The 57,671-nt window shown below is 63.1% G+C and carries 44 protein-coding genes (2 of these 44 cut by a window edge); 28 read left to right on the forward strand and 16 right to left on the reverse strand.

Annotated elements, in window-relative coordinates; translation table 11 throughout:
* A protein-coding gene (locus CR152_RS22835; RefSeq protein WP_099878801.1) for a class I SAM-dependent methyltransferase crosses the window boundary here: on the forward strand, positions 1-138 show its end. 546 nt of this gene lie to the left of the window's left edge; only the last 138 of its 684 coding nucleotides appear in the window; its start codon lies beyond the left edge, outside the window; it ends in the stop codon at positions 136-138.
* Between the two features lie 107 nt (positions 139-245).
* Positions 246-548, forward strand: a complete 303-nt coding sequence (locus CR152_RS22840; RefSeq protein ID WP_099878803.1) for a putative quinol monooxygenase — start codon at positions 246-248, stop codon at positions 546-548.
* Between the two features lie 44 nt (positions 549-592).
* On the opposite strand, the gene CR152_RS22845 is transcribed toward CR152_RS22840, so the two are convergent.
* Positions 593-1,762 (reverse strand): AAA family ATPase, encoded by a 1,170-nt coding sequence (locus tag CR152_RS22845; protein ID WP_099878804.1) that lies wholly within the window; start codon positions 1,760-1,762, stop codon positions 593-595.
* Positions 1,763-1,944: 182 nt separating this feature from the next.
* Between CR152_RS22845 and moaA the strand changes: the two genes are divergently transcribed.
* The 3 genes from moaA (at position 1,945) to narL (ending at position 5,612) form a co-directional block, all read left to right on the forward strand.
* Positions 1,945-2,919, forward strand: a complete 975-nt coding sequence (gene moaA / locus CR152_RS22850) for a GTP 3',8-cyclase MoaA (protein WP_099878806.1) — start codon at positions 1,945-1,947, stop codon at positions 2,917-2,919.
* Between the two features lie 64 nt (positions 2,920-2,983).
* Positions 2,984-4,930, forward strand: coding sequence for a type IV pili methyl-accepting chemotaxis transducer N-terminal domain-containing protein (locus CR152_RS22855; protein ID WP_099878808.1), 1,947 nt, complete (start codon positions 2,984-2,986; stop codon positions 4,928-4,930).
* 22 nt (positions 4,931-4,952) lie between these two features.
* Positions 4,953-5,612, forward strand: coding sequence for a two-component system response regulator NarL (narL, locus tag CR152_RS22860; RefSeq protein ID WP_099878810.1), 660 nt, complete (start codon positions 4,953-4,955; stop codon positions 5,610-5,612).
* Between the two features lie 103 nt (positions 5,613-5,715).
* Here narL and CR152_RS22865 read toward each other — a convergent pair whose 3' ends face one another.
* On the reverse strand, positions 5,716-5,961 hold the full coding sequence (locus CR152_RS22865; RefSeq protein WP_099878812.1) for a heavy-metal-associated domain-containing protein: 246 nt from the start codon (positions 5,959-5,961) through the stop codon (positions 5,716-5,718).
* Between the two features lie 221 nt (positions 5,962-6,182).
* Between CR152_RS22865 and CR152_RS22870 the strand changes: the two genes are divergently transcribed.
* Both CR152_RS22870 and CR152_RS22875 read left to right on the forward strand, forming a co-directional pair.
* A complete protein-coding gene (locus CR152_RS22870) occupies positions 6,183-7,382 on the forward strand; it encodes an NnrS family protein (RefSeq protein WP_099878814.1) in 1,200 nt (399 codons plus the stop codon).
* 53 nt (positions 7,383-7,435) lie between these two features.
* On the forward strand, positions 7,436-7,681 hold the full coding sequence (locus CR152_RS22875; RefSeq protein ID WP_099878816.1) for a hypothetical protein: 246 nt from the start codon (positions 7,436-7,438) through the stop codon (positions 7,679-7,681).
* Here the strand turns inward: CR152_RS22875 and CR152_RS22880 are convergent.
* From CR152_RS22880 to CR152_RS22890, 3 genes are all read right to left on the reverse strand, one after another.
* The gene (locus CR152_RS22880) at positions 7,662-9,383 is read right to left on the reverse strand and encodes a L,D-transpeptidase family protein (protein ID WP_099878818.1); all 1,722 of its coding nucleotides are present in this window, start codon (positions 9,381-9,383) and stop codon (positions 7,662-7,664) included. The two genes, CR152_RS22875 and CR152_RS22880, sit on opposite strands and share 20 nt — an antisense overlap.
* 263 nt (positions 9,384-9,646) lie before the next feature.
* A complete protein-coding gene (locus CR152_RS22885; RefSeq protein WP_157778674.1) occupies positions 9,647-10,213 on the reverse strand; it encodes a hypothetical protein in 567 nt (188 codons plus the stop codon).
* Positions 10,214-10,279: 66 nt separating this feature from the next.
* Complete coding sequence (locus CR152_RS22890) at positions 10,280-11,455, reverse strand: glycerophosphodiester phosphodiesterase (RefSeq protein ID WP_099878822.1); 1,176 nt, start codon at positions 11,453-11,455, stop codon at positions 10,280-10,282.
* Positions 11,456-11,672: 217 nt separating this feature from the next.
* Between CR152_RS22890 and CR152_RS22895 the strand changes: the two genes are divergently transcribed.
* Positions 11,673-15,743: an RHS repeat-associated core domain-containing protein gene (locus CR152_RS22895; RefSeq protein WP_099878824.1), complete on the forward strand. Its 4,071-nt coding sequence runs from the start codon at positions 11,673-11,675 to the stop codon at positions 15,741-15,743.
* Between the two features lie 129 nt (positions 15,744-15,872).
* On the opposite strand, the gene CR152_RS22900 is transcribed toward CR152_RS22895, so the two are convergent.
* Complete coding sequence (locus CR152_RS22900; protein ID WP_099875167.1) at positions 15,873-16,898, reverse strand: IS5 family transposase; 1,026 nt, start codon at positions 16,896-16,898, stop codon at positions 15,873-15,875.
* Positions 16,899-17,879: 981 nt separating this feature from the next.
* On the opposite strand from CR152_RS22900, the gene CR152_RS33875 reads away from it, so the two are divergent.
* Complete coding sequence (locus CR152_RS33875) at positions 17,880-18,302, forward strand: hypothetical protein (RefSeq protein ID WP_208640180.1); 423 nt, start codon at positions 17,880-17,882, stop codon at positions 18,300-18,302.
* A 362-nt stretch (positions 18,303-18,664) separates the two neighbouring features.
* On the opposite strand, the gene CR152_RS34325 is transcribed toward CR152_RS33875, so the two are convergent.
* Positions 18,665-19,027: a hypothetical protein gene (locus CR152_RS34325; protein WP_229413526.1), complete on the reverse strand. Its 363-nt coding sequence runs from the start codon at positions 19,025-19,027 to the stop codon at positions 18,665-18,667.
* A 295-nt stretch (positions 19,028-19,322) separates the two neighbouring features.
* Between CR152_RS34325 and CR152_RS22910 the strand changes: the two genes are divergently transcribed.
* A complete protein-coding gene (locus CR152_RS22910) occupies positions 19,323-20,471 on the forward strand; it encodes a putative peptide maturation dehydrogenase (protein WP_099878826.1) in 1,149 nt (382 codons plus the stop codon).
* Positions 20,472-20,493: 22 nt separating this feature from the next.
* On the opposite strand, the gene CR152_RS22915 is transcribed toward CR152_RS22910, so the two are convergent.
* Together CR152_RS22915 and CR152_RS22920 are read right to left on the reverse strand one after the other, a co-directional pair.
* Positions 20,494-20,748 (reverse strand): NHLP-related RiPP peptide, encoded by a 255-nt coding sequence (locus CR152_RS22915; protein ID WP_099878828.1) that lies wholly within the window; start codon positions 20,746-20,748, stop codon positions 20,494-20,496.
* A gap of 100 nt (positions 20,749-20,848) precedes the next feature.
* Positions 20,849-25,855 carry a hybrid sensor histidine kinase/response regulator gene (locus CR152_RS22920; RefSeq protein WP_099878830.1) on the reverse strand — a complete coding sequence of 1,669 codons (5,007 nt, stop codon included), beginning with the start codon at positions 25,853-25,855 and terminating at the stop codon, positions 20,849-20,851.
* A 399-nt stretch (positions 25,856-26,254) separates the two neighbouring features.
* On the opposite strand from CR152_RS22920, the gene CR152_RS22925 reads away from it, so the two are divergent.
* From CR152_RS22925 to CR152_RS22940, 4 genes are all read left to right on the forward strand, one after another.
* A complete protein-coding gene (locus CR152_RS22925) occupies positions 26,255-27,619 on the forward strand; it encodes a DUF1565 domain-containing protein (protein ID WP_099878832.1) in 1,365 nt (454 codons plus the stop codon).
* 303 nt (positions 27,620-27,922) lie between these two features.
* Positions 27,923-28,807 carry an RNA ligase family protein gene (locus CR152_RS22930; protein ID WP_099878834.1) on the forward strand — a complete coding sequence of 295 codons (885 nt, stop codon included), beginning with the start codon at positions 27,923-27,925 and terminating at the stop codon, positions 28,805-28,807.
* Positions 28,808-28,815: 8 nt separating this feature from the next.
* Positions 28,816-29,952: an AAA family ATPase gene (locus CR152_RS22935; RefSeq protein ID WP_208640291.1), complete on the forward strand. Its 1,137-nt coding sequence runs from the start codon at positions 28,816-28,818 to the stop codon at positions 29,950-29,952.
* A 456-nt stretch (positions 29,953-30,408) separates the two neighbouring features.
* Positions 30,409-32,271 carry a hypothetical protein gene (locus tag CR152_RS22940; RefSeq protein WP_099878839.1) on the forward strand — a complete coding sequence of 621 codons (1,863 nt, stop codon included), beginning with the start codon at positions 30,409-30,411 and terminating at the stop codon, positions 32,269-32,271.
* 326 nt (positions 32,272-32,597) lie between these two features.
* On the opposite strand, the gene fusA is transcribed toward CR152_RS22940, so the two are convergent.
* Positions 32,598-34,640, reverse strand: a complete 2,043-nt coding sequence (gene fusA / locus CR152_RS22945) for an elongation factor G (RefSeq protein WP_099882669.1) — start codon at positions 34,638-34,640, stop codon at positions 32,598-32,600.
* A gap of 567 nt (positions 34,641-35,207) precedes the next feature.
* Between fusA and CR152_RS22950 the strand changes: the two genes are divergently transcribed.
* The 4 genes from CR152_RS22950 to CR152_RS22965 all read left to right on the forward strand — a co-directional run bounded on the left by CR152_RS22950 (position 35,208) and on the right by CR152_RS22965 (position 38,999).
* Positions 35,208-36,395 (forward strand): SEL1-like repeat protein, encoded by a 1,188-nt coding sequence (locus CR152_RS22950; RefSeq protein WP_099878841.1) that lies wholly within the window; start codon positions 35,208-35,210, stop codon positions 36,393-36,395.
* A 136-nt stretch (positions 36,396-36,531) separates the two neighbouring features.
* On the forward strand, positions 36,532-36,939 hold the full coding sequence (locus CR152_RS22955) for a MerC domain-containing protein (protein ID WP_157778675.1): 408 nt from the start codon (positions 36,532-36,534) through the stop codon (positions 36,937-36,939).
* Positions 36,940-37,852: 913 nt separating this feature from the next.
* The gene (locus CR152_RS22960; RefSeq protein WP_157778676.1) at positions 37,853-38,626 is read left to right on the forward strand and encodes an alpha/beta hydrolase; all 774 of its coding nucleotides are present in this window, start codon (positions 37,853-37,855) and stop codon (positions 38,624-38,626) included.
* On the forward strand, positions 38,616-38,999 hold the full coding sequence (locus CR152_RS22965; RefSeq protein ID WP_099878850.1) for a ribosomal maturation YjgA family protein: 384 nt from the start codon (positions 38,616-38,618) through the stop codon (positions 38,997-38,999). Before CR152_RS22960 ends, CR152_RS22965 begins: the two co-directional genes overlap by 11 nt.
* A 147-nt stretch (positions 39,000-39,146) precedes the next feature.
* On the opposite strand, the gene CR152_RS22970 is transcribed toward CR152_RS22965, so the two are convergent.
* Positions 39,147-40,259, reverse strand: coding sequence for a DNA topoisomerase IB (locus tag CR152_RS22970; protein ID WP_099878852.1), 1,113 nt, complete (start codon positions 40,257-40,259; stop codon positions 39,147-39,149).
* A gap of 248 nt (positions 40,260-40,507) precedes the next feature.
* On the opposite strand from CR152_RS22970, the gene CR152_RS22975 reads away from it, so the two are divergent.
* From CR152_RS22975 to CR152_RS22995, 5 genes are all read left to right on the forward strand, one after another.
* Positions 40,508-41,044: a PEP-CTERM sorting domain-containing protein gene (locus tag CR152_RS22975; protein ID WP_099878854.1), complete on the forward strand. Its 537-nt coding sequence runs from the start codon at positions 40,508-40,510 to the stop codon at positions 41,042-41,044.
* Between the two features lie 56 nt (positions 41,045-41,100).
* The gene (locus tag CR152_RS22980; protein ID WP_099878856.1) at positions 41,101-41,946 is read left to right on the forward strand and encodes an alpha/beta fold hydrolase; all 846 of its coding nucleotides are present in this window, start codon (positions 41,101-41,103) and stop codon (positions 41,944-41,946) included.
* A gap of 238 nt (positions 41,947-42,184) precedes the next feature.
* On the forward strand, positions 42,185-44,905 hold the full coding sequence (locus CR152_RS22985) for a sensor domain-containing diguanylate cyclase (protein WP_167399942.1): 2,721 nt from the start codon (positions 42,185-42,187) through the stop codon (positions 44,903-44,905).
* A 132-nt stretch (positions 44,906-45,037) separates the two neighbouring features.
* Positions 45,038-45,628 (forward strand): acyl carrier protein phosphodiesterase, encoded by a 591-nt coding sequence (locus CR152_RS22990; RefSeq protein ID WP_099878860.1) that lies wholly within the window; start codon positions 45,038-45,040, stop codon positions 45,626-45,628.
* Complete coding sequence (locus CR152_RS22995; protein ID WP_099878862.1) at positions 45,615-46,178, forward strand: hypothetical protein; 564 nt, start codon at positions 45,615-45,617, stop codon at positions 46,176-46,178. Before CR152_RS22990 ends, CR152_RS22995 begins: the two co-directional genes overlap by 14 nt.
* Here CR152_RS22995 and CR152_RS23000 read toward each other — a convergent pair.
* Complete coding sequence (locus CR152_RS23000; protein ID WP_099878864.1) at positions 46,144-46,680, reverse strand: Cif family virulence factor; 537 nt, start codon at positions 46,678-46,680, stop codon at positions 46,144-46,146. The two genes, CR152_RS22995 and CR152_RS23000, sit on opposite strands and share 35 nt — an antisense overlap.
* A 224-nt stretch (positions 46,681-46,904) precedes the next feature.
* Here CR152_RS23000 and CR152_RS23005 point away from each other — a divergent pair, with 224 nt between their 5' ends.
* Complete coding sequence (locus CR152_RS23005; RefSeq protein WP_099882672.1) at positions 46,905-47,306, forward strand: GFA family protein; 402 nt, start codon at positions 46,905-46,907, stop codon at positions 47,304-47,306.
* Positions 47,307-47,318: 12 nt separating this feature from the next.
* On the opposite strand, the gene CR152_RS23010 is transcribed toward CR152_RS23005, so the two are convergent.
* Positions 47,319-48,056 carry a DUF481 domain-containing protein gene (locus tag CR152_RS23010; RefSeq protein ID WP_099882674.1) on the reverse strand — a complete coding sequence of 246 codons (738 nt, stop codon included), beginning with the start codon at positions 48,054-48,056 and terminating at the stop codon, positions 47,319-47,321.
* 585 nt (positions 48,057-48,641) lie between these two features.
* Between CR152_RS23010 and CR152_RS33195 the strand changes: the two genes are divergently transcribed.
* Entirely contained in the window at positions 48,642-49,193 is a 552-nt protein-coding gene (locus tag CR152_RS33195) for a hypothetical protein (RefSeq protein WP_157778677.1), read from the forward strand.
* 1 nt (position 49,194) lies between these two features.
* Entirely contained in the window at positions 49,195-49,356 is a 162-nt protein-coding gene (locus CR152_RS23020; RefSeq protein ID WP_157778678.1) for a cysteine peptidase family C39 domain-containing protein, read from the forward strand.
* A gap of 103 nt (positions 49,357-49,459) precedes the next feature.
* Here the strand turns inward: CR152_RS23020 and CR152_RS23025 are convergent, their stop codons facing one another.
* Positions 49,460-49,933 (reverse strand): DUF4124 domain-containing protein, encoded by a 474-nt coding sequence (locus CR152_RS23025; RefSeq protein ID WP_099878868.1) that lies wholly within the window; start codon positions 49,931-49,933, stop codon positions 49,460-49,462.
* Positions 49,934-50,160: 227 nt separating this feature from the next.
* On the opposite strand from CR152_RS23025, the gene CR152_RS23030 reads away from it, so the two are divergent.
* Positions 50,161-52,413, forward strand: a complete 2,253-nt coding sequence (locus tag CR152_RS23030; protein ID WP_099878870.1) for a hybrid sensor histidine kinase/response regulator — start codon at positions 50,161-50,163, stop codon at positions 52,411-52,413.
* Positions 52,414-52,470: 57 nt separating this feature from the next.
* Positions 52,471-53,679 carry a DUF2863 family protein gene (locus CR152_RS23035; protein WP_099878872.1) on the forward strand — a complete coding sequence of 403 codons (1,209 nt, stop codon included), beginning with the start codon at positions 52,471-52,473 and terminating at the stop codon, positions 53,677-53,679.
* A gap of 94 nt (positions 53,680-53,773) precedes the next feature.
* On the opposite strand, the gene CR152_RS23040 is transcribed toward CR152_RS23035, so the two are convergent.
* Positions 53,774-56,347, reverse strand: a complete 2,574-nt coding sequence (locus CR152_RS23040) for an eCIS core domain-containing protein (protein ID WP_229413528.1) — start codon at positions 56,345-56,347, stop codon at positions 53,774-53,776.
* A gap of 228 nt (positions 56,348-56,575) precedes the next feature.
* Positions 56,576-57,671, reverse strand: the end of a protein-coding gene (locus CR152_RS23045) for a bifunctional diguanylate cyclase/phosphodiesterase (protein ID WP_099878874.1). The gene runs 1,802 nt beyond the window's last position; the window shows 1,096 of its 2,898 coding nt (coding positions 1,803-2,898); its start codon lies beyond the right edge, outside the window — the gene reads right to left on this strand; the stop codon is at positions 56,576-56,578.

A 57,671-nucleotide genomic window follows, 5' to 3' on the forward strand; every position in this document is an offset into this window, starting at 1 on the left:
ACGCTCGCAAGCTGGCTCGGCCTGTTCAGGGATGGCGGCCTGCGCCTGGTCGACCTGCGCGAACCGGCACATCCGGAAACAGGCACGCCCTTGTCGCTGATCATGATCGGCGAAATGGAGCGCCTGCCAGCGGCATAGCAGCAGGGCGGTTATAATTCTGAAAAGATTGTTGAAGTTTCAATTTTGCATGCGCATCGGGAAAACCGCCGCAATCTTTCCTTTCTCAACGTACGCCTGGAGCACACATGCTGGTTTTTTCCGTAACACTCACCGCCAAACCGGACGCCGCCCCGGCCCTGATCGAACTCGCCGCCATGCTGGCGCCGCTCTCGCGCGCTGAGCCCGGCTGCATTCGCTACGACTTCCTTCAATCGCCGCATACCCCGAACAAGTTCGTCTTTTTCGAGCTGTGGAAGAGCCGGGCCGATCTGGATGCACACTTCCAGACGTCGCATTTCAAGACCCTCGCCGAGCAGTTGCCTGCGCTGATCGACGGCGAACCCGAAGCCGCGAGCTATGAAACCGAGGGGCCAAAACCTGGCTTCTGATCGCAGGCAGGAACCGGCGCGTCCGCCATCGGCGCGCCTCGGCATCAACCCGTAGTCCAGTGCCATGCCGGTTTTTCCAGCTCGCGCATGCCCACCACCCGGGTCGCGCCACACTCCTTTTCCAGACAGATCGACTGATAGCCACGCTGGTTTTCCAGTGAGTCGATCAGCCGGCGGGCATGCGACACCGCAATGATCTGCGAATGGCGTGCCGCCTTGCCCATCAGACGTCCGAGCGGCGCCAGCAGATCGGGGTGCAAGCTCGTTTCCGGTTCGTTCAGCACCAGCAGTTCGGGCGGGCGTGGCGTGAGCAGGGCGGCGATCCACAGCAGGTAGCGCAAGGTGCCGTCCGACAGCTCGCTGGTACGCATCGGGCGCAGCAGGCCGTGCTGCTGCATGTGCAGCTCGAAGCGTCCGTCGTTGACGCTCACCTCCAGCGACGCGCCGGGGAAGGCGTCGTCCACCGCTTCGTCCAGCGCATCCGGATCGCCGATCTCGATGATGGTCTGGATCGCCGCGGCCAGGTCGTGGCCATCGTTGCTCAGCACCGGCGTGTGCGTGCCGATCTGCGAACGCCGGGCCGGCGCGTCGGCATCGGTGCGGAAGTGGTCGTAAAAGCGCCACGAGCGCACCTGCTCGCGCAACTGCAGCATTTCCACGCCGTCGCGCATGTCGCCGAGCTGGGTCAGCATGCTGTCGAAGGTGGCCAGGCCCGCGGTCAGCACGCGCCACTCGCCGGCGCTATCCTTGAACTTGACCATCGCCCCGCTGCGATCGGAAAACTGGGCGCCGCGCCGCAAAAAAGGGCCGGTCCAGATGCACTCGCGCTTGATATGCGGATCGAGCATGAAAGCGCTGGGCATGTCCGACTTGAGCGGCAGGCCGAGGTCGATCAGGTAGCCGCAGCTGTCGCTGGCGAAACCGAGCCGCAGATTGATCGATTGCGTGCGTCGCGTTCCCTGCACGTCGTGCCGTCCCGCCAGCATTGCCCGGGAAATATCCTCCGGCCCTGCCCACAAGGTCGATTGCAGGCCGCCCTCGCGCGCCAGCGCGGGAATCAGCCCGCCTTGCGCCGTCTCGGCCAGCAGGCGCAGCGCGCGGTACACGCTCGACTTGCCGCTGCCGTTCGCCCCGGTAATCACGTTCAGTTGCTGGAGGGGAATTATCAGGTCGCGCAGCGAGCGGTAATTGGCAATGGCAAGTGTGGTCAGCATGGATAAACAGACAGGTTGGAATGACGATGTCAAATTGTTACACAGGATGCGCAGCGCGCTGTGTCAGATACGGCGCGGCATCTAGTTCTTTATGACTAGTCCAGCTAGCCCGTCATGGGCACATTCAAATCCACCCCATCCCGCTACAATCAGTCTGTCATCAATCTTCAGGGAGTAGGGCCATGCTGCGTGACCGGTACGGGCGATCGATCGAATACCTGCGCCTGTCGGTGACGGACCGCTGCGACCTGCGCTGCAGCTATTGCATCCCCAAAGGCTTCAAGGGCTTCGAGGAACCGCAGCACTGGCTCACCTTCGACGAAATCGAGCGCCTGGTGGCGGCCTTTTCCCGTCTCGGCACGCGCCGGCTGCGCCTGACCGGCGGCGAGCCGCTGCTGCGCCGCAACCTGGCCGAACTGGCAGGGCGACTGTCCAGCCTGCCAGGCATCGACGACCTGTCGCTCTCGACCAACGCCACCCGCCTCGTGCACCACGCCGCCGAACTGCGCGCGGCGGGCGTTTCGCGCATCAACGTCAGCCTCGATTCGCTCGACCGCGCCTGCATGCAGCAGATCACCGGGCGCGACAGCCTCGGCATGATCCTCGATGGCATCATGGCCGGCAAGGCGGCCGGTTTCGATCCGATCAAGATCAATATGGTGGCCCTGCGCGGCGTCAACGAGCACCAGATCGACGCCATGGTCGCCTTTTGCATCGAGCACCAGTTCGTGCTGCGCCTGATCGAAGCGATGCCCATGGGCGCTACCGGGCGCGACGCCACCTGGCTCGATCTTGGCCCGATCGAACGCCACCTGCGCCGCCATTTCGGCCTGATCCACCAGCCGGCCACGCTCGGCGGCGGTCCGGCGCGTTACCTGGCCACGCCGGACGGACGTACCAGCGTCGGCTTCATCACCCCGATGTCCCAGCATTTCTGCGCCGATTGCAACCGCGTGCGCCTGTCGGTCGACGGCACCCTTTACCTGTGCCTCGGCCAGGAAGACAAGGTCGAGATGCGGCCCTTGCTGCGCGGCGGCGCCAGCGATGCCGAGCTGGAGCAGGCGATCCGCGCCGCCATCGAACTCAAGCCCGAAAAACACGAATTTCGCGAGCAACCCGGCAAAATCATCCGCTTCATGTCGCAGACCGGCGGATGAGCGCCATTCCGGCGGGAACGTTTTGCACTGCAGCAGCGTATCATGGCGTCAGCAAGGAGTACCCATGACCCTCGACACCCTTATTCCCTCCCGCCACAAGCTCTCGACCAAGATCGTCGGCGCGCTGGTGGGTTTCCTCGCACTGGCCCTGTGCGCCATCGGCGTGACGCTGTACCTGTCCTGGCAGCTCGAAGGCAGCGCCGCCGCCATCAACGATACCGGCAGCCTGCGCATGAGCAGCTACCGGCTAGCAATCCTGTTGTCGCAAACGGGTGAGGGCGACGCCGCGAACGATGCGCCGCGCCAGGCCAGCGCGGGCCAGCAGATGGCGCAGATCGACGCCACCCTGGCCCAGTTGCGCCTGGGCGACCCGCAGCGACCCCTGTTCCTGCCGCCCACCGGCGCCATCCTCGGCGAATTCGAGCGCATCAACACCGACTGGCAGCGCGAACTGCGTCCCGCGGCCCGGGCGCTGGCGGCCGGACAGGGCGTCGGCGACGGCGCCCTGCAACGCTACCTGGCGCGTACCGACCGCTTCGCCGGCCGGGTCAACGCGCTGGTCCAGCTGATCGAGCGCGACAGCGAAACCCGCACTTTCTGGCTGCGCGCTTCCCAGCTGGCCTTGCTGGCCCTGGCCCTGGTCGGAACCGTCAGCCTGATCTATCTCATGTTCAGCCTGATCATCGAACCTGTCACGCGCCTGCACGAAGGCCTGCACCGCATGAAAGACAAGGATTTCGAAGTGCGCCTCGCGGTCGACAGCGTCGACGAATTCGGCCAGCTGGCGCAGGGATTCAACCAGATGGCCGACCGCCTGCAGGCGCTGTACGGCAATCTGGCCGACCTGGTGCAGACCAAGACGGCCGCGCTGGAACACCAGAACCGCGAATTGGCCCTGCTGTACGACAGTGCCGCCTTCCTGCAGCGTCCGCAGCCGGTGGAGCCGCTTTGCCAGGGGTTCTTGCAGCGCATCAGCGACTATTTCCATGCCGATGGCGGCTCGGTGCGCGTGCTCGATACCGGCCGCGACAACCTGCACATGGTGGTGCACCACGGGCTGTCGCCGCGCCTGGTCGAGCGCGAACACTGCATGAAGGTCGGCGACTGCCTGTGCGGCGAAGCGGTCCAGAAAAAAGTGACGGTGATCCACGACTTGCGCAAGCTCGACAAGGGCTACGAACTCGAATGCCACCGCGAAGGCTTCGCCACCGTCTCGGTGTTCCATATTTATGCGCACCAGCAGCACCTGGGCTTTTTCAACCTGCATTTCCGTTCGGCCCGCGTGCTCGATGCGCGCGAACAGGGCTTGCTCGAAACGCTGGGCCAGCTGCTCGGCACGGCCATCGAAAACCTGCGCCTGGGCGCGCGCGAACGCGAAATGGCGGTGTCCGAAGAGCGCAACCTCGTGGCCCAGGGGCTGCACGACAGCATTGCCCAGGGCCTCAACTTCCTCAACCTGCAAGTGCAGATGCTGGAGCAGTCCGTCGGCGATGGCAAGCTCGGCGACGTCGAAGAAATCGTGCCGGCCCTGCGCGCCGGCGTGCAGGAAAGTTACGAGGATGTGCGCGAGCTGCTGCACAACTTCCGCAGCCGTCTGGTCGAGGGCAACCTGGTCGGCGCGCTGGAAACAGCGGTCGACAAATTCCGCCGCCAGACCGGCATCGCCGCCGAGCTGGTGGCCGACGTGGACGGCGCTCCGTTCCCGCGCGAGCAGCAGCTGCAACTGCTGTTCATCGTGCAGGAAGCGCTGTCGAACGTGCGCAAGCACGCGGGAGCCAGCCGGGTGCTGGTGCGCCTCGAAGACAAGCACGATTTTTTACTCAGCATCGAAGACAATGGCGTCGGCTTCGATCCGGCGCTGGTCGAAGGCCGCGGCGACAGCCACGTCGGCATTCACATCATGCGCGAGCGCGCCCAGCGCATCGAGGCCACGCTGGCCGTTACGTCCAGCCCCGGCGCGGGCTCCACGATCGCCTTGACCTTGCCGCAGGAACGCCGCCGCGCCGCCTGATACTAATATAGATAGAGGAATCATGGACACCACGAATGAACCGATCCGCGTGCTGCTGGTCGACGACCACAGCCTGTTTCGCAGCGGCATACGCTCGCTCCTGCAGCGCCACGCCGAGTTTGCCGTCGTCGGCGAGGCGGCCGACGGCGTCGAAGGCATCAAGCGCGCCCGCCAGCTGCAGCCCGACGTGGTGCTGCTGGACCTGAACATGCCCGGCATGTCCGGCGTCGAAACGCTGCAGCTGATGCGGCAGGATTGCCCGGATACGGCCATCGTCATGCTGACCGTGTCGGAAGAGTCGCACGACCTGGCCACGGCGCTGCGCGCGGGCGCCAGCGGTTACCTGATCAAGAACATCGACACCGATTACCTGCTGCGCGCAATCCGCCGCGCGGCCGCCGGAGAAACCGTGGTGGCAGAAGCCATGACCGGCAAGCTGGTGGCGCAGTTGCAGGCTGGCGGCCCGGGCGACGCTCCCGCGTCCGAGCTCGACAAGCTGACCCCGCGCGAGAAGGAAATACTCGAGAGTCTGGCGCGTGGCGAAAGCAACAAATGCATCGCCCGCAACCTGGACCTGGCCGAAAGCACGGTCAAGATCCACGTCCAGAACGTGCTCAAGAAGCTGAAACTGGCCAGCCGCGTACAGGCTGCCGTGTTCGCCGTCGAGCACCGCCTCAAATAGCGTCGGGAACGCCGATCTGATCGGCAATATGGGCGGCACGGCTGGTGCCGCTCGCGCCGCAGAGCGCGCCGGCCGGATGCCGAATGCGCGCCCCGTCTGCGGCTCAGCCGCCGCAGCCGCCACAGCAACCGCCGCTTGCCGGCGGCGCCACCGTGAAGCCGGCGGCGGCCACGGCGAAGCGCAACTGCTCGGCCGAGGCGCGCGCCCCGTCGAAGCCGACCCGCGCGCTGCCGGTGGCCAGGGTCAGGTGCACGGTCTCGACGCCGGCGACGGCTTCGAGCGCCTGGGCGACGGCCAGCGCGGCGCTCTGGTTCTGCATGGCGGGAATGGTGAGTAGGGCGGTTTGCATACGTTCTCCGATGATTGACGTGGTTGATGCAAACAGCGTAAAGCGCCGCACCGCCACACGTCCAGAAGCCCGTGCGATTTGTTCGAAAAGCATAATCTGCATCAAGAATGGCGCATGTCTCCGGCATAGAACGCGATCTCCCGTCAAAACGCGCGCGATAGTCGTTGCCCGGGCCGGCGCCTTAAAGTAGTATATGGAATGTATCTTTAACGGGTGATGACATGAGTCTGCTGACAATCGACGAACCGGCCGCGCCGGTCCACCATGCGCCATGGAGCGCGCAACACCCGGTGTGGGCGCTCGGCTTTCGGCCTTTCTACATCCTGACGGCGGCGTTCGCGGCGCTGGCGGTGCCCTTGTGGCTGGCGCAATATCTCGGCTGGCTCACGTGGCCGCACGGCGGCCTGGGCTGGCATGCGCACGAAATGGTGTACGGCATGGCGATTGCCGTCATCATCGGTTTCCTGTTCACGGCCGGGCGCAACTGGACCAGTCTGCCGACCCCGCACGGCGCCCACCTCGCGGCCCTCGCAGGCGTGTGGCTGGCCGGCCGTGGCGCCATGCTGTGCGCGCCGCCGCTGGCCGCCGCCGTGGTCGACCTGCTGTTCCTGCCGCTGGCCGCCTGGCCCCTGTACCGCGTGCTGAAACAGTCGGGCAACAAGCGCAACCTGTTCCTGGTCGCTTTGCTCGGTTTGCTAACCGTGGCCAATGCGCTGTTTCATGCCGCCACGCTGGCCTGGATCGCACTGTCGCCGCTCACGCCGGTGCATGCGGCAATCCTGGTGATCGTCATCATCGAAGCGGTGATTGGCGGGCGCGTCATTCCCATGTTCACCACCAATGGGGCGCCCGGCAGCAAGCCCGTGGTGCGCCCGCGTTACGACCGCATCGCACTGGGCCTGACGGCCGGCGCCAGCATCGCCTGGGTGTTGGCGCTGCCCGGTGCGCTCACGGCCGCGCTGATGATGTCGGCCGCCTGCGCCATGCTGCTGCGCCTGGCGGGCTGGCAGCCGCAGCGTACGCTGCATGTGCCGCTGCTGTGGATTTTGCACCTGGGTTACGCCTGGATCGCGTTGGGATTCGGCTTGCTGTCGCTGGCCGCGCTGGGCATCGGTACGGCCAGCGCAGGTTTTCACGCGCTGGCGGTCGGGTCGATGGCCGGGCTGATTATCGGCATGATGACCCGCACCACGCTTGGCCACACGGGCAGGGTGCTCAAGGCGGGGCGCTACGAGCCGGTCATGTATTTCCTGATCCAGGCCGGCGCCGTGCTGCGCTTGCTGGCGCAGTTCGTTCCCGCTGCGTGGCGCAATGGCGCGCTGCTGGCGTCGGGTGTGTGCTGGAGCCTGTCGTTCGTGCTGTTTTTGCTGGTCTACACGCCGTATCTGTGGCGTGCCCGCATCGATGGTCGCGAGGGCTGAGGCGAAATGGTAGGATGTGCGTCCGTTCCACCAATTGAAGTGATCAAGAAAAAATGACGACCGTATTTGCCATGCCCGTGTTCGATGCCACGGTAATTTTTGAAGGAAATGAACTGTTCAAGGGAAAAGGTTCGGCCAGCATGTGGGCCGAAAAACTCGCCGCCGAGATTGGCGGCGAGGTAGGCGTGCAGAAAATCGGCACCGGCTGGGTGTTAACCGGCCGCGTCGATGGCGACGACTGCCTGTGGGGCATCCACGGGCAGCGCCTCAAGCGTGTTGTCAGTGCGCCTGCGCAATAGCATCGCTACGCACTTTTAACGCTTTTTCCAGCGCCGGATCGCGTTTGTAGACGTCTTCCGGAAACAGGGCCAGCCCTTCGCGGTCGGTCACGGCCGTGGAGTAGAACAGCACGACCGGAATCGGCTTTTTCAGGCTGACGGTTTTCATCGGCGCCGGTTTCATCAGCGTTTCGATGGTCTCCGGGGTCATTTGCGGCTGGTCGCCGAACACGAACTTGGCCAGGCCGATCGGGTTTTCGACCCGGATGCAACCGTGGCTCAGGTCGCGCCGGCCGCGCTTGAACAAACTCTGCGCCGAGGTCGAGTGCAGATAGATATTGTCCGTGTTCGGCATCGCAAACTTCACCGCCCCCAGCGCATTGCGCGGACCGGGGCGCTGGCGCACCCGGTACTGGCCGGCGCGCAGGCCGTCCAGCGTCTCCGCATCGACCACCGACACCGGGGCGCCACCGCCGAGCGGCACCAGTTCCATCTCATTCTTGCTCAGGTAGCCATGATCGCGCGCCAGCTTGGGAATGATCTCGCCTTTTTCTATACTGCGCGGCACGTTCCAGTACGGATTGAATTCCACGTACCGCATCGAGCCGACGAACAGCGGCGTCGGCGTCTTGAGGGCCGCGCCGACGATCACGCGCATTTCGATCAGCGGGTTCTTGGCGCCGGGGCCCAGTTCCAGCGCCCACAGGCGGAACGAGGGCAGGTTGACGGCGATCAGGCGGCCGTCAGGAAAATCGGGCAGCCAGCGCAGGCGCTCCAGGCCCAGTTCGAGCTGGCGCACGCGGCGCGCCAGCGGCACGTTCAGCGCCGACAGCGTGCCGGCCCCGATCACGCCATCGTCATTGAGCGCATGGCGCGACTGGAAATGCTTGACGCCTTCGGCCAGGGCGGCTGTGTAGATGCCGGCGCTGGCGGGCGGCTCGGCCGGGGCGGTGGCGCTCAGGTCGCCCAGCTGGATCAGGCGCGCTCGCAGGATGGCCGCGCCCGGGTATGGCGCGCCCGGATCGAGCTTTTTGACGCCTTCCGGCAGCGGCGGCAGCGCCGTGAATGGCTGCTCGGCCAGTTTGCGATAGGTCGCCAGGGTTGCCATCACGCGCCGGTAGAGAGGGATGCGCGGCTCGGAGGCGGCCACGGCCTGATCCAGGCGCTGGCTCAGCAATGCCAAGCGCAGCTGGTCGACCGGGTCGGTCTTGGTCAGGCGCGGGTCGGGCAGGGTGGTGTGGTACTCGGAACGCACGCGCCCGACGCGCAGGTCGGCCAGATAGTGCAGCATGGCTTGCGTCATGGCGGCGTCGAAACGGGCGCTGGTGCGCGAGGCCGGATCGGCCAGCTGGCGCGCCAGCCCGTCGGCGTTGTATTCGGCAGGCGAGAGACCATGCAGCGATGCATTTTGCAGCAGGGCGATGGCGGCGCCGGCCTGTTTATAGCCGCGGTCCTGCCACGCTGGCGCATAGGCGCGCGCCACGTAAAAGCGGGCCAGCCAGTCGCGTTCGTCATAGGGGCGCGGGGTGCGCGTGGTCACCGCCGCCGCAGTGATCGCCAGCGTGCGCAGTTCGGCCGCCATGCCCGTCAACGCCGGCTGGGCGACGGCTGCAACAGGGGCCACGGGCGCCGGGGCAGCCGCGCTGGCGCCGCCGGAGGGAAGCCAGACCACCAATGCCATGGCGATTGCGCTAAGGCGGAAGCTTCGTTTGCCGACGATCATTTAAGTTTCCAGACAGTAAAAATCTGACCATCTTAATCGAAGCTGCATCCGGTGAGATAACTGTTGCCGGAAAAGTTATAAAAAAGGTAGCGTCAGCGCAACAATCGGGTTGGGATCGCGGGATGGGACGGGCTGGTATCGACGACAGGATGCGACGCTTTTTCGCGTTGCGCAAAGGCGCGGGAGCGGTCCGGCACCGCTGCTTCGTTCAAGCATCATTAACGGCGCCGGAGTGTTATCAAGAAGCTACTATTTTTATGGGCTCAGGGAGCGCATAAAAATGGTCTTGGCTGTGCGACAGTCTGGGTCTCGGCAAGCGTTATCTCGTCCTTGAGGTCCGGCAGGGCCTGTTTGCGAGCCTGTTCGAACGTCTTGAGGTCGCGCCGCAGTTCCATGCGCTTCTCGCGGTTGTAAATGAAGTCGCCGAGATAGACGGTGTGTCCCGCCGGAGCGATGAAGGCCGTCGCCTTCCCGGGCGGGGCGTCATTGATCCGGCCGTAGGCGTAGCTGCCGGCCGGAACGTCGAACGCCACATACTGCACCTGCCCCGGCGCCGATAGAATACTTGCCTCGGTCCGGTTATAAAACAGGCAGCCGCCGGTGATGGCCTGGTCCGCCAGGCTGTATTGCTCGAGATGAACGGACAGCCCCTGGGCCTCCCGGTTACCCTCCACGCCGATGCCGTAGACCACGACGGCGCGCCAGAAGTTGGGCGCCCCCCCGGTCGGCAGGGCGCGAGTGCTATTCATCAGGCAGCCGCTGAGCAGCACGCACGCCGCGAGCGGCGACAACAGGTATCGAAAAGAGGGCATCGGGTCCTTGAAGGGCACGGGACGATGCGGCGGACGTGCCGCTCGCTCCCGGTGCGCATTAGACCATAGCGGCGGCGTCAGGGTCTAGTAGCCGATCTCCCGGAAATAATCGGCGCGCGCGGCCAGGGCAGTATCGGCGAAGTCCGAGAACACGCCATCGACGCCAAGCGCGTAGAACTGCTTGTATTCGAGCTTGGGATCGCCCTTGTAGTCGAGCGGCAGGCGGCGTTTTTCGTTACGGAAGGTGTAGGGATGGACCAGCAGGCCGGCTTTGTGGGCGTCGGCCACCAGGGTGGTCGGGGCGGTGGTGGTGGTATCGGCTTCGTTGAGCTTGCCGTCGTTATTGGCGTCGACCAGCTTGCCGTCGGCGCCGGTGGTGCCTTTGGTACTGACGATATAGCGCTTCCATGGGCCGATGGCGTCGGCGTAGGTCTTGATCTCGGCCAGGCCGGCCGGCGTGACCATGGCGCTGAACAGGCGCTTGTCGCCCGCCGCCGCCCAGTCGTAGGGACGGTCGTAGGGGGCGGCGTAGGTGAGGGCGCCGGTTTTCAGGTCGACGTCGTCGGCGTCGATCAATTGCACCATGCGCACGGTCGAGCCCTTGCCGCGCATGTACTTCAGGCTGCCTGGCTCGAACGATTGCACGAATACCGGCGCGGTGCTGGTGTTCCAGCCGGCGGCGCTGAGCAGGGCCAGCAGCTTGTCTTCCAGCGGCAAGCCGGTCTGGCGGTGGAAGGTCGGGTTCTTGGTTTCCGGATACATGATGATGTTGCGGCCGCTTTTCTTGATCATGTCGACGATTTCCTGGATCGTCGCGATCTTGTAGCGGCCATTGAATTGCTGCGGGCGCTCGGCGTCGGTGGAGATGCCGCCCAGGGTCTTGATCTCGGCCAGGGTGAAGTCGCCGGCGAACCAGCCTTCCTCGACCAGGCCATCGACGTTCATCTTGCGCTTGCGGCTGGCAAACTCCGGGTGCGAGGCGACGTCGGTGCTGTAGACCAGGTTGGGATCGTGGCGGGCGATCAGGACGCCGTCCTTGGTCGACACCACGTCAGGTTCGATGGCATCGGCGCCTTGCTCGATGGCCATGGCGTAGCCTTCCACGGTTTCCTCCGGCAGGTAGCCGCTGGCGCCGCGGTGCGCTACCACCAGCGGTGCCTTGCCGTCGAGGGTGTTGAGGACGACCGGATCGTCGCCACCGCACGCGGCCAGTGCCATGGTGGTCGCGCACATGACTGCCAGATTTCGTTTCATTGCCATTGCTGAGTCTCCCTGTATCAAACGCGGAATTCTAGGTGGTGGAAATGACAAGCTGATGACGGACCATGATTGCCAGTATGTGACTAACCCGCCTAGGTCAAGAACCCGTCCGTGAAGAATATTGTTGCGTCGCAATGTTTGATGTTCGAAGGCTGCTAGCCTTGAATTTCCAAGCGGAAATTTTCGCCAGTATTCTCCGGTAGAGAACAGGAAAACCATGCCCAACGCAAACCCGTTTCCGTCACCTAGTCATCTCATACGTTTTGCACTGATACTGTTCATCTTGGCGCACGGCAGTGCTCGCGCAGAGAATGCCCTGCCAGAGGGGACGCTTGGCTGGTGGTATTACAGCGGAGTGCTTAGTCCAGAGCATTATGCGCCCGACCCGGTTACTGCCTGTCAGAAAGGGGCGTGGCACCACGCGCGCGAGCCGCTTGTCGCGATGCGGCCTTGGCCAGCGCGCCGGGATGCGTTTGAATGCGCCTATAGATGGCTACCCAAAACCGGGCCCGTTTCCTGGCTCGGGGATGCCGTCCTGCACTGCAAGCCGGGATATCGTGCGTATGCGCAGGGCGTTTGTCGCAAAGAAAGGCCGGAACCTCCTGCGCCCTTGAAATGCGGAGAGGCGGCAGGAAACCCGGTTCAGTTTGTCAGCGGCGCCAAAATCCAGCATGAAATCGATCTGGGCGGCGGCGGCAACGACTTGCTGCGCGTCCGCCGTACCTATCGCAGCGTGCGCGAAAACGGACTCGGGCAATCAGCGGGCATGGGCTGGTCGTTTTCCTTCGAACGCGCTTTTGTAGCCCCGCGTTCAGTGCTTGGCGATATCAGGCCGAGAATCATTGGCGCACTCAGCGACGGCACCTTTTTCGAATTCTGGCGGCAGGGCAATGGCCCGTACAAGTCAACCCACGACAGAGGCACGACCCTGGAAGTGCAAGGCCCCGATGAAACTGTCTTCCTTTTGACAACGCCGGACGGCACGGTCGAACGTTTTCTCCGTGATGGTAACAATTTCAGGCTCAGTAGCGTTCATGCGCGCACCGGCATGACGACGCATTACACCTACGACGCCAACAACCAGCTCAGCACGGTTGTCGACGACAGCGGTCGAACGCTGATGATGACATGGGAAGGCGGCCTCATCGCGTCTATCACCAATGCCACCGGCAGCGTGCGCTACGAATATGAGCCGGCCGCCAATCCCGGTTACGGATCCATCAAAGGCATGGACCGCCTGGTTGGAGTGCGCTTCCTCGACCGCGCCGGTGCCGAGATTTCATCGCGCGCGTACCACTACGAAGACCCCAACGATCGCTTCCTGCTCACCGGAATCACCGATGAACATGGCAAGCGCTTTGCCACGTATGCGTACAACGGCGACGGCCAGGCCGTGCTGTCGGAGCACGCCGGCAGTGCGCAGCGCTACACATTTTCTTATCCCAGCCGGACCAGCCGGATCGTGACCGATCCGCTCGGCAGCAGCCGTAGCATCGGCATTCGGTACGACCTCGGCAAGAGCCGAATTACCGCCGAAAGCCAGCCCGCCGGCGCTGGCTGCGCTGCGAGTGCCAAGGCCACCACCTACAGCGCCACAGGCGACGTGACGAGCCGTACCGACTTCAATGGCAACAAGACCTGCTTTATCAGCGACCCCGTCCGTGGAACCGAGCTGGCACGCGTGACCGGGCTGGGCAAGGATGATGCCTGCCCCGCGAGCATCGACAGCGCGATTCCAGCTACTGTGCGCAAGACGAGTACGCGCTGGCATCCGGACTGGCCCCTGGCCACCACTACCGCCTCGCCTGAGCGCACGGAAACGACCATCTACAACGGCCAGCGCGATGCCGCTGGCAAGGTCGTGGAATGCGCTGGCGGCGCCGTGCTGCCCAATGGGAAGCCGATCGCCGTCGTATGCCGCAGGAGCGTCGAGGCGACCAGCGACAGCAATGGCGGGCTCGGTTTCACGGCGGCCCGAACCGGCCCTGTCCAGGAATGGCGCTACACCTACAACCGCACCGGGCAGATGCTGACGAGCAGCGGCCCGGTCGATGCCAATGGCAAGGCCGAATCGTCGAGCATGGTCTACTACCACGACACCAGCGCAAGCCACCACCCGGGCGACCTGGCGAGCGTGCGCAACAGCGTTGGTGAGGTGATCAATTACCTCGAATACAGCGAAGATGGCTTGCCGACCAAAATCCAGCGTCCCAACGGCCAGATGGTCGGATTTGAATACGGGCCACGCCAGCGCTTGATGTCCAGCACCGTCCGCGCAGCGAGTGGGCAAGCCGAAACCACGCAATACGAATATGACGTCGCGGGCCAGCTGATCCGTATGACTGCGCCCGACGGCTCGACGCTGAGCTACACCTACGACGATGCGCACCGCCTGATCGGCTTGCGCGACCGCGCCGGCAACAGCATTGAATTCACGCTCGATGCCATGGGCAACGTCGTGCGCCAGGAGGTGAAAGACCCGAGCGGCAAATTGGTGGCGCAGACCACACGCGCCATCGATGCGCTAAATCGCCTGCAGCGGGAACAGCAAAGCGCGAATGATCCAGGCACGCGTTTCGAATACGACGCGGCCGGCAACCTGACGTCGAGCATCGATCAACTGGCACGCGTCAGCAAGGGAACTTACGACACCTTCAACCGTCTGATACGACAGACATTGCCTGCGGCCGATGCCAGGGGCAAACCGGCGATGATCGACTACAGGTACACGCCGCAGGATCAGCTTGCATCCGTGCTCGACCCGCGCCGCTTGTGGACGCGCTACGTTGTTAACGGACTGGGACAGCAAACGGCGCTTACCAGCCCGGATACCGGCACTACGGCCATGCAGTTCGATGGCGCGGGTAAGCTGATATCGCGTGTCGACGCGGCTGGACGCAAGACCGCCTATCGTTACGACGCGGCGGGCCGCGTGACCGGCATCGGTACTAGCACGTTCGAATATGGGGTGGCCGGAAGTTCCGCAGCGGGCCGGGTGACGGCGATGACGGATGAGGCTGGGAAAACGGTGTATGCCTACGATGGCATGGGGAGGCTCGTGAGGAAGGAGCAGACGAGCGGCCGGGCGTCCAGGCGCTTCGTGACTGCTTACACCTATGGCAGTGAAGGGCGTGCCGTTGGACACGTCACCTCGATGACCTACCCCAGCGGCAATCGCATCGACATCACTTACGACAGCAATGGCAGACCGTCCGCGCTGAGTTTGATGCGCCCCGGCGCCGCGCCCACGACGATTCTGAGCGACGTGGCGTACCAGGCGTTCGGCTCAGCGCGCTCGTGGTTATGGGGCAATCACAGCGTGGGCAGTCCTAACAAATACGAGCGCCAGTTCGATCTTGAAAATCGTCTTGTCAGCTATCCGCTTGGCCACCTCAAAGTCGGCGGATCGATGCGCACGCTCAGCTACGATCTCGCCGGGCGGATCGTGGCCAGCACGCATGTCGGTAGCGCCGCGTCAGGGAGATTGGATCAACGTTACAGCTATGATGGACGTGATCGCCTGATCAGCTTCACCAGCGCCATCGCCAGCCAACGCTTCGAGTACGACGCGAACGGTAACCGGACCAAAGTTATTCTGGGAGCCAATAGCTACCTCAACACGATAGATCCCGGCAGCAATCGATTGACTGCCACTTCCGGGCCGTTGCCGGCAAAACGCAATACGTACGACGCCACGGGCAACCTCATCAGCGACGATACGATACGCTACACCTACGGCAACAACGGGCGTCTCAGCAGCGCGTCAGGCGGCGGTGCTGCAGCTCAATATCGCTACAACGGACTTGGACAACGGACTACAAAGGCGGATTCAACAGGGGCAACGAGTTACTTGGTGTACGACGAGTCTGGCCGCATTCTTGGGGAGTACGACAGCGCTGGCACGCCGATGCAGGAAACGATATATCTTGAAAATATACCGATCGTTGTAATCAAACCGCGCCCGGCGGTCACTGGCGAGAATGCATACTATATCTATGCAGACCATCTAGGAACACCGCGAGTAATCACGCGCGCCAGCACCAACCAGATGGTGTGGCGCTGGGATAGCTCAAATCCGTTCGGGGACGATGCGCCTGATGAAAACCCAAATTCTCAAAGTAAATTTACTTACAATCTGCGTTTTCCGGGGCAGTATTATGATCGCGAGACTGGCCTCTATTACAACTACTATCGACACTACGATCCCCAAACGGGGAGGTACATTGAAAGCGATCCGATCGGGTTGATCGGCGGAATCAATACGTATGCATATGGGCACCTCGAATAACCCGTGATTTCGCGGTTGCCTGCGAACGGGGCGTTTGAATGTGGCCCGCATTGCGCGAGCGACGTTGTTTCCCGACCTGTTTTTCAGGCTACGTTGCTCAAATTCGGCGGCCCGAACGGACCTCGGGCGTTAGAACGCCTCGATACCTGCCTCCTTCAAGTAGACGAGGCGCTGCAAGTTGTAGGCAGCGACCTTCCAGTTCAGGTGCAGCGTGGCGCGCGCCAGGCCAATGGAGCGCAACGCCTTGCCGCCCATCTGGGCCATGCCCGCGAACACGTGTTCGACGCGTGCGCGTGTCTTGGCGATGCGATGGTTGCGGCGCTGCTGGGCATCGGAAATCGGCTTGTCCTTGCTACCTTTGCGCTGGATGTGCATGCGCCAGCCCTGCTTGTTCAACCGCGCTTCGCGCTCGCCGTCGACGTACCCCTTGTCGGCCAGGATGTTGCGATTCGTGTTGGAGGGATCGAGCACCTCCTCGAAATGCGTGGTGTCATGTTCGCTGGCCGTGCTGACCTTGATCTTGCGCACCAGCTTGTAGCGTTTGTCGGCGTTGACCGAGACCTTATAGCCGAAGTAGGACTTGCCGTGTTTCTTCGTCCAGCGCGCTTGCGTATCCTTCTGACGCCGCTTGGCCGGCTTCCAGCCGGCCGGTATCGCGCCTTGCATGACCAGGGTTTTCTCTTCCTTGTTCAGCGACTGTTTCGGCGCCTGCACAATGCTCGCGTCGATCATCTGCCCGCCGCGCGCAATGTAGCCGTGCTGGGACAGTTGGCGATTGACCGCATCGAATACGCTCTCGCTGGCGCCGGCCTGGATCAAGCGCTCCTTGAAAGTCCAGATCGTCGTCCGATCCGGGACCTGACTACTCGCGCGCAAGCCGGCAAAGCGCTGGAAGCTCAAGCGATCGAGCAGCTGGAATTCCATCTGCTCATCGCTCAAGTTGAACAGCTGTTGGATCAACAGTACGCGCACCATCAATTCGGTGGGGAAAGGCGGACGGCCGCCGCGCTCGCGGCTAGGGCGTGGTGCCGCAAGGTCGACCTCGGCAGCCAGGGCGGCGAAGTCGACATGCCGCTCCATCACCACCAGTGCATCGCCGAGCTTGTTCAGCTTGGCTTCGCGCTCTTGGTCAGCAAACAGACTGGTCTTGATCATGAAAAATTACGTCAGAGTCGAGGCACCGATATCATGCCAGATTCACGAGGGTTTTTCGAGGTGCCCATATGTAGATAGTGATCCGCTTGGTTCAATAGATCCCTTAGGGCTTGCAAAGGTGCATGGGAATTGGTGTGGTCCTGACTGGACTGGTGGGAGAAAAGAACAGTACTCCCCTGCGAATAATGCTCTGTACAAATCCACCACCACTCCATTAGACACAGCGTGTAAAACACATGATATCTGCTACTATCAATGTCGAAAGGACAACCCTTGCGATGCTTCGAAAAGGTCTGCGTGCTTTCAATCTTGCGATGGAAATTTAGCGGTTTCGGCATCAATGACAAGTGAAATGATGTCGGCTGTTGTTGTGCGCGCAATGCAAAGAGACGGCATTCGTCCTCCTGGTGATAACGCCGCCTCCTGCCCAATGGCGTGCGAATATAAAAAATAGAAATGAGCCTGTGATGATGCAGTTTATATGGAGGAAATAATGTATATATCGATAATCTTGACAATATTTTTCTCATCGGCAACTGCATTTCTATGTCGCTATCTGAAAGGTCCAGCAACTAAAATGTTGATCGTCGTGGCGGTGTCATTCTGCGTCTCATATGCTATCTACTGGATGCCTGTTTGGTTAGGTGCAAAGGACGACCAATACTCATCATGGGCCCCTGTGGTTATTGGTATTTGCTTTGGCGCTGGCACCATAACTGGTGGTGCTGGACTGTTGTTGATGAGGTGGGCAGAGCGGCGGGCCAAAGGCAACAAAGAAGCATAGTAGCGATGCTAACGGACCGGCATGAGAAAGTGCTGTTTTTTTGCTGACAACAGAAATCTGCACATTCAAATCCGAAACCCAAACAAGCCAGTCAAATGATAAAACAAGTTAGTTAAGAGAGGCTGGTATCTAGACGCGTGGAGTATGGGGTAATCACAGGGCGGGCAGCCTGAACAAATGCGCAAAACAGAGTGTGGATGCAGATGATGACCGATACAACGCGTTCATTCGTATATTTTCTGATGGGGCTAGGAAGTCTGGCGATGTCGTTTTATGCTGCATCTATAGCTCTATCGTTAACGAAAACTAGTCAACATTATTCTTCGAGTTTGCCACTTTGCTTGACTATTGCCATTGTTTTCATTTTGGTGGGGGCTGTAAATTTTTATACGGCTTATGGGTTTAAATTTGGCAGAGTGGATGAGGTCGTTGGGTCGCTTGATTCGGCAATCTTTCGTCGTTCTGGTAGAAACGTGCGGGAGGGGGTTCGCATTCAATTAGTTAGGGTTCTTGGCACCGATGACTTGAGCTTGACTCATGATGAAAGACGCGTCCTTTTCATAAGTGGCTGGCTTCCCTGGGTGTGTAAATTGAGTAAGTTCCATTGTCAAAAGCCGTAGTTGCAGAGGCATGAGGAAACAGCGGGGGGCGTGCCGAAAAAGAGGATTCATGAGCGGGGGATCAGGTACCCATTCGTCGCCGGCCTCCCTTTTTCACCGGTAGGCTTCGGCCGTTCCTCAGCAATAACCTGCTGGCATTCGATGTCGCGGCAGAAAGGCGCGCGGAATCAGTCTTTGGTAAGCGTTTCCTGATGAGGGAAACCTACAAAATACGCAAGCGGCAGCTCGAGCATTACCTACCGGGGGAAAGGCGCTCTCCGGCGCCGCTGCATGGCTTTGATGTATGAATTGCGATCTGATCCATTCGCACCGGGGTTGCGGCACAGGCGAAAAGCTCTGCGGCGTGCACACCGCGAAGCCCGTCAGGGACGATTCGTCACGTCGACCGAAATGGCTGGCTGACGGCGGTCAGACGATCGGACAGGCACCGGCATGCTCTCGGCAGGGTAGAACACGCGTTCTACCCGCACTGGTGCCACCGTCCGCTCATCCCGATGCGATGAGTGCCGTGCGGGTTTGCACTTACGTTTTTCCTTGTAGTCGCCATTCTTCTTCATCTTGCGCTCCACCTTGCAGTCGCCGTCCCAAAATTCTTCCTTGAACTCACGGCGCTCGTGATGCCGACGTTTTCCTTTGCCGCTTTCGTCCTTCCAGTCGTCCGCCGAGACGGCGCTGGAAAGGGTCAGAAATGACAGTGGGACCAACATTTTTGCGAGATGATTCATAGCGTTTCCCCTGATTTGTCGGGCTCATGGTACCTCAGGGTTAAAACGACCACGGCAAGCATTGTGCTAGCAACTGTTACACACGTTTGTTCAATCCACTATTCTGCTTCCGTGCGCTCCATCACCGCTGTGCTCACTGCCCGGGATGGACGATCAAGGTGCTAAACGATCAGGAACCGACATACCCTGAATTGCCCGTAAATCAGATGCGTGCAAGGTCTGCACAGGCTATGATATTGCTTCATACCAGCACTCATCCAGCCGGGCAGCGCCTGGCCTCGAAAGGGCGGACCTTATGAAGATACGGCGTTGCGCAGTGCTGTTCATCGAACCGCGCGAAGACCTGGGCATCGATTGGGCCGCTTTGTTTTCCGGTGCCGGGGCGCTCAGCGCCTCGCTGCGCTGGGTGGCGCTGGCACCGCACCTGGACCGCGAAACGACCATCGACGCCGCCCAGGTGGCCGCCCTGGGCGCCGTCGGCCAGACCGCCTGGACCGAACGCCTGGACGCCGAGCGCCAGCTCGGCGCCGCCATGGTCGACAGCCTGCTCGCGCTCGGCCTCCTGCTTGACGACGGCGCAAGCGACAACCCGGCCCGCGAACGCGACGCCTTGCTGCGCGACCAGCACTGGCGCCCGCTCTCAGCCGCCGCCCACATGTTCAGCCGCTGGGACGGCATGCAGGTCGACAAGGGCATGCACTTTCCCAGCTTCGAGGAACTGGTGCAGTCCTACGGCGCGCCGCCGCCGCCTGCCATCGGCCGTGGCGATCCGGAGGCGGCGATCAAGCTTCCCCCGCCCGCCAGCGGCCCGCTCGACGCCCAGTTGATGCAGCGCTACACCGGCCGCAATTACGATCCCGACGCCGTGCTGCCGCTGGACGTGCTGGCGCGCGTGCTGCAGCGTACCTTCGGCGCCCAGGCCGAGCGCATGGTGGCGCAGGAAGCGCTGGTCTTCAAAAAAACCAGTCCCTCCGCCGGCGGCCTGCATCCGACCGAAGCCTACGTGCTGGTGCAGCGCGTGCCGGGCGTGGCGCCCGGGCTGTACCACTATCATGCGGTCCACCACGTGCTCGAACCGCTGACGATGCTCGATGCGGCCGCCGCCAGCGAGCTGGCTCGCCAGTTCGTCGCCGACCAGCACTGGTTCGTCGATGCCCCGGTCATGGTGGTGATGGCGGCACGGGTGGCGCGCAATTTCTGGAAGTACCGCAATCACGCCAAGGCGTACCGCGCCCTGATGCTCGACGCCGGTCACCTGTCGCAAACGTTTTATTTACTGGCCACTGAAGCGGGCATGCCGGGCTTCGTGACGGCGGCCATCAATGAGATGGTGATCGAGCGCGCGTTCGGGCTCGATCCCCTGTCTGACGCGGTGGTCGCTGTATGCGGCTGCGGTGTCGCAGCCGCGGGGCAGACCACGCTGGAGTTACGTTTAGAAGAATAAAAAGAGGTGTGAAGACCCCGGATCAGGCGGTGCCGGACAAGAAGAACGGAATCGCCCCAGCAGCACTGTCCAGCTTCGACATGAAGGCCATCCGGTCAAGGGCGATCGCATCCTTGGCCGGCAGGCAGCGCTCGGACGGAATCTGGCCGGCGTCGAGCGCAATGCCGAGGCTGCCGAGGGCCGCCACCGGGTCGCCCAGCAGGCGCGCGCGAAATACGTCATCACTGGACAATTTATGGAGCAGGGAGTCCAGGTCGCTATGCAGGTGGGTTGTCATGGTAAGGGCCTTTCGTGTAGGAAAATGACGAGTCACGTAGGTAAAGCACTTATCCATAGTAGGACACTTATTGACCAGTATCAAGGTTTACAAATCATAGCTAGGTGTTTTTCTCCCGACTGTTGGCTCCGTCCATCACCTCGTCGAACAAGCGTAGGAAACCAGGCAATATTTCCATTGCGGTCTTGCCATCCTTTGCCATCAGGCGCTCTTCCAGCTCGCCCGCAGCCCTGTACAACTGCTGCGCCGAGAGGTTGCCGGCCGCACCCTTGACCTTGTGCACCAGCAGTGCCGCGTTGTCCAAATCGCCACCGTCGACGGCCTGCGCGATGGCCTCGTGGGTGCCTGCAAAATCCTTGGCGAACATGGTCAGCAGGCGCGTGAGCAGCGGACCGTTGTGGCCCAGGCGCTCCAGCGCGGCTTGCACGTCGATGCCGGGCAGGTGGTCGGGCACGCCGCCCACCTCGGGCTGCGGCGTGCTCTCGGCCGGCACCCGGGTCGGATCGGCATGGATCCACCCGGCCAGCACGGTGTACAGGATGGCCGGTTCGATCGGCTTGGACAGGTAATCGTTCATGCCCATCGCCAGGCAGCTGTCGCGGTAGCCGGCCACCGCGTGCGCGGTCATGGCGATGATCGGCAGCTCGGCGTGGCGCGGGTTGGCGCGGATGCGCGCGCTGGCCTGGTAGCCGTCCATTTCCGGCATCTGGATATCCATCAGCACCGCGTCGTAGTCGGTCTGGTCGACCAGGCGCACCGCATCGACGCCGTTGCCGGCCAGGTCCACATGTACGCCGGCGCGGCGCAGGATTTCGCTGGCCACCTGCTGGTTGACCAGATTGTCGTCCACCACCAGCACCCGCGCGCCGCGAATGTGTTCGGCCGCCTGGGACGGGAAGGGCGCCGCGTCGCGTCCGGGCACGGCGGCGTCGAAGCCCATGGTCGCCAGCACGCTGTCGAGCAGTTGCGAGGCGGTGACCGGCTTGACCAGGAAGGCGCCGATGCCGGCTTCCTCGGCCGCCGCCTTGATATGGTCGCGCGCGAAAGCGGTGACCATGATGATCGACGGGATCGATGCCAGGGTCGGGTCGTCCTTGATGCGGCGCGCCGTTTCCAGGCCGTCCATGTCGGGCATGTTCCAGTCCATCAGCACCAGATCGTAGGGTTCGAGCTGCAGCGCGAACAGGGCGGCGGCGCCCGAGCCGACCGCGCTGGCATCAAAGCCAAAGCTGCGCAGCTGCAGTTCCAGCATCTCGCGCGTGGGCGCGCTGTCGTCCACCACCAGCACCTTCTTGCCGCGCGCACCGGCGCCGGCCTGCAGGCGCGCCGTGCCCTGCGCCGGCGCCACGTTCAGGGTCAGCGTGAAATGGAAACGGCTGCCGGCGCCAAGTTCGCTGTCGACGCCAATCTCGCTGCCCATCTTGCGCACCAGCTGCTGCGAAATCGCCAGTCCCAGCCCGGTGCCGCCGTAGATGCGGGTGGTGCTGGCGTCGGCCTGGGCAAAGGCCTGGAACAGGCGCTCCTGCTGCTCCGGGCTGATGCCGACCCCGGAATCCTCGACCGAAAAGCACAGGCGCACCTGGTTGTCGTCGCCGCTCCAGTCCTTGGCGCGCTCCACGCGCAGCTGGATGTGGCCGTGCGCGGTGAATTTGATCGCATTGCCGACCAGGTTGATCAGCACCTGGCCGAGCCGCAGCGGGTCGCCCATCAGGATCTGCGGCACGTCGGGCGCGGCCCAGATCACCAGTTCGAGTTCCTTTTCGGCGGCGCGCCAGGCGAACAGGTCGACGATGTTGGTGAGCGTGTCGGGCAGGTCGAACGGCACCACTTCGAGTTCCAGCTTGCCCGCTTCGATCTTGGAAAAATCGAGGATGTCGTTGATGATGTCGAGCAGGTTGTTGCCGGCCCGGGCGATCTTGCGGAAGTAGTCGCGCGGCTTGGCGTCCAGCTCCAGATGCGTGCCCAGGCCCGCGAAACCGAGAATGGCGTTCATCGGCGTGCGGATTTCATGGCTGATATTGGCCAGGAACTCGCTCTTGGCGCGCGTGGCCGCTTCGGCGCGCGCGCGCGCCTGCTCGATCAGGCGCAGCGCATTGGCCTTCTGGAAGGCCGACACGAACGGTTCCTTCAGGGCCTTGAGCAGTTCCAGGTCGCCGTCTTCGAGCGGCACCTGGGGCGCGCGGTTCTCGAACACCAGGAAGCCTTCGACGCGGTGCTCGATGCAGATGCGCACCGCCAGCTGCGCGTGGCCCGCCTGCCCCGGGATGACGCCGGCGCGGGTCAGGTAAATGTCGGTGGTGATCATTTCGCCCGCGTTGACGTAGCGCGTTTCGGCCTCGATCAGGTCCATGCGTTCCTCGACCGGCGTGCCGCCGGCCCGGTCCCACACCGCGCGCACGGCCAGGGTGTCGGTGTCGGTTTCGCGCACCAGCGCCCAGGCGGCGTCGATGCCCTTGATGAACATCGATTCGCGCAGGATGGTGTGCAGCAGCGCGTCGAAGTCGAGCTGCTCGTTGATCGACTTGACGATGGCGTTGAGCTTTTCCAGGTGCTGGGTGCGCGAGTACACCAGCGCCTGCAGCGCCGTGCGGCTGCGCTGCAGCTGGCCGACACGCCAGCGGTACAGGCCATACACCGCCGCCGCGCCGGCCAGCACGTAGCTCAGGTAGGCCCACCAGGTCTGGTGCCAGGCCGGCAGCACGCGCACCCGGATCGACAGTTCATCGTCGGCCCACACGCCGTCGCGGTTGGCGCCGCGCACGCGCAGGCGGTAGCTGCCGGGCGGCAGGTTGCTGTAGGCCGCCACGCGCCGGTTGGCATCGTTCTCGACCCAGCTCTGGTCGTAGCCTTCGAGCAGGAAGGCGTAGCGGTTGCGCTTCGCGTCCGAAAAGTCGAGCGCCGCCACTTCGATCTCGAAGCCCTTGATCCCGGGCGGCAGGATCAGGCGGCTGTCGCGCTGGGCCAGCACCTGCGCGCCCGCCACCGGATGGCCATCGGTGCGCAGGGAACTGATGGCCAGCGGCGGGCGGAATTCCCAGTTGGCCAGGCGCTCCGGATGGATCACCGTCAGCCCGCCCGTGGCGCCGAACAGCAGGTCGTCTTCCGGCGTGGCGGCGGCCGCGCCGATAAAGTAGGTCGGAAAACCCAGGCCTTCGGCCCGCGCCAGCGGACGCGCCTTGAGACTGCCGCTGTCGATCACGGCGATGCCGTTGCCGGTGGCGGCCCACATGCGCGCGCTGCGATCCAGGCGCAGGGCCGACACCGCGGTGCTGGGCAAGCCGTCGGCGAGGCCGAGGCGGCGGAACACCGGCGCGCCGAGCGGGGTGCGCATTTCCAGCACATTGATGCCGCCGCCGTGCGTGGCCACCCACAAGCGCCCGCGTCCATCCATGGCCAGCGCGCTGATCACCGGGTCCGACAGGGCACTCTCGTTGCTCGGATTGGCGAGGATCTGTTCGATCTTGCCGGTGACGGGGTCGAGCCGGTTCAAGCCGTTGCGGGTGCCGATCCAGAGCGCGCCGCCCGGATCGGTCATCAGCGCCTGGATGCGGTTGTCGGACAGGCCCGCCGGGCCGGTGACGTACGACGTAAGCGTATTGGCGGCCGGGTCGTAGCGCAGCAAACCCTCGAAGGTGCCCAGCCAGAGCTGCCCGCCCTGCGGCGCGATGGTGCCGATGCGCGGATAGGGGTTCGCCTGCGGCAGCGCGATGCGCTCCACGCGCCGGCCCTGGTCGAGGGTGCGGTACAGCCCGAGCTGGGTGCCGATCCAGGCGTCTTGCGGGGTGGCCTCGGCCATCGCCAGCAGCACGCGGTTGGGCAGGGCGCTGTCCAGGCGCGCCGGGTCGGGGCGCAGGGCGGCGCTGCGCGTGCCGTCAGGGTCGACCAGGTCCACGCCCTGGTCGGCCAGGCCCAGCCAGACGCGCCCGCCGGAGTCGGTCATCAGCGCGGTGACGGCCGCTTCGGGCATGCCGTGGGCGCCGAAGACGGCGGCCACCGCGCGGTTGTTGGGGTCATGGAAGTCGACGCTGCGTTCATTGCTGATCCAGATCAGGCCACTGCGGTCGCGCAGCAGGGCGGCGGTGCGGTCGTTGGCCAGGCTCGATGGCACCGCCGCCTGGTGCAGGATGCGGCGCGCGCGGGCGCTGTCGGCCTCGATGTCGATGATGCCGCCGCCGTAGGTGCTGGCCCACCAGCGCCCGGGCACGATCTCGGTAATGGCCAGCACCATGTTGGCGTGCGGGTCGCTGACCCCCGCCAGTTCCATGATCCTGCCGCGCGCGGCGCCGGCGTCGACCACGCCGACGCCGCTTTTCAGGGTGCCGAAGGCGATCTGCCCGCGGCTGTTTTCGCCGAACGAAAGCACCGCGTCGCGCCAGGGAGCGTCGGTGCCGCCGGGGCCCACCGGCACTGCCGTGAACTGGCCGCTGACGGCGTCGCGCCGCGCCAGGCCGCTGCTGGTGCCGATCCACAGGTTGCCCTTGCGGTCCAGGTGCAGCGCGCGGATGCGGCTGTCCGGCAGGCTGCCGGGAACGCCCGGCTCGTGGCGGTAGTGGCGCACTGCGATGCGCGCCGGGTCGACGTAATCGAGGCCCGAGGGCGTGCCGACCCACACGCCGCCCATGCCGTCGCTGGCAATGGCATTGATGGCGGCATCGGCCAGGCCATTGGCGCCGGCCGGAAAGCGGATGAAGCGCTCGTTGACCTTGTCGTACATGGCCAGCCCGCCGGTGGCGGTGCCGATCCACAGGCGCCCGCGCCGGTCCACGTGCAGGGCCTGGATGAAATCGGCGGGAATCGAATACGGGTCGCTTGCGTTATGCACGAAGGCGAGCATGCGGTAGCCGTCCCAGCGGCCCAGGCCGCGCTGGGTGCCGATCCAGATGAAGCCGTCGCCATCTTGCGCCAGCGCCATCGCAACCGGGTGCGGCAAGCCCTGTTCCAGGCCGATATGCTCGAACAGCGGGGTGGCCAGCTTTTCCCAGCGGTCGGGTGCGGCCGCCGCTGCCGTCGAACCTGCTGTTATGCAAATAAGAAGGTAGAGGGCGGCGATCAATGGCACCAGCCATTGGCGCCCGTGCAGGCGGTGTGGGAGGGTGGTGGGCGTCATCGCTGGTCCGCGCGACGTGAGCGGAGAGCGCGCCGGAGGGCGCGGGTATGGCGACGGACTGATGTGTCGTGGACGTTCAAGTCGGGACGCGCTCCTGTCGGTGAAATCGGATGCCGCGGCGTCCCCCGGACGGGCTCGCCTTTCCTGAAAGCATACGCACTTGTCCGGGCACTGTCTATTCGCTGAGCGGTTCGCATATTTCTTTGGCAATATTGCGCTGCCGTTTAGCGCCAAACATGTTGCGATAATCCAAAACGAAGGCATAACGGCAAGCAACGCGCGGCGCATCAGGTGAAATTGCCATTGATTACAGGTGAAAAAAACCTCGAAGAAAATCCGAACCTTGGCGCTTGATCGGCCTCAAACCAAGCTTTCACGCTTTTGGAAGAGGAACTTCGCATGAGTAAGATTGCCTTGATCACTTTGGAGCATCGAGCCGTGTTATTTGCCTGCAGCGGTTTTTCCTTGTTACTTGGCGCTTGCGGCGGCGGAGGAGGGGAGAGCGAACGCGCTCCCGCCCCGGCCCCCACGGCGGCCGCCAGCGTGCCGGCCGCCACGCCACCTGCGCAGGCGGCCGATCCCGTTCGCCCCGATCCGGCCGGCGACGGCGCGGTCGACGCCACCAGTGCCAACGCCGCGCCGGTGCATGACGTGGCGCCCGAGTCGTTCGCCATGTCCGGCTACGCGCCGGACGGCGAAGACCAGGCGCGTGCCGCCAAGCAGGCTCGCGCGCTGTACGTCTCGCCGCACGGCTCCGACGCCAATGCCGGCACAGACACGCGACCCTTCCGCACGCTGGCGCGCGCCGCGCGCGCCGTTGCGCCGGGCGTCACCGTGTTCGTCGCGCCGGGCACCTACAACGGCGGCATTCGCACCACCGCCAGCGGCCAGCCGGGCGCCCGGATTGCCTATGTGTCCACCGAACGCTGGGGTGCCCGGATCGTGCCGCCGGAGCGCTCGGCCAGCAAGGCCGCGTGGGACAACCGCGGCGACTACGTCGATATCGTCGGCTTCGACGTCGACGGCAGCGAACACCGGGGCGGCACGCGCTGGAGCTCCGGCATCTACAACGGCGGCTCGCACGACATCATCCGCAACAACCATGTGCATCACATCGCGCAGCACGTGGCCTGCACCAGCAACGGCGGCGCCGCGATCGGCGTGGACGGGTATTATCGCGGCGTGCAGGCGCAAGTGATCGCCAACCTGGTGCACGACATCGGACCGGCCGGCTGCCGTTTTGTGCAGGGGATCTACGTCAGCACCACGGGCAGCGTGAAAAACAACGTGGTGTACCGCGTCGCCGAAGCGGGCATTCATTTGTGGCACGACGCGCGCAATGTGGTCGTCTCCAACAACACCGTGACCGGCTCGAACACCGGCATCGTCGTCGGCGGCGGCGACTTTTATCATACGTCCGGCCCGAACGACCATACGGCGGTGTACAACAACATCGTGTACGACAACAGGATGGGCATCTCGGAGCAGGGGCGCACGGGGCGCAACAACAGCTACCGCAATAACCTGGTCTACAAGAACAGCAGCTACAACTGGCGCCTGAAGAATGGGCTGGCGCACAGCGGCACGGTCAGTTCGGCGCCGCTGTTCGTTGGCGACATCAAGGTCGCCTTGCCCAACTTCAGTCTCAGTGCCGGCTCGCCGGCGATCGGGCGCGCCACCCCGATGCACGCCGCTCCCACCGATTTTAACGGCCGACCGCGCAATATGTTTTCCGGTTTCGACATCGGCGCGTACCAGCATTGAGCATGCGCGGCGGCGGCCATCATCCGCGGTGGCGGTGGCCGCTGGCGCGCAATTCGCGTTCGATATTTTTCTTTACATCCGCTTCAAGGCCGGGTTAGTATCTGCGCCTTCGCAAGAAAACCTCACTACTGAATCGAGAACCTGACGTGCCTGTATACAGCCAACCTATCTGCTGACGATATCGGATTGACCTGCCCGGATTAGCAACCCGGTAGGCTGTGCATGCCGCTTTCCCACGACCGTTGCTGTCGTGGCGTAGTTCTCCCTTTGTCGTCAGCTCCTATCTACACCATGGAGCGCATCATGACGAACTTCGTTCACAATCTGGAATTACATAAATACCCTTCCACCCGTCACCTGGAAGGCTCGCAGCTGCAGCAAGGCGACGACGGTTTCGACAAACCGGGCAAACGCAACGATCCGCGCGCGGCCTATGCCGCACTGGCTGGCCGCTATATCGTCGTCGAAGAAAAGCTCGACGGCGCCAATGCCGGCGTGAGCTTCAGCGAAGGCGCCGAACTGCTGCTGCAAAGCCGCGGCCACTATCTGGCTGGCGGTGGACGCGAGCGCCAGTTCAGCATCTTCAAGCGCTGGGCCGCCGCGCACGAGAGCGCGCTGATCGAGCGCCTGGGCGACCGCTACGTCATGTACGGCGAGTGGATGGGCAAGAAGCACAGCGTCTTCTACAACCATCTGCCGCACCTGTTCTGCGAGTTCGACATCTACGACCGCGAAAAACAGGTCTTTCTGTCGACCGCCGCGCGCGCCGCCTTGCTCGATGACGCGCCGGTGCTGGCGGTGCCGGTGCTGTATGCGGGTGTCGCGCCACGCAAATTGGCCGACCTGCTGGCATTGATCCGCTTTTCGCTGGCGAAGACGCCGGCATGGAAGAACGACTTCGAAGCGACTGTCGCACGCGAAGGGCTGGACCTGGCCAAATGCTGGGCCCAGGCCGACAAGTCCGACCTGGCCGAAGGCCTGTATATGAAGGTCGAGGAGGACGGCGTGGTCACGGCACGCTACAAATGGGTGCGCAGCGACTTCGTGCAGGCCATCCTGGACTCGAAGATGCACCACTCGCAGCAGCCCTACGTGCCCAATCAGCTGGCACCCGGGGTCGACATTTACGCACCGCGCCTGACGACGACATGGGAAGACCTGGGCCTGGTAACCGAAGGAGGCAAGTGATGGACAAACTGACCTATAAAGCCATGGCGGCGCACGTGCCCGCGCCTGGCCAGGCGCCCGACTGGGCCTGGTTCCTGCACGCGATTCCCGCACTGGCCTTGCTGGCATCGACGCCGCAGGACCCGTACTACCACGCCGAAGGCGACGTGTGGATTCACACGCGGATGGTGATCGAGGCGCTGATGCGCGGGCCGGACTACATCGACGGCAGCGACGAGGAACGCTTGATCCTGTTCTACGCCGCGCTGCTGCACGATATCGCCAAGCCGGCGACGACGGTGATCGACCCTGACAGTGGCCGCATCGGGCAGCCGGGCCACTCGAAGCGCGGCGCGATCGATGCGCGCATCCTGTGCTGGCATGCGGGTGTGCCGTTCGCCGTGCGCGAGCATATTTGCCGCATCATCACCGTGCACCAGCTGCCGTTCTTCGCGCTGGCGGGGAACAAGAACGGCCAGTCGGCCGAGTTCCTGATCCGCAAGCTCTCGCATGAACTGGACCTGCGCCTGCTCTCCGCGATGGCGCAGGCCGACATGGAAGGGCGCTGGTACGAGAAAAAGGACGACTGCCTGGTCGACATCGAGCTGTTTCGCGAGATGGCGCGCGACGAAGGCTGCTACGGTACGCCCAAGACGTTTGCGGATCCGCACACGCGCCTGTCGTACATGCGCGGGGCCGGCATCGCGCCCGATTTCACGCATCACCAGAACCCGGGTTCACGCGTGACGGTGATGTCGGGCTTGCCGGCGTCGGGCAAGAACCACTGGGTGGCGGCCAACCGGGCGCGCTTGCCAGTGGTGTCGATCGACGACGCGCGCGAAGAACTGGGGCTGCGCCACGGCGCCAACGAAGGCGCGGTGGCGCACCGGGCGGTCGATTTCGCCAAGGAGATGCTGCGTGAAAAAGCGCCATTCGTGTGGAACACCACGCACCTGAGCGCGCAGATGCGCAAGAAGACGCTCGACCTGCTGTTTGCCTACGATGCCGAGGTCGAACTGGTGTACCTTGAGCAGCCGCCGCAGGTCATCTTCAAGCGCAATACGCAGCGCGATACCAGCCTGCCCAACAAGGCCATCGAGCGCATGCTGTTCAAATGGGAGGTGCCGCTGCCGACCGAGGCGCACATAGTGAGCTATTTGTCCTGAATAATCAGCCGACATTTAATGTGAATTCAGTTGCGAAACTTTTCATCAAGGAGTCGACTTCGTACAGTAACTGATCGCCTGCCTGGCCAAGCGGCGTCAGAAATGCTTGGCTTGCGTCCCAAAATCGCGATCGGATCCAGCTCGGGGCAGTCCATTTCACATGGTTTTCCCGAAGGCCGAATGCCGCGTTGTGGATGAAAGTAACTTCGGAAAACTTCACACTCGAATCGTCGTCGTATCACCATCCGTTTCGTTGTCTTTACGCAACAAAATATCCACGTGCAAGGAATAAAGCATTGGTGCGCGGATTCTGTTGCGGCTATTCTGAAATTGTAGACGCTCAAAGTTGACGAAAAATATATGACTTTAAAATAATGACATACAAAATCCAGCTTTCAATTTGACACGGGAATCGCGTTAAATCGGAATTGCACATGCACCGTGGAGGCGTAGGGAATGGATAGCGTCAGGGCAGGGCCGCAGCCGGCACAGGACACTGCGCGCGTGTCGGAGCGCGGGACCGCACCGGTGGTGGACGATTTTGTCGATGGACGTACGGCGACGGCGCAGCTGCGCCGGTTGCAGGAACTATGCGGCAGGTCGCAGCGGGTGGCACAACTATCGGCAGTCGCAACCCGTGTACACGCGAGATACGCGCCCACGCACCGCCAGGATGAAAACGTGATCCAGCGGGTACCGCGCGCTGGTGCTACTGCCGGCAACGGTGGCCGTGTCGGCTACGTCGTGCTCACCGCTGACGGGCCCCGCATACAAGTCACCTCCAGCAGCGGCCACCCGATTGGTGAGCCGGAACCGCTGGCCGGCTGGAGAGTCGATACTCCGCCGGCTGCCACTATGCACCATGCCGATATGCACCAGTGGGATGATCCGTCTGGTGACACGTCCCACGAATCTGACGTCGACGAAGGGTTCGAAGCGGAGATGGGCGAGAGCGAAGCCTCGTCCGATGATTCATCGAGCGAAGAGAGTATCGATGATGATGAGGAAGAATCATCGACGGACCAGCTCGTGGATGCGTCGGCCTTGCCGCCTTCGGTCACCACCATGCCGGCCTCTGCAGTTTTGGGCTTCCAGGCAAGCAATGCAAAAATCAAACGAACCCCCGGCCTGAGGAAACGAAAAAAAGACACGTCAAGCGATTCGAGTGATGATGAAACTGTCGGAAGATCAAAAGTCGGACGCGGTGCGCTCGGGGAAGCGGCCTCGTCGTCCCGTCAGCTCCCCCCAGGCACCCGGAGAAAAAATCATTTGCGCCGAAAGCGTTTTAACGTTGATAACTCGACTCCGGCGAGTGGTCACGTTTTGATCGGGGTGGAACCACGCCTCGAAGGGCGATCCTTCCAGCCTGAGAATGATGTGCAACGTGTTCAGCAAGTGATGAGACAGCTGACGACCGTACTGTTGGAAGAGTTCAAAGAGGGCGTTGAGGTTCAAGCACTGTTCATTCCAAAACTCAGGGCACTGTTCATTGCATCGAATAATGAAACAACGAACGACGCCATTCACGCAGCAATTACTGGGCATCAATCGTTCCTGGACTTCGTGCAGGATCAGCTTCTACCTAAACACCGTATTGCCAAACCCGGAAAAACCAAAGCCGGCAAGCAGAAATTGATTCCAAAGAAGGTCCGGGATAAAGCACTGAATCGGCGGGCGTCAAAACTGGCGCAGTACCTCAAGCGCACGAAACGCAGCCTGGCCCGCAGGAAAGGAGGGATGGTCGCTGCCTTTGTTCACTTGATAAAGACGGTCAAAAATATCGACCGGTTCGACCCGGACCAACCGCCGAGCGAGCAGGAAATTGGCAATCCTGGCCTCTTCATACTGGGAGAAAATCAGAAGGTGAAGGGACGTGAGGACTCATCCGAACACGCGGAAGTTAATTTCTTCCCTGTTATCGAGGAATTGGGTCTTACGCCGGAAGAATATATTATAGCCGGTCCAAAAGCCCCGTGCGCCACGTGTCTTGATAAAGGAGTCAGGCGGAATATTTTTTCTGAGAATCAAGACGGAGGGAAATTATTTCCCGGCCAGTTAGGCCGGAATTCGGACGGAGAATACGATTCATCAGATCTCGATACCATCGTCGACAGGATGACGAAGCGCGGGGTGGTCCAGTCAGCAACATATCAGTATGCCAATTCTGAAAGCGAATTTGAACACGAGACGACGTCCTCCGAGGAGGAAGAGGAAGAGGAAGAGGAAGAGGAAGAAGTAGAAGAATCGGAACAAGAAAACGAAGAGGAAAAAGAAGAAGAGAAGGAGGACGACGACGACGGAGGGTTGATGGCCGAATAGGATGAAGCGGAGTGCGTATGAAGCGATTCTGAGTGGGAGCCAAGTGGTTGGCGTCACACAAGCGTGTCATTGGTCAACCACAGACCTTGATTATATGAACGAGGTGGCGGAAGAAGCCAGGACTGCCAGCGACAGTTGCGCAATGCGGTAGCTCTGCAGGGAATGCGCAGCCATGTTTCGGATTGTCGCCAATGTCACGCCGCCCTGTTATGGTACAGCGGGGCGCCACGAGAGCCTGATGTAATCAGGTGGCGGCTGCCGCCGCCGTCGATAAAAAAAAAGGGCCGGAAATCGCTTCCCGGCCCCGAACTTACTTTACAACGAAATTACGCAGCGATTGCCTCGGCGCGTTGCTGCATGCGCGGGGCGTGCCTTGCATACACCGCGCTGGCGAACGCGCGCCCTTGCGAGAGCGAGCGCAAACTGGTCGTGTGACCGAACAGATTCGCCAGCGGCACATCGGCAACCACTTCAACGCGGCCGGTCTGCTCTTCGATGCCGAGCACCTTGCCGCCGCGGCGCTGCAGGTCGCCGATGACATCGCCCGCATTCACGGCCGGTGCATCGACGCTGACCGTCATGACCGGTTCCAGCATCAGCGGATGTGCACGTTTCAGCCCGGCCAAGGTGCCTTCCTTGGCCGCCACCGTGAACGCCATGTCGTTGCTGTCGACAGCATGGTAGTCGCCATCGAGCAGGGTCACCCTGACGCCCGTGACCGGGTAGCCGAGAGGACCTTGCGCCAGCGCCTGCCGCACGCCTTTTTCGATGGCCGGAATGAAGTTCGCAGGCACAACTCCGCCCTTGATCGCATTCTCGAAGGTAAACACGCCATCGAACTGTTCCACCCGCAAAACGACGCGTGCATACTGCCCGCTGCCGCCGTTTTGCTTCGACACTTTGCCTTCCAGTTCCACCGCAGGCCCGGCGATGGTTTCGCGATAGGCAACCTGAGGCGCACCCACCGTGACTTCCACGCCCGTTTCACGGCGCACACGTTCCAGCACCACGTCCAGATGCAGTTCGCCCATGCCCCACAGCACCGTCTCGCCGCTGAGCGGATCGCTTTCGAGGCGCAACGACGGGTCTTCGCGCCGGAAGCGGTCGAGCGCGGCGAGCATCTTGCCGCGATCGCCACCCTTGCCCGGTTCGATCGCCAGCGCCACCACCGGTTCACCTGCGTGAATGGTTTCCAGCACCAGCGGCACGGCCTTGGTCGACAAGGTATGCCCGGTCAACGCATCCTTCAGGCCGGCGATGGCAATAATACTGCCGGCCTGCGCCTGGGCGACGCCGGTGCGGCGGTCCGCATGGATCACATACAGCCGGCCCACGCGCACCGTCGTTTCGAGCGACGCATTCCACAGCACATCGCCTTCGCGCAGGGTGCCGCCGTACAGCCGCACGTACGACAGCGAACCGTGGTCGTCGTGCACCACCTTGAACACCAGCGCCGCCAGCGGGTCGGCATCGCCCGTGCCAACCGTCACCGGTGCACCGTCCAGGCGCGCCACCGGGGCGGCGCGTTCGTCGGGCGAAGGCAGCCAGTCGATGATGGCGTCGAGCAGCGGCTCGATGCCGGCATTGCGGTACGCCGAGCCGGAGAGTACCGGCACCGCGCGGCGCGCCAGCGTCATGGCGCGCAAACCAGTGCGCACATCCGCCGGCGACAGCGTGTCGTGCGCCAGGAAGGCGAGCGTGAGCGCGTCGCTGGCATCGGCCGCCACCGCGGCGGCATGCGCATAGGCCGCCTCGGCCGCCGCGTGCAGATGCGCGGGCAGGGCGCTTGAAGTCATCACGCCAGCCGCATCCCACGCGAGGAAACGCTTGCCGAGTACGTCGATGGTGCCTTCGAATGCATCGCCGGCGCCGGCCGGAATGCTCAAAGGCACGGCCAGGGCGCCGAGGCGCGACGCGATCTGGGCCACCACGCGGCCGAAGTCGGCACCGGTGCGGTCCATTTTATTGATGAATACAATGGTCGGCACGCCGTGTTTCTGCGCCTGGCGCCAGACGGTTTCGGTCTGGGGCTGGATGCCGGCGACGCCGCACAGCACCGTGACGGCGCCGTCGAGCACGCGCAGCGAACGTTCGACTTCGATGGCGAAGTCGATGTGGCCGGGTGTGTCGATCAGGGTGAAGGCGTGGCCGTTCCAGGCGCAGCGGGTGGCGGCCGCGCCGATGGTGATGCCGCGTTCCTTTTCCAGGTCCATGCTGTCCATGGTGGCGGTGCCTTCATGGACTTCGCCGGTGCGGTGGATCTCGCTGGTTTTCAGGAGAATGCGTTCGGACAGGGTGGTTTTGCCAGCGTCGATGTGGGCAATGATACCGAAGTTGCGCGAGTTGGCGCGAAGGACTGTAGCAGTCATGATGGTGCTTTCTAACATAGCGAGCGGTCGTGGATTGTCTTTGGGGACAAGCGCCGCGGGAGCCATGCGACCACCCTTGTTCAGTGATCCCGCGCGCGTTCTTCGTCGGCTGACTTCATGATATATATGCTCCTAAGCAACTACTGTGTGTGGGTGTGGAAAGCGAAACTGCGAAAATAAAAAAGGCCCGAAGTGGGCCTTTTTTGATGGGTGCTCGTCAAGAGCGAATCAAGGGGCGCACTGTCGCGGCCCGGGACGTTGTGAGCAACGTGCCGGGAGGGCGAAGGTAAAAAAGAGGATGTCCATTGAGTTCATGGCCGCAAGCTTATTGCCCCGTTTGAGAAATGTCAAGGGCTTATTCTGTTGTTGATTCGTCACGCAGAAGCGCGTTCCAGACCGTCCCTGCCACGTCGGGACCGGTATTTTTATCCAAACATTGAATATAACCAACATTTCAGCGTGCTCTGATGTGAAAATACTGTTCTGTTGCACAATCAATATTTACGCTGGCGCGCACATGCCGCGCGAGTGCCCGACAACATCGCAAAACACAGCAGGAATTTGAATATGAAACACCTCTCCAGCCGCTATGCGTGCGGCCTGATCGCCGCGCTACTGCTCTCGGCGTGCGCCACGCAGGAAAACGGAACGGCAGATGCGGCATCGGCCGGTATCGGCGCAGCCCCGGGCAGTCTGGTCGCCAACGGCAAACTGACGCCGGAAGGCGAGCTGCGGCGCGAACGCGCGTTCAAGGCGTACCAGGCAGGGAACAAGGCGCTGGCATATTCCGAATGGCTGGGGATCGCCGAGCAAGGCTTCGGCGAGTCGCAGTTCAATATCAGCGTGATGGAGAGCGATGGCGACACCGGCGCACCCAACGTGGCCAAGGCCCTGGCGTGGCTGCAGAAGGCGGCCGATGCCAATTATCCGGAAGCCCAGTTCCAGCTCGGCCAGCGCTACAACAAGGGCGATGGCGTGACCAAGGACGTGGCCAAGGCCGTGGCGTACTGGCGCAAATGTGCCGCGCTCGGCGAAAACCGCTGCGCGTACAACGCCGCGGTGGCGCTGGCATCGGGCATGGGCGTGCCGCAGGACCGTGCCGGCGCGATCGCGCTGTTCACCGAAGCGGGCAGCGGCCCGACGGCCCTGGTGCCGGCGCAGTCCGAGCTGGGTAAGATGTATCTGCAGGGCAGCGACAAGGAGCGCGACTACGCCAAGGCGCGCCAGTGGCTCGAACTTGCCGCGGCCGGCAACGATACTGATGCCCAGTACAACCTCGGCGTGATGTATGGCCAGGGCTTTGGCGTGAAGGCCGACAAGCGCAAGGCTGCCGCCTTGTACCAGCGCGCCGCCAAGCAGGGGCATCCGATGGCATCGAATAATCTCGGCGGCGCCTACCGCTTTGGCGAGGGCCTGCCGAAAGACCAGAAAAAGGCCGTGGCCCTGTTCAAGCAGGCCCACGACGGCGGCGACATGCAGGGTACCGTCAACCTGGCCGACATGACGTTCAAGGGCTGGGGCGTGCGCGCCAACAAGACAGCGGCAGTGGAACTGTACAAGGCCGCCGCCGATGCCGGCCATCCGGTCGCACGCTGCCGTTACGCGCAGGCGCTGCGCCATGGCGACGGCGTGGCGAAGAATGCGGGCCAGGCCAACCGTCTGCAGGAAGCGGCGAACAATGCCGGTACGCCTTGCGACAGCGATGCGCCGCTCGGCGAGTGGGTGGTCAACCGCAGGACCAGCGGCCGGTCCTGAACGGCACGGATGAGCGCTGACAGCGGCGCGGGAAGGCCAGGCCGCATATGCAATCCGGTTGCATTTGCTCCCGCCTTCGGCTATGATCGTGTTTTGCAACACAGTTGCACCAAGCAGCGCGAGTCTGGTCAGGTCGATGATAAAACAAGTAATTGGAGTGGCGGACTACGCCGGCATGACGGCGGCCGCATTGTGCCTGCTGCACTGCCTTGGGCCGCCGCTGCTGATGGCCGCTTTTCCCCTCATGAACTGGTTTCCGCATGACGATGGCCTGCATGCCTGGCTGCTGGTCCTGGTCGCGCTGCCGGCGCTGATTGCCCTGGTAGCCGGCTTTCGCCAGCACCGGCGCGCGCTGGTGCTCGCCCTGGGCGCGTGCGGTTTCGCCTGCTGCTGCGCGGCGGTGCTGGTCGCCGGCCCACGTTATGGCCACGGTGCCGAAGCCATATTGACCAGCATCGGCGGCTTGTTCATCTTCGCCGCCCACCTGAAAAACCGTTCGTTCTGCTCCGGCTGCACGCTGGCCGAACAGCCCGGCTGCTGCTGACCGTTCCCTTGCGCGCGGCGGGAAGTCTCCGGCCGCGCAGCCATTTTCCGGCCCTGCGCCGCCCGCCCGGCAACGTTTCCTTCCCCCCCCATTCCCTTGCCATGTACGCAGCGGGCTGAACGCAGCTGCGCGTATCGGCGAACATTGATTGCATACAACGCCTGGCCCGGGTGCCTGAGCCAGCGTCGATGCCGATACGCCAAAGCGATCGCGAGCCATTGTCCCAACTCAGCCGGATGAATCGCGCATCCCCTACGATTACCTGACTCTCCTGTGCTTTTCATGGAGCGGAACCATCAATCGTGAGGCAACCATGAAAACTGAACCAAACGACACGGGCGGGAATAAGCTCGCCACGGTTAGCAATAACGTCGCTCCGGTAGAGCAGGGAATGCAAAACGCAATGGAAAATGCCCCCGGTATGATTAAGACGATAAATTCGAGGCGTACGCAAAACTTCACCCATGAAGCTTGCACAAGGAAGTGCGGGCCAGCTAATCATTCGGGAACAGGCGTCCAGGCGCCCGGATGCCGAAGTCAGAAAATGAAACGCAGTATCCGGGATATGACATGCCACAGCGCTTTGGGAACATCGTTATCGCCGTCTTCCGGTAATTTGCCGGCGCCCGCAATCACGCTGCCTCCTTGCGCACGCCATGCATCGCGACAGGCCGTTATCTGGCGGGTCGAGGCGGCCGCCGGGCAGGTGCACTGCGCGCACACGGTGGCGCCGGACGCATTTGCCGTCCCGCAGCTCAGGCACGACCAGATGTAGTCAGGCATATGGAATGATCAGAAAAAAGAAGCTGCCGATGATACACGCTGGCGCCGGCAATATTGGCAAAGCGCTCATCCAGGCACCGTGCTTTCTTGTATCATGAGCAGCTTTGATTTTCCGGTCAGGATCGCCCCGATGTTTGCTTTGAACTTGAGCGCCGCTGGCGCCTTTTCCGCCGTGCTGTCGTGCGCCGCCATGGCGGCTGGCACGCCGGTGCGCCAGTCCTCCCTCGAGCTGTTCGACCACGCGCGCCAGCGCGCGGTGCCGGTGGAACTGTACTTTCCGCCCGAGTCGCGCGGCTGCGCGCCGGCGCGGCCCTGTCCCATCGCGATCCTGAGCGCAGGCACCGGCATCGGCATCCGCGAATACGGCTTCATCGCCAAACCGCTGGCGGCGCGGGGCTACCTTGTAGTGAGCGTCGATCACCAGCTCCCGACCGATCCGGCGATGCCGCGCGCGGGCGACCTGACCGCGCACCGGCGCGCGCTGTGGGAACGTAACGCCAACAACATCCGCTTCGTCCAAGAGGCATTGCGCCCGTCTTCTGCGAGCTACGTGTGGGACAAGCCGCTTCTGGTCGGTCATTCGAGCGGGGGCGATTCGTCGGCCTGGATCGAGACCGAAACGCCGGGCTTCGCGTCGGCCATCATCACGCTCGATCACCGCCGCGCGGCGCTGCCGCGCGGAGCCACGCCGCCGGTGCTGTCGATCCGCGCCAGCGATACCGAGGCCGACGCGGGCGTGCTGCCCACGGCGCGGGAGCAGGCCGCGTCGGGCGCGCTCATCGTCAAGTTCGCCAACGCGCGCCACAACGATATGTTCGACGGCGGCAGCGAGGAACTCAAGGCGCGCATCCTCGCTGAAATCGAAAAATTCTTGCAGAAACAGGGCGGCGCCAATGGTGCGTGACAGGCGCTGGATTGCCGCCGGATGCGTGATCGTGGTCGCGTGCGGCATGGCGACGCGTAAATATCCCTCGGTGTTGTCGCATTACTTCGGAAACTATCCGGGCGATGCGCTGTGGGCCTTGCTGGTGTTCCTGTTGTGGGCGTTTTGCCTGCCGCGCGCAAAAACCGGCACGCTGGTCGTGCTTGCGCTGGGCACCGCTTTCGCGGTCGAGTTTTTGCAGTTGTACCAGGCGCCGTGGATCAGGCAGGTGCGCGCCACGAAAGTGGGACATCTGGTCCTCGGCAGCGGCTTCGACTGGCGCGACCTGGTCGCCTGTACGGTGGGCGTGGGCGTCGGCGGCTTGCTGGACCGGGTGCGCGCGATGCTGCGCTAGTGGCTGTGCGCCGCACTTCTTATCTCTGTCAGAGGATCATTGCCTGCGTTGGTGGTCCTCGACTTCGCCGCAACAGTGGCCAGTAATCAGGCCGGCGGCGTTCATCCCGTCACAATGCGCCAATAACGGCCGGGCGCAACTCCGTCCCTAGCGAGCGGCCTTGCGCTTGACCGGCGGAACCTGCAAGCGCTGCTGCAGAAACGCCACCACGGCCGCTTCTTCCGGCTGCAACTCGTGCAAATCCTCCACCAGCTCGCGCCGCGTGCTCTCGCGCATCGCTTCGAGCACGGTGCCGTCGAGGTAAGCGTCGAGAATGGCCGGGTGCACATAGCACTTGCGGCAGATCGACGGGGTGTTGCCCAGCTTTTCGGCCACCGATTCGATCGCGCGCACGATGTTTTTCTTGGCTTGCGCTTCGGAGTCGAACTTCTCGAACTCCTGCAACGCCAACGCCGCCAGCACCGTGCCCGACCAGGTACGGAAATCCTTTGCGGTGTACTCTTCGCCGGTAATTTCACGCAGGTAGTCGTTCACATCGGACGAGTCGACCGTGTGCGCGTTGCCGTCGTCATCCTCGTAATGAAACAGTTCCTGTCCCGGCAAGTCGCGGATGCGGCTGATGATGCGCGCCAGGCGCCGGTCTTCGACCTTCACGTTGTGGAACACGCCGCTCTTGCCGCGGAAGCGGAACTCGACCGCCTTGCCGTCGATCCGCACATGGCGGTCGCGCAGGGTGGTCAGGCCGAAGGACTTGTTTTGGCGCGCATATTCTTCGTTACCGATCCGCATCATGGTCGCTTCGAGCAGATACACGATCGTGGCAAGCACCTTTTCGCGCGGCAGGCCGGGGCGCTTGAGGTCGGCGTCGACAGTGCGGCGGATGGCGGGCAGGGCCTTGCCGAAGCTGATCATGCGTTCGTATTTGACTTCATCGCGCAGGTTGCGCCATTTGGCGTGGTAGCGGTATTGCTTGCGCTGTTTGGCGTCGCGCCCGGTGGCCTGCAGGTGGCCGTTGGCCAGCTTGCAGATCCACACATCGGTCCAGGCCGGCGGAATGGCGAGCGCGCGGATGCGTGCCAGGGTGTCCTCGTCGGTGACGGTCTCGCCGCTGGCGTCGAGGTAGATAAAATTCTTGCCGTGCGCCTTGCGCGCGATGCCGGGTGAGCTGTCGCTGACGTAGCGCAATCCGGCGGATTTGGCGGCGGCAAGCACATCGGCGGGAGGCGCCGGGCTCGCGGCGCTGGGTTCGTCTCTTTTCATGGCTGACTCGGTTGTAGTGGGGGCATGCGCGGTGCTGTCGGTGGCATGCCAAATACTACACGTGGCTGGCGCGGCAAGCGGTTCGCTTGGCGCTCGGGTCGATGCATCGTTGCCGGGCCGGGCCGGGCCGGCCAGCGTTATGCGAAAGTAAATATATGGCCATTTGATTAATTGATAAAATAGCACCCCCTCCATCCGGCGCGCCGCTGGAGATTTCGTGATGTCTTTAATCTGATGAAAGTTTTCCCATGTTTAAAAAAACGCTGCTAGCACTCGCTTTGATGAGTAGTGCCCTGTCCGCCAGTTCCGCAGAGCAGGCTTACGACTGGTCGTACAAGGGCTTTGCCGTGGCTGACACGGGTGCTTTCGATGCGGCTAAAGAAATCCACGGCCGCTTCGTGGTTGACGACATGAATGGGGATGGCGTGTTCAGTCAACCTGAAGTCCGGTCCTTCGTACACGGCGGGCGCGACTTTACGCACTGTTGCGATAACTTTCTGTCGAAATTTTCGTACACGCCTGGTGGCGCGCTTGATTTCACGGCGAGCGCTACTTGGTACGACTCGCGTAACTATGGACTGGTCATCATGACCGGTGATTCCATCAGCCTCGCGGTGGGATGGGGGGATCAGGGCGGGATGAACAGCTATAACTGGCTTTGGAGCAACCAGACCACGCTGACCGTGTCGGCGGTGCCTGAGCCGCAAACCTGGCTGATGCTGGGCGCGGGTTTGCTCCTGACAGTCGGCGCGAGCCGTCGCCGTCGGAAGCAAGCCGCCAGCTAAAAGAAAGAAGCACCTTCGGTGTCGGGCAGTGTTTACATGCTGCGCGCGCAGGCGACATGCGCGCAGGCGACGTGCGCGTAGGCGACATGCGCGTAGGCGACGTGCGCGTAGGCGAGCTTGACTTGAGCGTCCGCCTTGCGGGCAGCGGTGCGCCTTTCCTCTGGGCGCACGGCATGATGTCGTCGATGGAGGCGGAAGACGCGCTCGGCATTCTCCAGTGGCCGCACTTTCCCGATTCGCTGCGCCTGGTGCGCTACGATGCGCGCGGTCACGGCAGCAGTGCGGCAAGCGCGCCTGCGGCCTGGCACCAGCTCGGGCAAGACATGCTCGCCCTCGCCGACGCCCTGGGCGAAAACACCTTCATCGCCGGCGGCTGGTCGATGGGTTGCGCCAGCGCGCTGCACGCCGCGCTGCACGCGCCCGCACGCGTCGACGGCCTCGTGCTGATCCTGCCGCCCATCGTGTGGGAGGCGCGCATCGCCCAAGCCGCGCTGTACCGGCGCGCCATCGCGCTCGCGCAGTCGGTGGGCGCCGCGCGTTTCGCCAAACTGATCGCCAGGGAGGGGAGCGCGCTGCCGTCCTGGCTTCTCAAAGCCGCCCCGCATCTGGCCGCAGCCGCCCGGCGCGGCATGCGGGACCTGAGCGGGCCAGCCATGCTCGCGCTGTATGAAAGCGCGGCGCTGTCCGACCTGCCGCCACGCGCTGCCCTGGCGGCGCTGGCTGACATACCCGCGCTCATCGTCGGATGGCCGGACGACCCGGCCCACCCGCTGGCCTCGGCATACGAACTGCATCGGCTGCTTCCCAGCTCACGCTTGTTCATTGCGCAAAACCATCAGGACGTACTGACCATCCCCGCGCGCCTGCACGAGTTCGTCCAGGCTACCGCCGCCAGGCGCTGACCGCCAGGACTTGGCGTAGCGCTATTATCGCCACCCAAACTGTTGTTGTTGCGTCCCATGGCGATATTTTCCACGGGAAATAATGTACACTCGGGAGCATCAGCACGCTGGCGCCACACCTCTGCGCCGGCCGTGCACCGGGAGGCGCCCGCACGCGGGGACGTCCACCGGAATTTCCCCGGCCCAGCCCCGCCGATTCGTCGTCTTTACAACTAGTCCGACAATCGCCACACACCTCATGCTTACCCGTCGCAGCTGGATTCCTGGTCCCGTGTCGCTCAAAGCGCGCTTCTCGCTGGCCGTTGGCATGCTGATCGTCCTGACCGCCACGGTGCTGACCGTCGCGGCGGTGCTGATCGTGCAGCGCGGTATCGAGACGGTGGTGGGCGAGCGCGAAGCGTCGCTGATCAGCCAGGTGGCGGGCGACCTGGACAACAAATTCCTGATCCGCCAGCAAGCCCTGACGCGGCTGGCGCACGATCTGGAAGTGCGTCCGCACCCATCCGCCGCGTTCCAGGACAAGCTGGAGCAGCATCACAGCATGGATGGTTTTTTTACCAATATGTCGGTGCTGGACGCCCAGGGCGGGCACGTCGCCAACATGGACTATCCGGACACGCGCGGCCAGCTGAATTTTTCGACACGCGACTATTTCCTCGACACCATCCGCACCGACGGTCCGGTCATCTCGCGCCCGCTGCGCAGCCAGCTCAGCGGCCGCCCGGTGGTGATCATGACGGCGCCCATCCACGACAAGGAAGGCCGGATCAGCCATATCCTGGTCGGCACGATCGACCTGGCCAAGGACAGCTTCATCAAGGAACTGTCGATCGGGCAGGTTGGCAAGACCGGCTACTTCTATATCCTGAGCCGCGAGGGCGTGTTCGTCTCCCATCCGGACGAACGGCGCATCCTGCGCAGCATCGACGAAGGCGGCAAGCGCGCGCCCTCGGTCGACCTGGCCCTGGGCGGCTACGAAGGCACGCTGCGCTCGGCCGCCGACAACGGGGCCGACGCCCTGGTTTCCTACAAGCGCCTGGCCAGCACCGGCTGGCTGCTGTGCGGGGTGTACCCGTCCGCGGAAGCGTTCGCCTTCGCCAACAAGATGCGCTGGAACGCGGCCATCATCGCGGCCTTGCTGATGCTGGTGATCGGCCCGCTTGCCTGGTTCATGATCGGCCGCCAGCTGCGCCCGCTCAAGCGCCTTGGCGCGCGCATGGCGGCCGGGCGCGGCGCGGTGGCGCAGGACGAGCCGTATGCGAACGATGAAATCGGCGAACTGTGGCGCGCTTTCGACACCCTGATGGCCGAGCGCGACCGGGCCGAGCGCGCCGTCGCCGACAGCGAGCGCAACCTGCGCATGGTGGCCGACAACGTTCCCGCCCTGGTCGGCTATGTCGACAGGAACGAGCGCTTCGTCTTCGGCAACGAGCGCTACAGCACCTTTTTCGGCATCTCCGCGCGCCAGATTCCCGGCAAGAGCGTGCGCGAGGTGATCGGCGAGGCAGTCTACAAGGCCAGCAAGGCTTACCTGGACGCGGCGCTGAGCGGGCGCGCGGTGCAATTCGAGCGCCAGGTCATGCGTCACGGCGTGCCCCAGTGGGACCGGGTCGCCTACAACCCCGATATCGATGGCGCCGGCGTGGTGCGGGGCTACTTCGTGCTGGTCGACGACATTACCGAACTGAAGGCCACCCAGCAAGTGCTGGCGATGAGCGAAAAACGCATCCGCACCATCGCCGACAACATGCCGGCGCTGATCGGCTACGTCGATACCGAATATCGCTACACCTTTTGCAACCGTGCCTACGGCACCATCACCGACATTGCCCCGGAACAGATCGTCGGCCGCACGGTCAGCGACGTCTTCGGGCCCAAGGTGTTTGCGGCGGTGGCGGCCCAGATGGCGGCCGCGCTGGCCGGCAGGCGCGTGTCGTTCGAGCGTCCCGCCGCCGAGCTCAAGGGCGAACGCTACCTGCAGACCGACTACATTCCCGATATCGGCGCCGACGGCAAGGTGGCCGGGTTCTACACGATGGTGATGGACATCACCGAGCGCAAGGCGGCCGAACTGGCCCTGGCCGCGCAGCAGCGCCTGCTGCACACAGTGACCGACAACCTCCCGGCGCTGGTCAATTTCATGGACCGCGATGGCCGCTTCGGCTTCGTCAACCGGCATCACGAAAGCTGGTTCGGGCGCCCGCTGGCGCGCATCCACGGCAGCCTGGTGAGCAGCCTGTTCTCGCCCGAAGAGGCCGAGGTGCACCAGCGCGCGTTCGACGACGCCATGACCGGCAATACCGTCAAGTTCGATTTTGCGCGCATGCAGGGCGGCGAGCGGCGCCATTACCAGGCGACCTACATTCCCCAGGTCGACGCCGCCGGCAACGCGGTCGGCGTGACCGGCCTGGTCAACGACGTGACCGATTCCAAGCTGCTGGAAGAACAGCTGAGCGCGCTGGCGCGCTTCGACGCGCTGACCGGTTTGCCGAACCGCACCCAGCTGACCGAGCGCATCGGGCGCGCCCAGACCCGCAGCGCCCGCAGCGGGAACGTGATGGCGGTGATGTACCTGGATCTGGACAAGTTCAAATCGATCAACGACAGCTTCGGCCACAGCGGCGGCGACACGGTGCTGGTCGAGTTCGGCCGGCGCCTGTCGGCCTGCGTGCGCCAGAGCGACACCGTGGGGCGCCTGGCCGGCGACGAATTCGTCATCCTGCTCGAAGGCTTGCAGAACGTGTCCGAGTGCGCGGTGGTGGCGCGCAAGATCATCAAGGTCATGGAAAAGCCGTTCGACATCGACGGCGTGGCGCGCATCGTCAGCACCAGCATCGGCGTGGCGACGGCGGAAAACGGGCGGGCCGGGGTCGACACGCTGCTCAAGCACGCCGACGATGCGCTGTACCGGGCCAAGGATTCCGGCCGCAACCGGTATGCCATGACGTCGATAAAGTAGGCGCTATCGTCTCGATGCAGCACAGAATGGAAAAACTTTTCCCATGTCACGACCCCGCGTTTCGTCGCCTTTCCCGCAGGAAAACACGAAATCTGGCATTCTGCGCTCTGGTATTCCATTTGCAGGCTGTGCATGAACTATCTCGCTCATATTTATCTGGCCCGTTACAGCGACGAGGCGATGCTGGGCGCCTTGCTGGGCGACTTTGTCAAGCCGAACTCGGGCGCGCAGTTCAGCCCCGACACCGAAGCCGAAATCCTGATCCACCGCAAGGTCGACACCTTTACCGACAGCCACCCGGTCGTACTGGCCGCCAAGGGCTTGTTCGATGGTCCGGGGCGGCGCTATTCCGGCATCCTGCTCGATGTCTTTTACGACCGTGTGCTGGCGCTGCGCTGGGCGCGTTATTCCGACGTGCCGCTGCCCGAGTTCATCGCGCGTTTTTATGGGGCGCTGGCTACCCATGCCGGCGTGCTGCCGCCCAACCTGGCCCGCATCGCGCCGACCATGATCGAGCAGGACTGGCTCGGTTCGTACCAAAGCTACGCCGGCATCGACATCGCAATCCGGCGCATTTCGACGCGCCTGTCGAAAAACGGCGACGTGATGCGCGATGCGCTGCACGACCTGAAACGGCATGCCGACGCGATCGCCGACGGCTTCGACGTGTTTTTCCCCGAATTGATCACTTTTGTAGAAAGCCAGCGCAATGAAAGACAATAAACACTATGCGGCGATTTGCCAGTTTTACGGCGACACCCGGGCCGAGCGCTCGGGCGTGCTCCTGATTGCGCATATCGATGAAGGCATTGCGCTGCTCGAGACCATCGGCGCGCCGCTGCGGGCCATGGAAGCGTTCTGCATCCATCCGCTGGTCCAGGACGATGGCGCGCTGCTGGCCGCGCTGGCGCCCGAGTCGGTGTTCAGCGCGCACCAGCCCGATGCGGCGGTGGTGGCGCTGGCGATGGAATACCGGCGCGTTGCCAATGCCTATTTATCGCACCACTGCGAGCGCGCCGACGATGCGATCGAACTGAGCTGCGTGGACGAGGTGAACCAGATGCTGATCGCCGATAAAGTCCAGAACCGCAAGGATTTCGAGCGCCATCACCTCGGCACGCATGCGCGCAGCGATATCTTGCAGCTGTATTTCGCCAACTGGCTGCGCCGGCTCGGCGTGTCGGAGGAACGCTACGCGCAGTTATGCGGGCGCGCCTCGGCCGCGGCGCCGCAAGGACTTATTTCGGCCGAGGTGGCGGCAGAACCGGGTTGAATTCCATCGACCAGATCACCGAATTGATTTTCCAGCCCTCGATGGTGCGCACCAGCTGCCAGCTCTCCTGGCCCCAGTTCGATTTGTAGCCGTCGGCCACATAGCTGTAGTCGAAATAGATCTGGGCCACATCGCCATTCGAGTCGATGCGCACATTGTCGAACGTTTCTTCCACCGGATGCGGGCTCTCGACGATGTTGTCGATAAATGCGGTCGCGCTGCCGGTCCCGGAAATCTTTTTGATATCCGGTTTGGACTGGGCCTTGCGCCGCTCGTTGGCCATCTTGACGCTGTTATCGGTGACCACGCCGATCCACGGAATCGAGGCCGAATACAGCAAACCCATGAAGGCCGGTTTATCCTTCTTGATCACGGCGGTGCGAAACGTCTCGACCACTTTTTCGAGGGCCGCGATATCGGCCTTGGGCGTGGTGCTGCGGGCGGTGGCGGCGAATGCCGACGCGGACGAAAAAACCAGCGCTGCGATAAACCAGTGCTTCATGTAATCCTTCACGTTGATATGGTCACGGTTACCGTGGCGGATGCCGGAACGGCAATGTAACACGGCAATTGATGGTAAGATTGGCTTTTTGATATGCATATCCGGCAGCCTGTTTCAGGCGCACGTGGTGCGAAGCCTGCCTGCCGGCAGCGCCCAGGTAGCTGGCGCCATGCGCTTGCGCGCAGCGCTACACTGGAGCAAACATGGCATACATGGAGACGGCGATGAGCTTACTGGGCGGGTGTTGTTGCGGAGCGGTGCGCTACGAAACGTCGGAGCAGGTATTTCATCAAACGATTTGCCACTGCCCGACATGCCGGCGCGCATGCGGCGCGCCCAATGTCGCCTGGTTCAGCGTGGCGCGCTGGGAATACCGCGTCACGGCTGGCACGCCGGTACAGTTCCATTCAAGCACGGACGTCACGCGCACCTTTTGCGGCGCCTGCGGCACCCAGCTGACCTACGCCCACGATGGCAGTCCGGACGAGATCGACGTCACCACCTGCAGCCTCGACAACGCGGAAACGCTGGCCCCGCTCGACCATACCTTTACCTTCTACCGCCTGCCTTGGGACACTGGCGAGGACGGCACGCCGCAGTACCTGCGCACCCGCAGCGAAGGCTGATCCGGGCGGCGCTCAGAACGAATAGACGAGCGTGAGCGAGGTCTGGGTGTCGGTATTTTTCTTGTCGGCCGGGACATTCGTGTCGTTCCGGGCGATAAAGGCCGCCTTCATCTGCATGGTGCCGTTGATCCTGGTGCTCAGGGCCGCCTCGGCAATCGAGTGCGTGTTCGAGGTGCCGCGCTCGACGCTGACGATCTGCGAGAACAGCGCGTTCTGGCTGACCTGCCAGCGCAAGGCGGCGGCGCCGCGCACGGTAAAGCCGCTTTCGGGTTCGCCCGTGGCCCGTTCGCCGCTGAAATAGCCCGGACCGATTTCGATATCGACGCTGGCCGCCGGTGAGTCGTACCAGCGCGTGCTGCGCCCGACCGCCATGGTGTTGTACCTGCTGTAAGCACCGAACTTGTCGCCCACGTGGGCCGCCAGCACGAAGAGTTTTTCGTGGTCCTTGACCAGTTTGTAGGCAGCCTTGGCCGAGAGCGAATAGCGTTCGGCCGAGCGCCGGGAGGTACTGTTGCCTTCGCGGTCGGTGACTTCGTCTTCCTTGAAGTGGCCGGCGGCGACATACTGGTTGCTCCAGTCATCGAGTTCCTGGCGCACATCGATTTTCCCCGTGACCGAGGTGCCGGCGGTGTTGCCCGAGGTACTGATGGCGCCCAATTCGGCGGAGGTGTGCCAGCTGGCATCGGGGCGGTCGTCGGCGAAGGCCGGCGCGCAGGCCACGACCAGCGCGAGAAGCGGTAGGAGTTTCATGAGCGTGTTGGTGCGGGTGAAAGATTGCCGGCATTGTAACCGAGCTTCGGCAAGGATGCCCGTCCGGCTGCCGGTCGTCTCTGCCTTCCAGCCGTCCAGTCCTTGGCGCGCGCCGCGCGATCGGCGCAAAAAAAGATTGAACTTCATTTTTGCGCGGGTGGTCTATAGCCACTTTACTGTTGCTGTAATGCGTTCCTGACGGGGCTGCGTCTTTCCACCCTTGGGAACGCGCCATGGATTCTGGATCGGACGTCTGACGCCGCGCGTTAAACGGCCTCGTCCATGTCAGCGACTTGGAGATTCAGTTGAATCTTGCACCGATACGCATTGAAGTCATCGAGGCCCGCCGTCGGCGTAAAGCCGGTGCCATTGTGCTGGCGCGCCCGGTACCGATTTTTCACGCCGCCCGCCTACCGCTGGATCTCCCCGCAGAGGCGGCCGAATGCGGGCTGGCCAGCTTGGCGATGGCTGACTCCCTCATGGCGAGAAGCGGTAGGCGTTTCGTGAGCGTGTTGAGATCATTGCCTGATGTACGAACCAAAGCAGCCGCAGGAAGTTATTGCGGCTGCATCGAAGGAGTCTGTCATGCCTATTTCGCTTGATCGTCCCGTATCTCTCCCAGCGAGGACACTGCCCCCATTCGTCTTTTTCCCTACAGTACGCGCACACAGCTTTTGGCGGTATTTCTGGCCGTTTCAATCTGTAAAACAATTTATGTTAATTATCACAGAAAGTCTGGTCGCGGCCATCATATGTATCCTACTGGCACCTCAATCAACGCGGCCAGATGCCAGAGCCTTCCTTGATGGCGGTTTTCTCCTGGCCGTACTACGCTCCAACGGGTGCGAGGCATTACCAAGCAAAATAACAATTGCAACCACCCGCGGCCCAGCTCGCCAGTTGATGCCAATGATCGAGCAGATTTTTGTGGAGCGTGAATATACGCGTGCCCCTTTGCCCGCCAGTGGCGACCATATCCATTTTCTTCCACCCTCGGCGGCCGGGCCAAGCTGGTTTTACTCACCTGAGCAGGATATCGAGTTAGCCGTAGTTTACGACAACATCATTGAAGTGCGAGGGCCTAAAAACACGCTTTACTCGATTGAGATGTTTCCGCGCTGGAAGCTGGAGGAATAACATGTCCACGGCACCGTTCTTTCGCGGCGCGCGGTTGCCGCTGATTTTCCACGCGGAGGTGGCTGAATGCGGACTGGCTTGCCTTGCGGTGGTCGCCTCCTATCTCGGCTTGCGCACCGATCTGGCGACGCTGCGCGGACACTCAACGGCACCAGCATGCTGACGCTGACCGAATACCGCCGTGCGTACTGGCTGGCGATGAAAACCGCCACAATTAACCGCAACTGTCGATCCCACCATCCCCGGCGCGTCGAACGCGCCGGTTTTTACTGCAGACCTGCGAGACGCTGCGAGCGGGCTGACTGCGCGGCGCTGTCCTGCAACATCAGGCTGTGACGCGCCGCCTTGAGCGTGGCGATGTCGCGTGCCAGTCCGCCGCCGGCGCCGGGCTTGCGCACTACCGGCAGTTCGCGCCGCGGCAGCGCCGCCTGCGAGGCGGTATAGCGTTCGACCACCAGCGCCGTCACGGTCGCGGCCGCCGTCGACTCGCCGCTGATGATGGTCTGGCGCTCTTCCTCGACCCCGGCCTCGGCCTGAGGCTCGGCACTGGCCGGCTCGGTTCCGCTCGCCACCACCACCGCCACGGCCTGGGCCTGTTGCGGACAATGCGCATCGGTCAGCGTGACCTTGCCGTCATGGTCGATGCACTTGACGATCGCGATCGCCGGATCGGCAAACACGGTCGATGAGAGCATCAGGCCGGCGAAGAAAATGCTGCGGGTAAGGGTAGGGTGAATCATGGTCGTGCTCCTGTTTGCGAATGAGTCCATTTTGCGCAGTTCGTCGTTCCCTATCTGTTCGTTACCACACGCTGTTGTTTTTACATTGAACTTTCGCTCTAGAAATTATTATTCCCGCGTAAATTTATGCGCACGGTTGGGCGCATCAGGCACGGCGCGTATGAGGAAAGTACAATGTTCCACATAAGCGGACTCAGCACCCGCACTTATGACAGGCGACAATTCGCATGCGTATCCGGACCTATTTGTTCCTGATGGCCGCCGGCATCCTGGTGCCGGTGGTGGTGTTCGCCGGACTGGCCCTCGGCATGCTGCAAAACGCCGAGCGCGAGGCCGCACTGCGCGGGCTCAAGGAAACCTCGAACAGCATCGCCTTGCTGGTCGACCGCGAGCTCTACAGCGCTGAAGCGGGCCTGCGCGTGCTGGGCGGCTCGCCCTCCCTGGCGCAAGGCGACCTCAAGGGCTTTTATGCGCAGGCCCGCCGCGCCAACCGCGGCAGTACCGGCTGGACCGTGCTGCTCGACGAGCATGGCCAGCAACTGATCAATACCATCCGTCCCTACGGCAGCGCCTTGCCCTCGCACACCGCTCCGGCGCTGGTGAAACACGTGATCGCGACCCAGAAAACCTATGTGTCGGACGTCATTCCCGGCCCCGTGGTCAAGGGCCTGGTGACCACGGTCAACGTGCCGGTGCCGATCGACGAGGGCAAGCGCTACGTGCTGTCGGTGGCGTTTTCGACCGACCATTTCACGCGCCTGATCGCCAGCGTCGATATGCCGCCCGGCTGGCTGGTCGGCATCATCGACAGCCAGGGGCGCTTCATCGCGCGCAACCACAACCCGGAAGGCTTGATCGGCAAGCCGGCCCGTCCCGAACTGGTCGCCGCGGCGCGCCAGGCGCACAGCGGGCAGATTCGCCACAATACGGTGGAAGGCACCGAGGCGTACGACGTGTTCACCCATTCGACCCTGTCCGGCTGGACCCTGGCCGTGGCCGCGCCCGTTGAGCTGATCGAACGCTCGGCGCGCCACGCCGCATTCGTGGCCGGCATGGGTTTGCTGGCGGCGATGCTGTGCGCAGCGGCGCTGGCCGCGTATTTCGGGCGCCAGCATGTACGCTCGATCGCGCGCGCGGTCAAGGCCGCCACCGACCTGGGTGCGGGCCAGGCGCCGCGCCGGGTGCACTCGCGCGTGGACGAAATGAACGAGCTGCACGACGCCCTGCATGCGGCCGGCGAGCAAATGCTGCAAGCCCAGGCTTACCGGCGCAACGCCGAGATCGAGCGCCAGGCCCTGCTCGATGCCGAAAAGACAGCGCGCCAGATGGCCGAGCAGCAAAACAGTGCCAAGGACCAGTTCCTCGCCATGCTCGGACACGAACTGCGCAATCCGCTGGCCCCGATCAGCACCGCCGCCCAGCTGCTGCGCCTGCAGCCAGACGACGCCAAGCGGGTGCGCTACGCCAGCGACGTCATTTCACGCCAGGTCGAGCACATCAACAGCTTGCTGGGCGACATGCTGGACGTCTCGCGCGTCACGCGCGGGCTGGTCACCCTGAACATGGAAGAGATCGAACTCGACGCCATCCTCGACCGCGCGCTGGAACAGACCCACAGCCTGGTCGAGTCGGCGCATCACCGGGTCGAGCTGGCCCTGCCGCCGACCCCGATCCGCATGCGCGGCGACAGGACGCGCCTGACCCAGATCTTCGCCAACCTGCTCAACAATGCGGCCAAGTACACGCCGCCCAACGGCCGCATCGGCATCGATGCCAAGGTCGATGACGGCCACGTCGTGGTGACGGTCAGCGACACCGGCGAAGGACTGGCGCCGGAACTGGCGCCGCGCGTGTTCGACCTGTTTTCGCAGGGCGAGCGCAAGCCGGACCGCGCCCAGGGCGGACTCGGACTCGGCCTGGCGCTGGTGCAAAGCCTGGTCCAGCTGCATGGCGGCAGCATCACGGCGTCGAGCCCGGGACCGGGGCTGGGCAGCAGCTTTACCGTGACCCTGCCGTGCGAGCCCAGAGACAGCGCACCGCTGCCGGCGCCGCGGCGCCGGCGCGGCGATGCGCGCGGACCGGCGCTGCGCGTGATGATCGTGGACGACAATGTCGACGGTGCCATCAGCCTGTCGCTGTTCCTCGAAGCGGCCGGCGGGCACAATGTGTGCACCTATTACGATGCCAGCGCGGCATTGGCCCGGGCCGCGTCGGAAGCGCCGGACGTGTTCATCCTCGACATCGGCCTGCCCGACATCACCGGCTACGAGCTGGCGCGCCAGTTGCGCGCAATGGCGCAGTTCCGCGATGCGCTGTTCATCGCGCTGACCGGGTACGGCCAGCCGCAGGACCGCGAACAGGCGCGCGAAGCCGGTTTCGACCATCATCTGGCCAAGCCGGCCGATCCGCAGCACGTGCTGGAACTGCTGAGCCGGCCACGCAAGGCGGAGGCGCGCCGCGCCGCCAGCGTCCGCAGTTAGCCGCCGGCCGGGCAATTTGTTACCATGTCGGCTCTTTCGTCATCCATCCAGCCTCCCATGCCCAAAAACAAGCGCCCCGTTCCCCGCAAATCCCACGTCCCGGCGCAGGAGGATGACGATGTGCTGGCCCAGCAGCTGGCCGATCTCGCGCTCGCGCTGGCCGAACAGGAACACGATGACGATGGCGACGCCGAGGCGCTGCGCCTGAAGGACGTCGACTTTGGGCGGCTGCTGCGCAACGCCTTGCGCAAGAAGAATGACGAGGTGCTGTACGGCGCCATCGAACGCACGCGCTACACCGACGCCGGCGCTTACCAGCTGCTGCGCGAGCGCACCGAAGAAGCGGCCGGCAGCGTCACCCTGCGCCGCGAAAAGGGCCCGGAAATGGAAATCAACGCCTTTGCGCTGCCGGTATTCGTGCACAGCACGGGCGGCCTGAAGGAAGCGGAAGGCTTTGCCGACGGCGACGCCTTCGAGCAGCTGGTCGAGAGCTTCAAGCAGGGCGGGCTGGAAAGCCCGCAAGCGACGGTGGTGATGATCAGCCACGCCTACGACCTCGACGAAGTCGATGCCATCACCTACAGCCACCTGAACGACATGGTGCGCGACGCGGCCGGCTCGATGACCGAAAAGAAACTGGTGGCGCGCCCCGCGCTGGAACGCAGCATGACCGGCTGGGCGCAAACGCATTTCGGCCCGGCCGACAAGGCGGTCGAACTGCGCTTCCTGCTGGGGTTCGCGATGAAGCGCGCCGATGACCCGTTTTACGCGGCCCCGGCCGGCGAAGCGGCGGCCGATGCCTGGTTCGAGGCGCGCATGGAACGCTACCGCGCCTGGACGGTGCAGGCCGCGCCGCTGGTCAAGCGCTGCCTGGGGGCCGATCCGGCGGCGCTCGAGCTGCACTTTCTGTACCAGGATCTGTTCTACGGCGCCAAGGAGCAGGGCGTGGCGGAACTGGCAATGCTGCAGATGATCACCGACGTGAACGCGGCGCTGGAAGCGGGCGCGGTGCCCGCGGGCGAGGTGCGCGCGGTGGTCGGGCCGGCGGCGGTGGAAGATGAAATGGTGATGCGGGTCAATCTGAGCGGCCCTGCGGGCGTGCTGCTGGCCTCGCTGGAAAAGCCGCTCGACGTGGCCGCCGACCTGCAGGGCGAGGTGGACGACCTGTGCGACGCCCTCGGTTCGCTCGGCATGACCGCCATCTGGGTGGCGCAGCGCTTCGGCGAGGATGGCCAGCCGCAGGGCGCCGTCGCGTACGCAGGCTAGGGGGCGCGCACCAGCCGGTCGAAGAACAGGAAGCGCTAGCGCAGCCTCCGAGGGGCACGCGCGGCGCCGTCAGTATCATCTGGCCGTTACGTCGTCAGCCACGCTTGACCCACCAATAGTGATTCCCGTTGTGAATCACATACACGTCCGCGCCGCCGTTGCCGACGACAACCGGCGCGATGCCCGGCAAGACAGTGTCGATGTGCACCGTGACGGCGGGCGCGCCGCCGTCCGGATAGAGCTCCCCCAGCACATGCTGCGTAATGATGTCGACCACGCGCGTGGTCGCCGGCAGATATCCCTCGCTGTCGACACCGGCGAGGTTGGCCTGTACCAGGGAGTCTCGTATCAGCGCCGCCTGTGCTCTTGTTATCTTCCTGCCCACCGCGTTCGCGATCGCGAAGATCAAACAGTTGTTCCCGTCGGAATCGCCATATTGCAGCGAACCTCCATAGTGCTGCGCCAGCCCCTCAACGGTTTTCTGCTTCTTTCCGGTTGGAAGATTTTTGTTCGTCACCAGATTCTCAAACTTTTTCTTGCCGAGACCGTCCAATGGCATGGCTTTTCCATGAGGCGACTCCTCGAAGTCCTGCAACGCTTCGTCGTAGCGCCGGACCCGGGTCTTCGCCCGTTCCCGCTTCGGCTCGACACTGGCGACCAATTTCTTCTTTTTGTTGAAAGTGTCGAAGTCCTTGGCTGTTTTCCGGAATGGGCCATGAAGGTGTTTCCTCAGCAAACCATGACGCCCCTCCAGCATTCCCAACAATCTTTCATGCTTGCGTAAGGCGTGCCGTGCAGCCTTCCGTTCGCGGGCATCGTCGTTCTCCTTTGCCTCATGCAGCCGTTCCAGGTCCATCAATATTTTGCGGTTCAGTATTTTTATTTCCAGGCCAAGCGTGTTCAGGAACGTCTTGCGCTTGCGCTCCCGAGTGCTCAAGCTGTCCTGTTCGCTATGTATCAACCCAGTATCGTCCTCGCTGTCGGACGACGACGCTTCGTCGAGCGATTCGTCGCCGTCACTGCGCTTCATGCGAAGCGCCTTGCGCAGATATCGATCCGTGTCCGTTGCCGTACTGCCTTCCTGCTCGGCGATCGTCTTCATGAACGAGTCGGTCAGGATACGTCGGCCCGACCGCGTACGCTTGGTTCCACGCTTCGCTCCAGCAGTGCGCTTTTCTTCTTCTTGCTCCGCAAGGTGAGCATCGAGGAGCATCTTTTTGTTAAGTAAAAAAATCGCCTTGTTTTGCGGGTAGGTGAACAAGGTTTTTTTCTCATTCGGAGGAAAGCCGATGTCAATCGGGCCGGGATAGATATGCCGCAGCCTCTTCATCGAGTCAGCTCCTTCCGGCAGCTGGGGTAACATGCGCGTCAAGCCTGCGCCTTTCGGCAATGCCATCCACTTCTTCGTGTTGTCCAGTTCTTTCTGGCGCCACGCATTTTCGTTCAGCCGCTTTTTGCTCACCAGGTTGGGCGGTGTATGGAAATTCTGAAACATCGACATGTGAAACGGGATCAGTTGCAGGTCCTGGTCAAGCCCGGGGTCGAGCGGGACCTGCCCATCGCGCAATGGTATCTCGGTGCCGGAGCGCACCGCCCCGTCGATTGCGTCTTGTTTGCCATCATGTCGTTCAAGCGCAGCATGCAAGGCCTTCGACATTTGCGCGTACGAATAATCGTTGTCGCCCTCCTTGCTGATGTCTGCCAGCGCGCCCGTCCGCCGCCGCTTGGTCTTGCCTACCGTGGTATAGACGCGCCTGGCTTTCTGGTCCGAGCGCACTGTGTATGTTTCCGCAGCCAGGGACTCATCGTTTGACTGGTCTTCCATGGATTGCTCGTCCGACGACTCACCATACGTCGGTTCTTCCACGGATTCATCTTCCGACAACTCACCGTGCGGCTCCACGTCCATGGATTGCTCGTCGGACGACTCGTCCTTGTTCGACCGGTTCGACGGCTCTTCATCCTCTTCATCCGACTCGTCGTCACTGAACCGCTGCGCCACCGCGCCGGTCGCTGCCGTGATGGCCGTTCCTGACTGGACATTGCGTGGTCCGGCGTCCGCACCCGTGGATTGCAACTGCGCCGCCTTCGCGCCCATCACGTCGGCCTCGTGTTCGTGGGCCTTGTCGTCGTTCACGAGCACACCGCCGTGCATCTGCATCGTCGGCTTTACCCGTCCCTGCGCCTGCTGCACCACATGCCAGGCTTCATGGGGCAGATGCCGTTCCTGGCCCGGGCCGATGTGAATGTCCGTTCCCTGGGCATAGGCGTGCGCGTTGAGTTGGGCCGCTTTTCCGGAGTTGTAGTGCACGCGCACCCCATCCATCCGCATGCCCGACAGCGTTTCGATGCCAGCCTTGAGCTGGTCTGGCAGGCCGGTGCGATTGGGTGCCGGTTGGGCCGCTCTCTGCACAAAGCCCGTCGGTCCTGTTTCGCCGCGTGGGGATGCCGCTTTTTCCAGCCGCTGCGCGGTTCCACCACGGATCATTGCCTGTTGCGCAAGCTGCGCCGCCATCCTTGGGCTTTGCGAAATGAGATCCGCAAACTGCCGTTGCGCTACCGCGGCAGGGCGCTGATCGACCAGTGCGCCCGCCTTGGCCGGGGATGGAACCTTGGCAGCGGTAGCATCCTGTTGCCTTGCAGCGTGACTGCGCGCGAAAACGGCCATAGCTCCCCTCATTGCGTTGCACTGATGACGCGCAGGGCCCTCGACCAATGCCCCCAGCGGGTGCGCAACGCGGATTGCGCAGCTGGCATGAAGCAATGGAACAGGGCTACGTGGCATAAAAGACTACACGCTGCATCGCCCCCTGTCCACAAATCGTTGCCCTGGAATGTTACTGCTGTAAAAAATTCTCAACGAGAATAAATAAAATAAGGGCCTGGCGGCGCCAGCTCAGGGGGTAAGCGGACGCGGCTTTCCAACCCAGTACCCCTGCGCGAAATCGACCCCGATCGCCTTCAGGCTGGCCAGGATGGACGAATCGGTCACGTACTCGGCAATCGTCTTGCGCCCCATCATGTGGCTGATATCGTTGGTAAAGCGCACCATTTCAAAATCGACCTGGCTGGACGACATCATCTGGATGAACGAGCCATCAATCTTGATGTAGTTTACCGGTAGCTGCTTGAGGTAGGAAAACGAGGTCATGCCGGTGCCGAAATCGTCCAGCGAAAAGCGGCAGCCGCGCGCCGCGAAGGCTTCGATGAAGGCAATCGTCTTTTGCATATCGGCAATTGCGCCATTTTCCGTGATCTCGAAACACAGTTTGTCGGCCGGCACGTCGGAAGCGTCGATCAGGTCCGCCGCGAACTTGTGAAAACTGGGGTCGCCCAGGGAGCGGCGCGACAGGTTGATGCTGCACGTTTCCAGCGCCTCCATATGCTCCGGATTGCCGGCAAGCCATTCGAGGGTGCGCGTCAGCACCCAGCGGTCGATCTTGACGATCACGTCGTAGCGCTCGGCGGCCGGCAGGAACACGGACGGCCCGATCGGCCCGTTGCGGCCATTGCGCATGCGCAGCAGGATTTCATAGTGGCGCGGGGCATCGCCATCGTCGAGCGGGAGGATCGGCTGGTAGTACAGCTGCAGCTGGTCGTTCTGGAAGGCGTGCGTCAGGCGCGTGACCCAGTGCATGTCGCTGCGCCGCTGGGCAAAGTCGAGGTCGCCCTTGTAGTGCACATAGATGCGGTTGCGCCCGCGGTCCTTGGCGAGGTAGCAGGCGTGGTCGGCGCGCCGCATGGCTTCCTCGACATTGATGGTGCCGGCGTCGATCGGGGTCAGGCCGATCGAGACGCCGAGCTGGAATACGCGGCCCTTGCAGACGTAGCGGAAGGTGCGGGTGGCGTCGAGGATCTTTTGCGCCACCGCCATCGCTTCATCGACGCCGCAATGTTCGACGATGAGCGCGAATTCGTCGCCGCCGATGCGCGCCAGGGTGTCGCGTTCGCGCACGTGCTCGCTGTAAGTGGTGGCCAGGCGCTTGAGCAGG

The organism is Massilia violaceinigra, from assembly GCF_002752675.1.
In the GTDB taxonomy this organism is placed as follows: domain Bacteria; phylum Pseudomonadota; class Gammaproteobacteria; order Burkholderiales; family Burkholderiaceae_D; genus Telluria_A; species Telluria_A violaceinigra.

Bases quoted from the DNA above. Each gene is read 5' to 3' on its own strand.
- CR152_RS22840 (WP_099878803.1), top strand. From the start codon at position 246: ATGCTGGTTTTTTCCGTAACACTCACCGCCAAACCGGACGCCGCCCCG.
- CR152_RS22845 (WP_099878804.1), bottom strand. From the start codon at position 1,762: ATGCTGACCACACTTGCCATTGCCAATTACCGCTCGCTGCGCGACCTG.
- moaA (WP_099878806.1), top strand. From the start codon at position 1,945: ATGCTGCGTGACCGGTACGGGCGATCGATCGAATACCTGCGCCTGTCG.
- CR152_RS22855 (WP_099878808.1), top strand. From the start codon at position 2,984: ATGACCCTCGACACCCTTATTCCCTCCCGCCACAAGCTCTCGACCAAG.
- narL (WP_099878810.1), top strand. From the start codon at position 4,953: ATGGACACCACGAATGAACCGATCCGCGTGCTGCTGGTCGACGACCAC.
- CR152_RS22865 (WP_099878812.1), bottom strand. From the start codon at position 5,961: ATGCAAACCGCCCTACTCACCATTCCCGCCATGCAGAACCAGAGCGCC.
- CR152_RS22870 (WP_099878814.1), top strand. From the start codon at position 6,183: ATGAGTCTGCTGACAATCGACGAACCGGCCGCGCCGGTCCACCATGCG.
- CR152_RS22875 (WP_099878816.1), top strand. From the start codon at position 7,436: ATGACGACCGTATTTGCCATGCCCGTGTTCGATGCCACGGTAATTTTT.
- CR152_RS22880 (WP_099878818.1), bottom strand. From the start codon at position 9,383: ATGATCGTCGGCAAACGAAGCTTCCGCCTTAGCGCAATCGCCATGGCA.
- CR152_RS22890 (WP_099878822.1), bottom strand. From the start codon at position 11,455: ATGGCAATGAAACGAAATCTGGCAGTCATGTGCGCGACCACCATGGCA.
- CR152_RS22895 (WP_099878824.1), top strand. From the start codon at position 11,673: ATGCCCAACGCAAACCCGTTTCCGTCACCTAGTCATCTCATACGTTTT.
- CR152_RS22900 (WP_099875167.1), bottom strand. From the start codon at position 16,898: ATGATCAAGACCAGTCTGTTTGCTGACCAAGAGCGCGAAGCCAAGCTG.
- CR152_RS33875 (WP_208640180.1), top strand. From the start codon at position 17,880: ATGCAGATGATGACCGATACAACGCGTTCATTCGTATATTTTCTGATG.
- CR152_RS34325 (WP_229413526.1), bottom strand. From the start codon at position 19,027: ATGAATCATCTCGCAAAAATGTTGGTCCCACTGTCATTTCTGACCCTT.
- CR152_RS22910 (WP_099878826.1), top strand. From the start codon at position 19,323: ATGAAGATACGGCGTTGCGCAGTGCTGTTCATCGAACCGCGCGAAGAC.
- CR152_RS22915 (WP_099878828.1), bottom strand. From the start codon at position 20,748: ATGACAACCCACCTGCATAGCGACCTGGACTCCCTGCTCCATAAATTG.
- CR152_RS22920 (WP_099878830.1), bottom strand. From the start codon at position 25,855: ATGACGCCCACCACCCTCCCACACCGCCTGCACGGGCGCCAATGGCTG.
- CR152_RS22925 (WP_099878832.1), top strand. From the start codon at position 26,255: ATGAGTAAGATTGCCTTGATCACTTTGGAGCATCGAGCCGTGTTATTT.
- CR152_RS22930 (WP_099878834.1), top strand. From the start codon at position 27,923: ATGACGAACTTCGTTCACAATCTGGAATTACATAAATACCCTTCCACC.
- CR152_RS22940 (WP_099878839.1), top strand. From the start codon at position 30,409: ATGGATAGCGTCAGGGCAGGGCCGCAGCCGGCACAGGACACTGCGCGC.
- fusA (WP_099882669.1), bottom strand. From the start codon at position 34,640: ATGACTGCTACAGTCCTTCGCGCCAACTCGCGCAACTTCGGTATCATT.
- CR152_RS22950 (WP_099878841.1), top strand. From the start codon at position 35,208: ATGAAACACCTCTCCAGCCGCTATGCGTGCGGCCTGATCGCCGCGCTA.
- CR152_RS22955 (WP_157778675.1), top strand. From the start codon at position 36,532: ATGATAAAACAAGTAATTGGAGTGGCGGACTACGCCGGCATGACGGCG.
- CR152_RS22960 (WP_157778676.1), top strand. From the start codon at position 37,853: ATGTTTGCTTTGAACTTGAGCGCCGCTGGCGCCTTTTCCGCCGTGCTG.
- CR152_RS22965 (WP_099878850.1), top strand. From the start codon at position 38,616: ATGGTGCGTGACAGGCGCTGGATTGCCGCCGGATGCGTGATCGTGGTC.
- CR152_RS22970 (WP_099878852.1), bottom strand. From the start codon at position 40,259: ATGAAAAGAGACGAACCCAGCGCCGCGAGCCCGGCGCCTCCCGCCGAT.
- CR152_RS22975 (WP_099878854.1), top strand. From the start codon at position 40,508: ATGTTTAAAAAAACGCTGCTAGCACTCGCTTTGATGAGTAGTGCCCTG.
- CR152_RS22980 (WP_099878856.1), top strand. From the start codon at position 41,101: ATGCGCGCAGGCGACGTGCGCGTAGGCGACATGCGCGTAGGCGACGTG.
- CR152_RS22985 (WP_167399942.1), top strand. From the start codon at position 42,185: ATGCTTACCCGTCGCAGCTGGATTCCTGGTCCCGTGTCGCTCAAAGCG.
- CR152_RS22990 (WP_099878860.1), top strand. From the start codon at position 45,038: ATGAACTATCTCGCTCATATTTATCTGGCCCGTTACAGCGACGAGGCG.
- CR152_RS22995 (WP_099878862.1), top strand. From the start codon at position 45,615: ATGAAAGACAATAAACACTATGCGGCGATTTGCCAGTTTTACGGCGAC.
- CR152_RS23000 (WP_099878864.1), bottom strand. From the start codon at position 46,680: ATGAAGCACTGGTTTATCGCAGCGCTGGTTTTTTCGTCCGCGTCGGCA.
- CR152_RS23005 (WP_099882672.1), top strand. From the start codon at position 46,905: ATGAGCTTACTGGGCGGGTGTTGTTGCGGAGCGGTGCGCTACGAAACG.
- CR152_RS23010 (WP_099882674.1), bottom strand. From the start codon at position 48,056: ATGAAACTCCTACCGCTTCTCGCGCTGGTCGTGGCCTGCGCGCCGGCC.
- CR152_RS33195 (WP_157778677.1), top strand. From the start codon at position 48,642: ATGCCTATTTCGCTTGATCGTCCCGTATCTCTCCCAGCGAGGACACTG.
- CR152_RS23020 (WP_157778678.1), top strand. From the start codon at position 49,195: ATGTCCACGGCACCGTTCTTTCGCGGCGCGCGGTTGCCGCTGATTTTC.
- CR152_RS23025 (WP_099878868.1), bottom strand. From the start codon at position 49,933: ATGATTCACCCTACCCTTACCCGCAGCATTTTCTTCGCCGGCCTGATG.
- CR152_RS23030 (WP_099878870.1), top strand. From the start codon at position 50,161: ATGCGTATCCGGACCTATTTGTTCCTGATGGCCGCCGGCATCCTGGTG.
- CR152_RS23035 (WP_099878872.1), top strand. From the start codon at position 52,471: ATGCCCAAAAACAAGCGCCCCGTTCCCCGCAAATCCCACGTCCCGGCG.
- CR152_RS23040 (WP_229413528.1), bottom strand. From the start codon at position 56,347: ATGGCCGTTTTCGCGCGCAGTCACGCTGCAAGGCAACAGGATGCTACC.